The 55,932-nt window shown below is 63.9% G+C and carries 56 protein-coding genes and 1 riboswitch (1 of these 57 only partly in view); of the genes, 30 read left to right on the forward strand and 26 right to left on the reverse strand.

All coding sequences use genetic code 11. The annotated features are described in order from the left end of the window. Positions 1–259 precede the first annotated feature (259 nt). Positions 260–1,003 (forward strand): acetoacetyl-CoA reductase, encoded by a 744-nt coding sequence (gene phbB, locus U5A52_RS27530; protein WP_035514360.1) that lies wholly within the window; start codon positions 260–262, stop codon positions 1,001–1,003. 261 nt (positions 1,004–1,264) lie between these two features. Further along, entirely contained in the window at positions 1,265–2,020 is a 756-nt protein-coding gene (locus tag U5A52_RS27535; protein WP_321913202.1) for an IclR family transcriptional regulator, read from the forward strand. A 15-nt stretch (positions 2,021–2,035) separates the two neighbouring features. On the opposite strand, the gene U5A52_RS27540 is transcribed toward U5A52_RS27535, so the two are convergent. Then, positions 2,036–2,614, reverse strand: coding sequence for a VOC family protein (locus U5A52_RS27540; RefSeq protein WP_321913203.1), 579 nt, complete (start codon positions 2,612–2,614; stop codon positions 2,036–2,038). A gap of 145 nt (positions 2,615–2,759) precedes the next feature. Between U5A52_RS27540 and U5A52_RS27545 the strand changes: the two genes are divergently transcribed. The 4 genes from U5A52_RS27545 to U5A52_RS27560 all read left to right on the forward strand — a co-directional run bounded on the left by U5A52_RS27545 (position 2,760) and on the right by U5A52_RS27560 (position 7,014). Beyond that, complete coding sequence (locus tag U5A52_RS27545) at positions 2,760–3,611, forward strand: fumarylacetoacetate hydrolase family protein (protein ID WP_321936885.1); 852 nt, start codon at positions 2,760–2,762, stop codon at positions 3,609–3,611. 85 nt (positions 3,612–3,696) lie between these two features. After that, positions 3,697–5,244, forward strand: a complete 1,548-nt coding sequence (locus tag U5A52_RS27550) for a bifunctional 3-(3-hydroxy-phenyl)propionate/3-hydroxycinnamic acid hydroxylase (protein ID WP_321936886.1) — start codon at positions 3,697–3,699, stop codon at positions 5,242–5,244. 137 nt (positions 5,245–5,381) lie between these two features. Beyond that, entirely contained in the window at positions 5,382–6,704 is a 1,323-nt protein-coding gene (locus U5A52_RS27555; protein WP_321936888.1) for an MFS transporter, read from the forward strand. A gap of 73 nt (positions 6,705–6,777) precedes the next feature. Then, positions 6,778–7,014: a hypothetical protein gene (locus U5A52_RS27560; protein ID WP_321913207.1), complete on the forward strand. Its 237-nt coding sequence runs from the start codon at positions 6,778–6,780 to the stop codon at positions 7,012–7,014. A gap of 38 nt (positions 7,015–7,052) precedes the next feature. Here the strand turns inward: U5A52_RS27560 and U5A52_RS27565 are convergent, their stop codons facing one another. The 5 genes from U5A52_RS27565 to U5A52_RS27585 all read right to left on the reverse strand — a co-directional run bounded on the left by U5A52_RS27565 (position 7,053) and on the right by U5A52_RS27585 (position 12,637). Further along, entirely contained in the window at positions 7,053–7,841 is a 789-nt protein-coding gene (locus tag U5A52_RS27565; protein ID WP_321936890.1) for an ABC transporter substrate-binding protein, read from the reverse strand. A 70-nt stretch (positions 7,842–7,911) separates the two neighbouring features. Next, positions 7,912–9,066: a pyridoxal phosphate-dependent aminotransferase gene (locus tag U5A52_RS27570; RefSeq protein WP_321936892.1), complete on the reverse strand. Its 1,155-nt coding sequence runs from the start codon at positions 9,064–9,066 to the stop codon at positions 7,912–7,914. A gap of 195 nt (positions 9,067–9,261) precedes the next feature. After that, positions 9,262–10,140, reverse strand: coding sequence for a LysR substrate-binding domain-containing protein (locus tag U5A52_RS27575; protein WP_321913210.1), 879 nt, complete (start codon positions 10,138–10,140; stop codon positions 9,262–9,264). 74 nt (positions 10,141–10,214) lie between these two features. After that, positions 10,215–11,285 (reverse strand): hypothetical protein, encoded by a 1,071-nt coding sequence (locus U5A52_RS27580; protein ID WP_321936893.1) that lies wholly within the window; start codon positions 11,283–11,285, stop codon positions 10,215–10,217. Beyond that, positions 11,285–12,637 (reverse strand): MFS transporter, encoded by a 1,353-nt coding sequence (locus U5A52_RS27585; RefSeq protein ID WP_321936895.1) that lies wholly within the window; start codon positions 12,635–12,637, stop codon positions 11,285–11,287. The genes U5A52_RS27580 and U5A52_RS27585 overlap by 1 nt, the downstream gene beginning before the upstream one ends. Positions 12,638–12,752: 115 nt before the next feature. Here U5A52_RS27585 and U5A52_RS27590 point away from each other — a divergent pair, with 115 nt between their 5' ends. From U5A52_RS27590 to U5A52_RS27600, 3 genes are all read left to right on the forward strand, one after another. Then, entirely contained in the window at positions 12,753–13,661 is a 909-nt protein-coding gene (locus tag U5A52_RS27590; protein ID WP_321936897.1) for a LysR family transcriptional regulator, read from the forward strand. 110 nt (positions 13,662–13,771) lie between these two features. After that, positions 13,772–14,173: a hypothetical protein gene (locus tag U5A52_RS27595; protein ID WP_321913214.1), complete on the forward strand. Its 402-nt coding sequence runs from the start codon at positions 13,772–13,774 to the stop codon at positions 14,171–14,173. Between the two features lie 123 nt (positions 14,174–14,296). After that, positions 14,297–14,689, forward strand: a complete 393-nt coding sequence (locus tag U5A52_RS27600; RefSeq protein WP_321936899.1) for an OsmC family protein — start codon at positions 14,297–14,299, stop codon at positions 14,687–14,689. 5 nt (positions 14,690–14,694) lie between these two features. Here U5A52_RS27600 and U5A52_RS27605 read toward each other — a convergent pair whose 3' ends face one another. After that, complete coding sequence (locus U5A52_RS27605) at positions 14,695–15,609, reverse strand: LysR family transcriptional regulator (RefSeq protein WP_321936901.1); 915 nt, start codon at positions 15,607–15,609, stop codon at positions 14,695–14,697. A 120-nt stretch (positions 15,610–15,729) separates the two neighbouring features. Between U5A52_RS27605 and U5A52_RS27610 the strand changes: the two genes are divergently transcribed. The 3 genes from U5A52_RS27610 to U5A52_RS27620 all read left to right on the forward strand — a co-directional run bounded on the left by U5A52_RS27610 (position 15,730) and on the right by U5A52_RS27620 (position 17,807). Continuing rightward, positions 15,730–16,251, forward strand: coding sequence for an SRPBCC domain-containing protein (locus U5A52_RS27610; protein WP_321913217.1), 522 nt, complete (start codon positions 15,730–15,732; stop codon positions 16,249–16,251). Then, a complete protein-coding gene (locus U5A52_RS27615) occupies positions 16,248–17,261 on the forward strand; it encodes an NAD(P)-dependent alcohol dehydrogenase (protein WP_321913218.1) in 1,014 nt (337 codons plus the stop codon). Before U5A52_RS27610 ends, U5A52_RS27615 begins: the two co-directional genes overlap by 4 nt. A gap of 234 nt (positions 17,262–17,495) precedes the next feature. After that, a complete protein-coding gene (locus U5A52_RS27620; protein ID WP_321913219.1) occupies positions 17,496–17,807 on the forward strand; it encodes a high-potential iron-sulfur protein in 312 nt (103 codons plus the stop codon). A 323-nt stretch (positions 17,808–18,130) separates the two neighbouring features. Here U5A52_RS27620 and U5A52_RS27625 read toward each other — a convergent pair whose 3' ends face one another. Beyond that, a complete protein-coding gene (locus U5A52_RS27625) occupies positions 18,131–20,323 on the reverse strand; it encodes a glycoside hydrolase family 28 protein (protein ID WP_321913220.1) in 2,193 nt (730 codons plus the stop codon). A 911-nt stretch (positions 20,324–21,234) separates the two neighbouring features. On the opposite strand from U5A52_RS27625, the gene U5A52_RS27630 reads away from it, so the two are divergent. Continuing rightward, positions 21,235–21,546: a DUF4148 domain-containing protein gene (locus U5A52_RS27630; RefSeq protein ID WP_321936903.1), complete on the forward strand. Its 312-nt coding sequence runs from the start codon at positions 21,235–21,237 to the stop codon at positions 21,544–21,546. Positions 21,547–21,639: 93 nt separating this feature from the next. Here the strand turns inward: U5A52_RS27630 and U5A52_RS27635 are convergent, their stop codons facing one another. Next, positions 21,640–22,329: a potassium channel family protein gene (locus U5A52_RS27635; RefSeq protein ID WP_321936904.1), complete on the reverse strand. Its 690-nt coding sequence runs from the start codon at positions 22,327–22,329 to the stop codon at positions 21,640–21,642. A 297-nt stretch (positions 22,330–22,626) separates the two neighbouring features. Here U5A52_RS27635 and U5A52_RS43340 point away from each other — a divergent pair, with 297 nt between their 5' ends. After that, complete coding sequence (locus U5A52_RS43340) at positions 22,627–23,034, forward strand: GFA family protein (protein ID WP_415774064.1); 408 nt, start codon at positions 22,627–22,629, stop codon at positions 23,032–23,034. A gap of 66 nt (positions 23,035–23,100) precedes the next feature. On the opposite strand, the gene U5A52_RS27640 is transcribed toward U5A52_RS43340, so the two are convergent. Then, complete coding sequence (locus U5A52_RS27640) at positions 23,101–23,985, reverse strand: helix-turn-helix domain-containing GNAT family N-acetyltransferase (RefSeq protein WP_321913223.1); 885 nt, start codon at positions 23,983–23,985, stop codon at positions 23,101–23,103. Positions 23,986–24,122: 137 nt separating this feature from the next. Next, positions 24,123–25,568 carry a DEAD/DEAH box helicase gene (locus U5A52_RS27645; protein WP_321936906.1) on the reverse strand — a complete coding sequence of 482 codons (1,446 nt, stop codon included), beginning with the start codon at positions 25,566–25,568 and terminating at the stop codon, positions 24,123–24,125. A 386-nt stretch (positions 25,569–25,954) separates the two neighbouring features. Between U5A52_RS27645 and U5A52_RS27650 the strand changes: the two genes are divergently transcribed. Next, on the forward strand, positions 25,955–26,524 hold the full coding sequence (locus tag U5A52_RS27650; RefSeq protein ID WP_321936908.1) for a YdeI/OmpD-associated family protein: 570 nt from the start codon (positions 25,955–25,957) through the stop codon (positions 26,522–26,524). Between the two features lie 87 nt (positions 26,525–26,611). Here the strand turns inward: U5A52_RS27650 and U5A52_RS27655 are convergent, their stop codons facing one another. The 4 genes from U5A52_RS27655 to U5A52_RS27670 all read right to left on the reverse strand — a co-directional run bounded on the left by U5A52_RS27655 (position 26,612) and on the right by U5A52_RS27670 (position 29,919). Further along, positions 26,612–27,514: a DMT family transporter gene (locus U5A52_RS27655; protein ID WP_321936910.1), complete on the reverse strand. Its 903-nt coding sequence runs from the start codon at positions 27,512–27,514 to the stop codon at positions 26,612–26,614. Positions 27,515–27,753: 239 nt separating this feature from the next. Beyond that, on the reverse strand, positions 27,754–28,128 hold the full coding sequence (locus U5A52_RS27660) for a VOC family protein (protein ID WP_321913227.1): 375 nt from the start codon (positions 28,126–28,128) through the stop codon (positions 27,754–27,756). Positions 28,129–28,160: 32 nt separating this feature from the next. Next, positions 28,161–28,883, reverse strand: a complete 723-nt coding sequence (locus U5A52_RS27665) for a YafY family protein (RefSeq protein ID WP_321936912.1) — start codon at positions 28,881–28,883, stop codon at positions 28,161–28,163. 94 nt (positions 28,884–28,977) lie between these two features. After that, the gene (locus U5A52_RS27670) at positions 28,978–29,919 is read right to left on the reverse strand and encodes a LysR family transcriptional regulator (protein WP_321913229.1); all 942 of its coding nucleotides are present in this window, start codon (positions 29,917–29,919) and stop codon (positions 28,978–28,980) included. Between U5A52_RS27670 and U5A52_RS27675 the strand changes: the two genes are divergently transcribed. The 4 genes from U5A52_RS27675 (at position 29,875) to U5A52_RS27690 (ending at position 34,552) form a co-directional block, all read left to right on the forward strand. Continuing rightward, positions 29,875–30,822 carry a gamma-glutamyl-gamma-aminobutyrate hydrolase family protein gene (locus U5A52_RS27675; protein ID WP_321936914.1) on the forward strand — a complete coding sequence of 316 codons (948 nt, stop codon included), beginning with the start codon at positions 29,875–29,877 and terminating at the stop codon, positions 30,820–30,822. The two genes, U5A52_RS27670 and U5A52_RS27675, sit on opposite strands and share 45 nt — an antisense overlap. Before the next feature lie 38 nt (positions 30,823–30,860). After that, complete coding sequence (locus U5A52_RS27680) at positions 30,861–31,964, forward strand: M14 family metallopeptidase (protein ID WP_321913231.1); 1,104 nt, start codon at positions 30,861–30,863, stop codon at positions 31,962–31,964. Positions 31,965–32,003: 39 nt separating this feature from the next. After that, positions 32,004–33,341, forward strand: coding sequence for an MFS transporter (locus U5A52_RS27685; RefSeq protein ID WP_321913232.1), 1,338 nt, complete (start codon positions 32,004–32,006; stop codon positions 33,339–33,341). Positions 33,342–33,472: 131 nt separating this feature from the next. Next, a complete protein-coding gene (locus tag U5A52_RS27690; RefSeq protein ID WP_321936916.1) occupies positions 33,473–34,552 on the forward strand; it encodes a porin in 1,080 nt (359 codons plus the stop codon). 68 nt (positions 34,553–34,620) lie between these two features. On the opposite strand, the gene U5A52_RS27695 is transcribed toward U5A52_RS27690, so the two are convergent. Further along, on the reverse strand, positions 34,621–35,004 hold the full coding sequence (locus U5A52_RS27695) for an ATP-dependent protease (protein WP_321913234.1): 384 nt from the start codon (positions 35,002–35,004) through the stop codon (positions 34,621–34,623). 201 nt (positions 35,005–35,205) lie between these two features. Continuing rightward, positions 35,206–35,268: riboswitch (Fluoride riboswitch) on the forward strand. 158 nt (positions 35,269–35,426) lie between these two features. Between U5A52_RS27695 and U5A52_RS27700 the strand changes: the two genes are divergently transcribed. The 7 genes from U5A52_RS27700 (at position 35,427) to U5A52_RS27730 (ending at position 41,408) form a co-directional block, all read left to right on the forward strand. Beyond that, entirely contained in the window at positions 35,427–36,962 is a 1,536-nt protein-coding gene (locus U5A52_RS27700; RefSeq protein WP_321936917.1) for a MutS-related protein, read from the forward strand. After that, on the forward strand, positions 36,959–38,512 hold the full coding sequence (locus U5A52_RS27705) for a MutS-related protein (RefSeq protein ID WP_321936919.1): 1,554 nt from the start codon (positions 36,959–36,961) through the stop codon (positions 38,510–38,512). Before U5A52_RS27700 ends, U5A52_RS27705 begins: the two co-directional genes overlap by 4 nt. An 83-nt stretch (positions 38,513–38,595) precedes the next feature. Next, positions 38,596–38,925 (forward strand): DUF190 domain-containing protein, encoded by a 330-nt coding sequence (locus U5A52_RS27710; protein ID WP_321936921.1) that lies wholly within the window; start codon positions 38,596–38,598, stop codon positions 38,923–38,925. Between the two features lie 175 nt (positions 38,926–39,100). Beyond that, positions 39,101–39,469, forward strand: coding sequence for a DUF190 domain-containing protein (locus U5A52_RS27715; RefSeq protein ID WP_321913238.1), 369 nt, complete (start codon positions 39,101–39,103; stop codon positions 39,467–39,469). Between the two features lie 142 nt (positions 39,470–39,611). Then, entirely contained in the window at positions 39,612–40,103 is a 492-nt protein-coding gene (locus tag U5A52_RS27720; RefSeq protein WP_321913239.1) for a YbaK/EbsC family protein, read from the forward strand. A gap of 186 nt (positions 40,104–40,289) precedes the next feature. Beyond that, a complete protein-coding gene (locus tag U5A52_RS27725) occupies positions 40,290–40,496 on the forward strand; it encodes a hypothetical protein (protein ID WP_321913240.1) in 207 nt (68 codons plus the stop codon). Positions 40,497–40,553: 57 nt separating this feature from the next. Next, entirely contained in the window at positions 40,554–41,408 is an 855-nt protein-coding gene (locus U5A52_RS27730; protein ID WP_321936924.1) for a class I SAM-dependent methyltransferase, read from the forward strand. A gap of 27 nt (positions 41,409–41,435) precedes the next feature. On the opposite strand, the gene U5A52_RS27735 is transcribed toward U5A52_RS27730, so the two are convergent. Next, positions 41,436–42,764, reverse strand: a complete 1,329-nt coding sequence (locus U5A52_RS27735; RefSeq protein ID WP_321936926.1) for an FAD-dependent oxidoreductase — start codon at positions 42,762–42,764, stop codon at positions 41,436–41,438. A 349-nt stretch (positions 42,765–43,113) separates the two neighbouring features. Here U5A52_RS27735 and U5A52_RS27740 point away from each other — a divergent pair, with 349 nt between their 5' ends. The 4 genes from U5A52_RS27740 to U5A52_RS27755 all read left to right on the forward strand — a co-directional run bounded on the left by U5A52_RS27740 (position 43,114) and on the right by U5A52_RS27755 (position 47,757). Next, complete coding sequence (locus U5A52_RS27740; protein WP_321936927.1) at positions 43,114–44,073, forward strand: DMT family transporter; 960 nt, start codon at positions 43,114–43,116, stop codon at positions 44,071–44,073. 119 nt (positions 44,074–44,192) lie between these two features. Next, a complete protein-coding gene (locus U5A52_RS27745) occupies positions 44,193–44,831 on the forward strand; it encodes a 4Fe-4S dicluster domain-containing protein (protein WP_321913244.1) in 639 nt (212 codons plus the stop codon). A gap of 15 nt (positions 44,832–44,846) precedes the next feature. Next, positions 44,847–46,496: an FAD-dependent oxidoreductase gene (locus U5A52_RS27750; RefSeq protein WP_321913245.1), complete on the forward strand. Its 1,650-nt coding sequence runs from the start codon at positions 44,847–44,849 to the stop codon at positions 46,494–46,496. Between the two features lie 19 nt (positions 46,497–46,515). Further along, positions 46,516–47,757, forward strand: coding sequence for an NADH-quinone oxidoreductase subunit F (locus tag U5A52_RS27755; protein ID WP_321936929.1), 1,242 nt, complete (start codon positions 46,516–46,518; stop codon positions 47,755–47,757). A gap of 5 nt (positions 47,758–47,762) precedes the next feature. On the opposite strand, the gene U5A52_RS27760 is transcribed toward U5A52_RS27755, so the two are convergent. From U5A52_RS27760 to atzF, 9 genes are all read right to left on the reverse strand, one after another. Then, entirely contained in the window at positions 47,763–48,500 is a 738-nt protein-coding gene (locus tag U5A52_RS27760) for a GntR family transcriptional regulator (RefSeq protein ID WP_415764028.1), read from the reverse strand. An 83-nt stretch (positions 48,501–48,583) separates the two neighbouring features. Continuing rightward, entirely contained in the window at positions 48,584–48,988 is a 405-nt protein-coding gene (gene hpxZ / locus U5A52_RS27765) for an oxalurate catabolism protein HpxZ (RefSeq protein WP_321936930.1), read from the reverse strand. Next, positions 48,985–49,650: an isochorismatase family cysteine hydrolase gene (locus U5A52_RS27770; RefSeq protein WP_321913248.1), complete on the reverse strand. Its 666-nt coding sequence runs from the start codon at positions 49,648–49,650 to the stop codon at positions 48,985–48,987. Before U5A52_RS27770 ends, hpxZ begins: the two co-directional genes overlap by 4 nt. A 44-nt stretch (positions 49,651–49,694) precedes the next feature. Beyond that, positions 49,695–51,308 (reverse strand): ABC transporter ATP-binding protein, encoded by a 1,614-nt coding sequence (locus tag U5A52_RS27775; RefSeq protein ID WP_321936931.1) that lies wholly within the window; start codon positions 51,306–51,308, stop codon positions 49,695–49,697. Positions 51,309–51,310: 2 nt separating this feature from the next. Next, positions 51,311–52,003, reverse strand: coding sequence for an isochorismatase family cysteine hydrolase (locus U5A52_RS27780; protein ID WP_321913250.1), 693 nt, complete (start codon positions 52,001–52,003; stop codon positions 51,311–51,313). Positions 52,004–52,078: 75 nt separating this feature from the next. Further along, positions 52,079–53,005, reverse strand: coding sequence for an ABC transporter permease (locus tag U5A52_RS27785; RefSeq protein WP_321913251.1), 927 nt, complete (start codon positions 53,003–53,005; stop codon positions 52,079–52,081). Next, positions 52,998–54,149: an ABC transporter permease gene (locus tag U5A52_RS27790; RefSeq protein ID WP_321936932.1), complete on the reverse strand. Its 1,152-nt coding sequence runs from the start codon at positions 54,147–54,149 to the stop codon at positions 52,998–53,000. Before U5A52_RS27790 ends, U5A52_RS27785 begins: the two co-directional genes overlap by 8 nt. Before the next feature lie 30 nt (positions 54,150–54,179). Continuing rightward, complete coding sequence (locus tag U5A52_RS27795; RefSeq protein WP_321936934.1) at positions 54,180–55,277, reverse strand: BMP family ABC transporter substrate-binding protein; 1,098 nt, start codon at positions 55,275–55,277, stop codon at positions 54,180–54,182. A 46-nt stretch (positions 55,278–55,323) separates the two neighbouring features. Further along, on the reverse strand, positions 55,324–55,932 hold the end of the coding sequence (gene atzF / locus U5A52_RS27800) for an allophanate hydrolase (protein WP_321936936.1). The gene runs 1,230 nt beyond the window's last position; 609 of the gene's 1,839 nt are visible here — the last part of the coding sequence; its start codon lies beyond the right edge, outside the window; it ends in the stop codon at positions 55,324–55,326.

Here is a 55,932-nt window from a genome sequence, read left to right on the forward strand (position 1 = left end):
GCGCGCTTGATTGCGCTTTTAAGGCAATAAGCAGCGTAGTAACCAGGCAGCAAGCGGCTCGTCGCACGCGCAAGCAGCGGCGAGCCGCCAGTAGTAGCAACCACGCGCAATACCAGAAATTAATCAGAAGCCGCGCGGTATTCGCCTTGTCCTCGTCTTGGGTGGAAAGACGAAGCGGGGCAACAGTGCATGTGGCGCCTGCACGCATGATGCGTGACGCCACGGTTTGATTGACGCTCAACTCTCGCGGATATATAGGATGACTAATCGTATTGCATTGGTGACAGGTGGTATGGGCGGCCTTGGCGAGGCCATCAGCGTGAAGCTGCATGATGCGGGCTATCGCGTCGTCGTGACGCATTCGCCCGATAACGCGGGCGCCAAAGACTGGCTGGCGCGCATGAAGGAGACCGACCGCGAATTCCACGCGTACGGCATGGACGTAGCCGACTACGACTCGTGCCAGCGCGGCGCGCAGAAGATCCAGAGCGAGATCGGCCCCGTCGATATTCTCGTGAACAACGCGGGCATTACGCGCGACATGACGTTCCGCAAGCTCGACAAGGTCAATTGGGACGCCGTGCTGCGCACGAATCTCGACTCGATCTTCAACATTTCGAAGCCGCTGTGCGACAGCATGGTCGAGCGCGCGTGGGGCCGCATCATCAACATTTCGTCGGTGAACGGTTCGAAGGGTTCGGTCGGCCAGACCAACTACGCTGCCGCGAAGGCCGGCATGCACGGCTTCACGAAGTCGCTCGCGCTCGAAGTGGCGCGCAAGGGCGTGACCGTGAACACCATTTCGCCGGGCTATCTCGCCACGAAAATGGTGACCGCCATTCCTCAGGACATTCTCGACACGAAGATCCTGCCGCAAATTCCCATGGGCCGCCTTGGCAACCCGGGTGAAGTCGCGGCGCTCGTGCTGTTCCTGTGCTCGGACGAAGCGGGCTTCGTGACCGGCGCAAATATTCCTATCAACGGTGGCCAGCACATGCAGTAACGCTATGCCAAACATGTACCGCGCATGAATGATGTCAGGCGAATTTCGCCTGATGGATGCGCGGCGCATGTCGCGTCGGCAGGCACCGCCAGGCACCCGCGGGCCCCGGTAACGCGTACCGACCGCCGCATTGCAGGGCACGCATAAAGCGCGCCGTGCAATGCGGCGGTTTTGCATGGTGGCGCCGCGGTTTGCGGGGCACGAACGCGGTCTAGCGTGCCGCTATAATTGGCCACCCCACGCGTGACCGGAGACCGGCCTTTGTCGAGCATTGCGAAACTGCTGTCCATCCTCGAACTCTTTTCCGAGGCGCGGCCTTTTCTTTCCGCCGAACAGGTGGCGGCCGAACTGCAATGCTCGGTGCCGACCGCTTACCGCTATCTGCGTGAACTCGTCGATACCGGCATGCTGCTGCGCTTCGTGGGCGGCGAATATGGCCTGGGCCCGCGCATCATCACGCTCGACTACCATCTGCGTATTTCCGATCCGCTGCTCAAGGCGGGGCAGCCGGTCATGCGCGAGCTGGCGGAGCAATCGGGCTTCGACGCCGTGATGTCGCGCTGGTATGGCAACGAGCTCGTCGATACCCATCGGGAATCGCACGACGCCGTGTTCGACCTGCGCTATGGACGCGGCCGTCCGCGCCCGCTCTTTCTTGGCGCGGCACCGAAGGCGATCCTCTCCACGTTTCCCAAGGCGAAGCTCGCCGCGTTGTTCGAGCAGTACCCCGAGGACATCGCGGCTAGCGGACTCGGCAACTCGCTCGAAGAATTCCGCGCGAGTCTGCTCAAGATCCGCCGCGCGGGCTTCTATCTCTCGAAGGGCGAACTCGAAGCGGGCATGTCCGCCGTCGCTTCGCCGCTCTTTACCGACGCATCCGGCGAAGCCGTGGCCTCGCTCGCGCTCGTCGTGCCCGAGCAACGCCTCGCGTTCTTCAACCTGGAACGCGTGGTCGAGGCCGTGAAGGACGCCGCCGCGCGCATTTCCACGCGCGTGCGTGCGTTGATCGAGTCATAAAGCCGCGGTGCGGCGTCACGCTACGCCCATACGCGCCGCCATCTCCCTTTCCCACACCGCGCGCGGGCGGAAACCCGGCAACGTGCTCGCATGGCGCTCGACTTCGGCCAGCAACGCCTCGTCGGGCAGCGTGAAGTCCACGCTCACACGCATGGGCTGATCCACGTACCACGGCGTGTCGATGAAAATCTCCAGCCGGTTGCCCTCCGGATCGCGCGCATAGAACGAGATCGCATTGCCGTGCGTGACCGCCACGATTTCCTCCATGCCTTCCTCCACGAAGCGCCGGTGAAAGCGCTTGAGCGTGGCGAGGCTGTCCGCTTCCAGTGAAATCTGGTTGATCGGATTGAACGGCAACTGCTCGGGCCTGCCGCTCGCCAGCACGATCTGGTGATGCACACGCGGATCGCGGCTGAGAAAGACCAGGCTGACCGCGCCGCGCGGTGTGGGCAGCGTGCCGCGGTCCGTCACCGTAAATTCGAGCACACGCGTATAGAAGTCTTCGACCTTCGCCATGTCGGTCACGAAAAAGCCCATGTGGCTGAGCGTGAGGCCGGTTCGCTTCGTGGTTGGTTCGGTGTTCGGCACAGTCATGCTGTCTCCATTCGTAGTGATAAACCCTGATAAAAATCAAGTTGTGTGGCGCGTTTTTCGTAGTGTATTCTCAAAATACGATAAACGCACCAAGAAATACGCGTTTCGATTCCAAGGAAAATCAACTCTTTATCAGCGGAGCACCATGAAACTCGCCAGCTTTTCTACCCATGAAGGTTCGTCGTTCGGCGTTGTGCGCGACGGCGCGGTGTTCGACCTCAAAAAGCGGCTTGGCGGCCGCTATGCAGACCTCAAGTCGCTGATCGCGGCGGGCGCGTTTGCAGAAGCCGAGCGGGCCGCAAGCGTTGGCAAGGGCGACTATCCGCTCGCCGAAGTCGCGCTCGAGCCTGTGATTGCGAATCCGCAGCAGATCTTCTGCGTGGGCCTGAACTACGCCGAGCACGTGAAGGAGACCAACCGCGAAACCACCGAGCAGCCGGTGATCTTCATGCGTCTGCCGGCATCGCAGGTGGGCGCGGGCGAGCCCATGCTGCGTCCGCGCGAGTCCACGCAGTTCGACTATGAGGGCGAGATCGCCGTGATCATCGGCGAGGGCGGCCGGCGCATCGCCGAGGCCGACGCGTGGCGTCATATCGCGGGCTACAGCTGCTACAACGACGGCTCGGTGCGCGACTGGCAGCGCCACACGGGCCAATGGGGACCCGGCAAGAACTTCTACCGCACGGGCGCGTTCGGCCCGTGGATGATCACGAGCGACGAGATCGAGCCGAATGCGCTGATGACGCTCGTCACGCGCCTGAACGGCCAGGAAGTGCAGCGCGCGACCACGGAGATGCTGATTCACGGCATTGCGAAGCAGATTGCGTATCTCTCCACCTTCACGCCGCTGTTCCCCGGCGACGTGATCGTGACCGGCACGCCGGGCGGCGTGGGCGCGAAGCGCAATCCGCCGCTTTTCATGAAGCATGGCGACGTGGTGGAGGTCGAGGTGGATCGCATCGGCACGCTCAGGAATCCCGTCGCGGACGAAGCGTAAGTTGCAGGCCGCCGCCCGCACCATGCGGGCGGCGCGGCTATCCACGCAATTATCCACGCAGTTAGCCATGTATCAGGTGAATGGGATGAAGGATGTCGTAAACAATTCGGTATGCAAAGCAAATCCGGAACCCGACTATGATGTCGCGATCATCGGCTTCGGGCCGACCGGCGCGACGCTCGCCAATCTGCTCACGCTGCGCGGCCTGAAGGTCGTGGTGTTCGAGCGCGACAAGGACGTGTTCCAGCTGCCGCGCGCCGTGCACTTCGACGGCGAATGCATGCGCGTGTTTCAGACTGTCGGCATTGCGCAAACGCTGCTGCCGAACCTCTTCGTCGGGCCTGGCATGAAGTTCGTCAACGCGCGCGGCGAGCTGATGATCGACTGGAGCCGGCCCGGCGGCATCGGCCCTCAGGGCTGGTGCGCAAGCTACAAGTTTCATCAGCCGGATCTCGAACGGGCGTTGCGCGCGCAACTTTGTGCGCGCGGCGGGGCCGACGTGCGTTTGCGGCACGAGGTGTTCGCGCTCGACGAACGCGACGACCACGTGCGCATCCGCTACGAAGATACGGCACAAGGGCGACTCGCTCACACGACGGCGCGTTACGTGGTGGGTTGCGACGGCGCGCGCTCGACGGTGCGCCGCTTCATCGGCACGGAACTCGCCGATCTGAAATCGCACGAGCGCTGGGTCGTAGTGGACGTGCTGCTCGCGGGCGAGCGCGCCGATCTCGGCGACTACTCGATCCAGTACTGCGACCCTGCGCGCCCGACCACCTACACGCGCGGGCCGCACAACCGCCGCCGCTGGGAAATCATGGTGATGCCGGGCGACGACGAGCGCCGCGTAGGCATGGCGGAATGGATCTGGGAGCGCCTCGCACGATGGATCACGCCCGAGCACGCGCAACTCGAACGCTCGGCGATCTACACGTTCCATTCGGTGATCGCGCAGGGCTGGCGGCGCGGCAGGCTGCTGATCGCGGGCGACGCGGCGCACCAGACGCCGCCGTTCATGGGGCAGGGCATGGCCGCGGGCATACGCGACGCTTCGAACCTCGCGTGGAAGCTCGCCGATGTGATCGAAGGCGCGCTGCCCGAAGCGCTGCTCGACACTTACGAGAGCGAGCGCGAGCCGCATGTGCGCACGTTCATCGAAACGGCGGTGCAGTTAGGCGGCGTGATTCAGGCCACCGACAGCAACGCTGTGGCCGCGCGCGACCGCGAGATGACGGCGGCGATTCGCGAGTTCCGCACGCCGCAACCGCGCTTGGGGCCGGGCTGGCACGCAAGCGAGGCTGGTGGCGAGATCGGGCCGCAACCCGTGTTCGACGACGGTACGCGTCTGGACGACGCAGTGGGCTATCGCTTCGCGCTGGTCGCTGACGAAGTGCTGGCGGTGCACGCACGAGAAGCGCTTGCGAACGCGGCACAACGCGAGCGGGTGGCGATCGTTCCCGCTTCGCACGAGTCGCTTCGAACCTGGCTCGCGCAAACCGGCGGGCGCGCCGTGTTGCTGCGGCCCGACCGCTACGTTGGCGGCGTGGCGCGCGACGCGGGCGAACTGGATGCACTGCTCGAACGCGCAGGCGTTGCGCGTGCGCGGCAGCCGCGCGAGGCCGCGGCAGCTTGATCCGGCTTGACCAGGCTTCTGGGCGGCCCGCAAGGGAACGCGGCCGCCCGGGCCGACGTTTTTGAAGAAAGAGGCGCAGGACGACGATCCGCTAGCAGCCCAAAAGCGCCGCCATGTCAAATCATTAAGGAGAGCAAATGGAGACGACCCCCTCACTGCCTGTGTCGCAGGCCGCCGCGCCTGGCCTGAGCCGCGCCCAATGGAAGATGATCCTCATAGCGAGTCTGGGCGGCTCGCTGGAATTCTATGACTTCGTAATTTACGGCTTCTTCGCCCACTCGATCGCCGCGCAATTCTTTCCGGCGAGCGACCCGCTCGTGAGCATGCTGCTGACGTTTTCGGTGCTTGCCATCGGCTATATCATCCGGCCGCTCGGCGGCATTGTGCTCAGCAGCCTTGGCGACCGCATTGGCCGACGTCCCGTGTTCGTGGGCTCGATCGTCGTCGTGACGGTAGCGACGATCTGCATTGGCCTGTTGCCCAATTACGCGCACTGGGGCGTTGCCGCGCCCATCGCGCTGATTGGCTTGCGCGTGCTGCAAGGCTTTTGCGTGGGCGGCGAAATGCCGGGCGCGATCACCTATGCGGTGGAGGCGGCGCCGCGCCGCGCGGGCCTCGCGGCGGGCGTGATCGTCTGCGCGATCAATACGGGCGTGATGCTCGCGACGATCGTCAATCTCGGCGTGCAGTCCACGCTCAGCTCTGCGGACGCCGCGAGCTACGGCTGGCGCATTGCGTTCCTCGTGGGCGGTGTGTGCGGGATCGTTTCGTATCTGCTGCGCCGCAATCTCGACGAGTCGCCCGAGTTCAAGCAGATGCAGGGCGCGGTGGTGAAGCAGCCGTTTCGCGAAACGCTGCGCCATCATCGCGGCGCGGTGGTGGGCGGTGCGCTCTCGATCGCGGTGATGGCGGGTTTCAACGGCGTGCTCTACGGTCACATGCCCGCGTATCTGATTCAGACGTTGAACTACGCGCCGCGCGACGCAGCGCTCGCACAGAATGCGTATTTGCTCGTGAGTTCGGTGGGACTGCTCGCGGCGGCCTGGGCAGGCGACTTCGTGCCGCGCCGGTACTTGCTGCGCGTTTCGTGCGTGCTGCTCGCCGCGCTTGCGTGGCCGTTCTATACGGCACTTGCGGCGCACAGCGTGAACGTGGTCGTGCTGTTCGTGCTCGCTGCGCTGGTGTTCTCGCTCGCAAGCGGCACGTGGGCCTCGGTGCTTGCCGACCTCTTTCCGGTGCAGGTGCGCTTCAGCGGCATTGCGCTTGCGTACAACGTTTCGGTGGTTGTGTTCAGCGGTTTTGCGCCGTTGCTCTGCGCGGCCTTCGTGCGCATGAGCGGATCACTCGCGGCCCCTGCGTGGTACGTGAGCGGATCGGCGTTGATCGCTCTGGCGGCGAACGTCGGGCTGCACGCCTCGTCGCGCTCGCGACTGGAGCGCTCGGCGGCAGCGGCGGGCTAGCTGCGTTCCATTGTCCGGGCACGCCCGATGCGCTAGCTGGCAAGCGGCGTATTGCGCCGGCAAGGAGGCAGCCATGAAGCATCACGAGAGCCCGAACGACGACGGCACGCACGTCAAGCATCCGCAGCACGAAAGCAGTGAGCCGCTGGCGCGGCGTCACCCGCATGAGCCGCGCTCGGTGGGCCGCCAGGGGTATAGCGACGTGGAAAGCGGGCAGGAGGACACGGACCGCTGGGGCGCAGACGCCCACCAGGAGCGCACCAAGAACGACGCTCACGTGAACCGCAATTCGCAACAGGGGCGGCGCTGACCGCTGAAGCGCTTGCGCCTGCCCCTGAGTGCGCGCTCTTACTTCGGCGAAACGTCGATATCGCCGAAGTATTTGCGGGCGAGCGACGTGACCGTGCCGTCGGACTCGATCTTCGCGATGGCCGCGTTCAGGCGATCTCGCAAGGCCGTGTCGCCCTTGCGGATGCCGAACGCCACGCCGCTGCCCAGAATCTTGTCGTCGCGCACGGCCTCGCCCACGAACGCGAAGCCTTTGCCTGCTGGCTGCGAAAGAAAGCCTTTCTGGCCAGCGGGCGCGAGCACGAGCGTTGCGTCCAGGCGTCCCGCGCCGAGGTCCGCGTAAATCTGGTTCTGGTCCTGGTAGGGCACGACCGTCACGCCCGCCGGCTCCCAGTGCACCTTTGCGTAGGTTTCCTGAATCGACGATTGCAGCACGCCCACACGCTTACCCTTGAGCGACGCTGCGGTGGCCACGAGCCCGCTGTCACTGCGCGCGATCAGGCGGCTCGGCACGCGATAGATCACCGTGGTGAAGTCGATGGCCTCGCGGCGCTTTTCGGTGGCGTTCATCGCCGAGTTGATGGCGTCGAACTTGCGCCCTTGCAGTGCGGGAATCAGGCCGTCGAATGACGTCTCGACCCATTTGCAGGTCATGTTCGCCTTCGCGCACACGGCATTGCCGATGTCGATATCGAAGCCCTGCAGCGTGCCGTCCGAGGCCTTGGTTTCGAACGGCGGATACTGCGCTTCTACGCCGAAGCGCAACAGGTTTGCGTCGGCGAACGCCGATGCCGGGCCGAGCACGCCGTACACGCATGCGAGCGCGAGGAGCGCGTTGAGTCGCTTCATGGTGATCTCCTTGCCTATCATTGCCTATCAGTTTGCCTAAGAGTTTCGTTGTGTTCCGAACGCCGTTGCCTCAAATCGCGCACAGGCGGCGCGCGCCTTCGAGCAATGTTTCGTCATCCTTGGCAAAGCTCAGGCGAATGATGCCTTCGTCGGTACCGTCGGTGTAGAACGCCGAGAGCGGAATCGTCGCCACGCGGGCATCGCGGATGAGCCGCAGCACGAAGTCGCTATCGCGCTCTTCGGAGAAGGCGCGAAAGCGCGCGAGCATGAAAAAGCTGCCTTCGCTCGGCAGCAGTTCGAATCGCGAGGTTTCCAGTGCGCGTGCGAGCAGGTCGCGCTTGTGCTGGTAGAACGCCGAGAGGCCCAGATAGCTTTGCGGCTCGGCAAGCGCTTGCGCGAACGCATACTGCATGGGCGTGTCGGCGGAAAATACCATGAACTGGTGGACCTTGCGGATCTCGTCCATCAGCGCGGCGGGTGCGAGGCAGTAGCCCACGCGCCAGCCCGTGACGTGATACGACTTGCCGAACGACGACACGATCACGCTGCGCTCGGCAAGCTCGCGGTAGCGCGCCATGCTTCGGTGCGGCGCGCCGTCGAACACGACGTGCTCGTACACTTCGTCGGAGAGAATCACGATGTCGGTGTTGCGCGTGAGCGCCGTGAGCCGCGCGATGTCGTCCTCGCCGAATATCGTGGCCGTGGGATTGTGCGGCGTGTTCACGATGATCATGCGCGTGCGCGGCGTGATGGCCGCGCTCACCGCGTCCCAGTCCACGCGGAAATGCGGCTGCGCGAGCTTGATCGCCACGGGCTTTGCGCCCTGCAGGCGCACGATGGGCGCATAGCTGTCGAACGAGGGCTCGAAATAGATCACTTCGTCGCCGGGATGCACGAGCGCGCTGATCGTGGAGTAGAGGCCTTCGCTCGCGCTCGCAAGCACAGTGACTTCGCTCGACGGATCGTAGTGCGCGCCGTGAAGCGTCTCGAACTTGGCGGCGAGCGCTTCGCGCAAGTCACCGAGACCCGCCATCGGCGCGTACTGGTTGTGGCCCGCGCGCATGGCGGCGGCCACGTCATCCACGAGTTTCGCGCTCGGGTCGAAATTCGGCGCGCCTTGCGAGAGGTTCAGCGCCTGATGCTCGGCGGCAAGCTGGCCGATCACCGTGAAAATGGTCGTGCCTACATCGGGCAGCTTCGAGCGGGGCTGGGCAGCGCTCTGCATGGTCGGTCTCCCTTCGGGCGGCGCGCGGCCGCGTGACTTGAAAGGTGCAAGGCCGCGCACTGAGTGTGCCTCGCACGAAGCGGCCCATTACGCCGAAAGAGCGGCCCGTGTGCAATCGATTAATTCTCATGCCCGCCATGCACGGCGCTCATGGCGGTATTCATGGCGGCATGGACGGCGGCATGGACGGTCGCACTACGGCGCTGCGCGGTCTTGTTCGATCCACTCGCTGAACAACTGCACCTTCTTCTGCTGCGCCACGCACTCGGGGTACACGAAATAGTAGCGCGAACCCGTGGGCACGGCGAGCTCGAACGGCATGACGAGGCGTCGCGTCTCGACATCCTCGCGCACGAGCGTGCGGTCGGTTATGGCGACGCCAAAGCCCTGCATGGCCGCAGTGGCCGCGAGATCGAGCGACTCGAACGTGGGGCCGAGATCGGCATCGACCTTTTTCGCGCCCGCGCGCGCGAGCCACAGGCGCCAGTCGGCGTGGTCGCGCGTAGGGTGCAGCAGGGTCTGGTGCGCGAGGTCGTCGGGTTTGACGAGCGGGCGGCGCGAGAGCAGCTCGGGCGTGCAGACGGGCGTGAGGTATTCGTCGAAGAGCGGCACCGCGTGCACCTCGGCGCCGGGCGACGAGCCGTAGATGATCGCTGCGTCGAACGGCTCAGCCTGGAAGTCGACTTCGTGGCCCCACGTGGTCGTGATCTGGATCTGCAGGTCGGGATGCTCGTTCTGGAAGCGCATGATGCGCGGCAGCATCCAGCGCATCACGCAGGTCGGCACCTTGAGCGCCAGTTCGGTGCGCTGGCGCGTGAGGCGTTGCGAGGCTTCCTCGATGCGCCCGAAGCCGTCGCGCACGGCGGGCAGCAGCTGCTCGCCTTCTGCGGTGAGCGTGAGCCCCTTGGACGAGCGGCGAAAGAGCGGCAGGCCGTAATACTGCTCGAGCGTGAGGATTTGCCGGCTCACGGCGCCTTGCGTGAGGCAAAGATGCTCGGCCGCGCGCGTGAAGCTGCCGTAGCGGGCGACTGTTTCGAAGATTTGCAGGGCGTTGAGCGGGGGAAGGCGTCTCATGGTGGTCGTTGGGCGGCCGGGCGGAACGTGCATCCGGCGGGAATCGAGCCGCTATGATACGACGGCCGCCCGTTTCAATCGTCCGCGCCGCCTGCGCCTCGCGCCTGGTCTGCTGCGCGCGCCGCATCGATCGTTGCGTGCGCACCGAACAGGGCGCGAATGCCGGGCTCCGAGAGGAACATGGCCTCGGCGTTGTGACCCGCACCCGGCACCTCGAACCACGTATGCCGCAACTGCGGATGTCTTGCGCGCAGGTAGGCGTAGTAGGCGCGGGCGCGCGCGAGACGGTGCGGCCCCTGCGCGTTGGCCGCGCAGGAACGGTCGAGCGCCGCATGCGCGGGGTCGCAGTCGCGTTCGCCTGCCAGATAGACCACTTTCCGCCCGATATAGCGGTGTTCAAGCATCGTGGCATCTTGCGTGGCCGCAGCGTAGCGCGGGAGCTTGCGCATGCCGTACTTCCAGTCGTCGAGGTCGGGGCACGCGGCGCGATCCGCGGGACCGAAACCGCCGTCGGGTTGCGGGCGCAACGAATCGAAATACACCCAGGAAGAGGGATTCGCGATCACGAAGCGCAGGGGCACGCCGAGTCGTGCACATGGCTCGGGCGCGGCGCTCAAGATGGCATAGCGATGCGCGACCTGCGCCCCGCCCGAATGCCCTGCGATCACGATCTCGCGCAGCGCCGGGTAACGCGAGCGATCGGCAAGCTGTGCGACGAGCGCGTCGAGGGCGTCGAACGAACTCAAAGGCGCCGGGCCGCGCGCGTCGGCGCCGCCCATCCACGCGGTCCACTCCCAGTGCAGGAAGTCCGCATGCGCGCGGTGGTGGTGTTCGACATCGGCGCTTGCGAGGAACTGCGGCACGACGACGAGCGTGGCGTCGTCATGCGCGGACGAAGCGGCGCGGGCGCGCAGTGTCGAGCGCAAGTAGGCGTCGGCGTCGCGCAGGCGGCCGTGCAGCACGACAAGCGCACGCGTGGCTCGCTCGCTTGCCGTGCAACCGCCCACGAACATCGGCACGGTGCCGCTGCCTTGCGCCGTGACGACAGGCAAGAGGACATCGCCGATTGCGCGCACGGGGTACTCGTTGCGCGGGCGTTCATCGCCTGCGGTGCTCGCATTGCTCACGATGGACGGCTCGATCATTACGACTCCGACTCCGCTGGCCAGGCGTTGGGCTCGCGCAGCAGGCGCCGGCCCGACACGCTTGCAAAGACCAGCACGAGCGAGACGATGCCCGTGACGATGAGATACCACGCCGGCACGATGCGCGAGCCGGTCACGCCGATCAGCGTCGAAACCGTGAGCGGCGCCATGCCGCCGAACAAGGTGACGGCGATGTTGTACGAGAGCGCGACGCCCGTGGAGCGCGTGGACGTGGGGAAAAGCTGCGTGAGCATGCCGGGATGCGCGCCGGACATCAGACTCAGCACGACGGTCGCGACCATTTGCGCGGCGAATACGCGCTCGGGCGTGGGCGCGGCAAGCACCCACGCGAAGAGTGGCCAGGCGGCGCAGATCCAGACGAGCGTCACGGGCAGGAAGAGCCGGTAGGCGCCGAAGCGGTCGGCGAGCTTGCCCGCGAGTGGATAGCCGACGATGCCGATGAGCCCCGAAGCCGCCGTGCCGAGCAGTGCGCTCTTGAGCGGCAGATGCAGCTGGCGCTCGACATACAGCGGCATATACGAATGCCAGAGATAGTTGGTGGCCGCGCCCACGGCGATCACGCCCACGGCGCACAGCGCCGCGTCGCCGCGCTCGCGCAGGAACGTGCGCAAGGACTGGCGCGGCGCGTGGCCCAGGCGTTCGCGCAACTGCACGAACTCTGGCGACTCGGCGACCTTGTGGCGGATATAGAAGCCCACCGGGCCGACCAGCGCGCCGAGCAGGAAGGGCACGCGCCAGCCCCATGCGGCGAGCGCGGCGGGCGTGAGATGCGTGGTGAGCAGAAAACTGCACGCGGAGGACAGCAGCAGCGCGACGGCCTGGGACGTCATCTGAAAGCTGCCGTAGAACATCTTGCGGCCGGGCGGCGCGTACTCGGTGAGCATCGAGGCGGCGGTGGCGAATTCGCCGCCCACCGAAAGCCCTTGCAGGATGCGCGCGAGCAGCACGATGAGCGGCGCGGCAATGCCGATCGACGCATAGCCGGGCGTGACGCCCATGAGCAGGGTGCTCGCCGCCATCAGCACGATCAGCGCGGAAAGGGTCCGGCGCCGCCCGTAACGGTCGGCGAACGCACCGATCACCACACCGCCTAACGGCCGCACGACGAAGCCGATCGCGAAGGTCGCGAGCGTGAGCGTGATCGACAGAAAGCTGCTCTGCACGGGGAAAAACACGTGCGCGATGGTCTTCGCGAAGTAGCCGTAGATGAGGAAATCGAACCACTCGAGCCCGTTGCCGATGACGGAGGCGAGCACGGCGCGGCGGACCTGCGAGGTGGTGAGGTGGGGCGCGTCGAGCGCGGCCGGGTCGGCTTCGAGAATGGATTGCATGGGTCTCCGGATGTCGTCGTCGGTGTTTTGCCTCACAGACTAGGGAGTTGCGCGGCAAATGTAAAATACATATCGAATGGGGTTGCCATATTCAATACCTATACCGGAGCGTCGTATGGAGCTACGTCACCTGCGCTACTTCCTCGCGGTTTGCGAAGAGCGCCAGTTCACGCGCGCGGCAGCGCGCCTTCACATGCAGCAGCCGCCGCTCTCGCAGCAAATCCAGGAGCTGGAGCAGGAGCTGGGCTTTGCGCTCTTCACGCGGCAGCCGCGCGGCGTGGAGCTGACCGCGCCAGGCGAGGCGTTTGCTGATTGCGCGCGCAACCTTCTTCGTACGCTGGAGCAGGGCGTCACGCATGCGCGGCGCGTGGCGCTCGGGCAGGTGGGCAAGCTTCATGTGGCGCTCACGAGTTCGGCCGCGTTTCATCCGCTAGCTCCAGCCGTGATCCGCGCGTATCGCGAAGGGCATCCCGACATCGCCATCGAGCTTAGCGAGATCAACGCGGCCGAGATCATCGAGATGATGATGAACGGGCATGTCGATGTCGCGATTCTGCGCAAGCCGATCGAGACGCCCGCTCAGTTGCGCTTCGAGCGCATCGACCAGGAGCACATGCTGCTCGTGCTGCCGGTGGGGCACAGGCTGGCGGGTTCGCGCGCGGTGTCGCTCAAGCGCCTCGCGGGCGAGCCGTTCATTTTCGTGCGGCGGCCAGGCGCGCCTGGCATGTACGCCGATTTCGTGCGTGCCTGCGAAGCCCAGGGCGTGGAGCTGCGCGTGGTCGACGAGGTGCCGCGCATGGTCACGGCAATCAATCTCGTGGCCGCGGGCGGCGGCGTGACGCTCGTGCCGGCTTCCATGCGGCGCTATCAGCAGGAGAGCGTGCGCTACTGCCGCGTGGCCGGGGACGAGGCGTTTCGCGCACCGCTTCATCTCGTGACCCAACCCTCCGTGCGCAATCCGGCGGTGGAGCGGTTTCGCGAAACGGTGTTTGCGTTTGTGGAGCGTTCGCGCGAGGGCGGCTGAGCCCTTCAAATATTTTTCTCTGTCCCCTTTCGAATTGCTTCGGCCTGCCGTTAACCCGTATGCCTCTATACGGGCGCCAGGTGCAATCACAAGAGCAACACGAATAAACAGTGGCAACGAGAATCATCGAAGGAGCGGCAGTGCGGGCCGCCGCCGGGCGCGAGACGCCCATCGCAGGCCGCCCGGCGGCGCTGCGCTTGCTCAGCACGCTGCGCAACCACAAATCCAGGCTGGTGCTGCTGGCCGTCGCGGCGGGCTGCGTCATCACGTTCGCGTCCTGGCTGGGCGGACAACTGCAGCCCGCGCTCGAGGCGCGTGAGCGCAACGAGCAGGCCGCCGAAGATCTGCACGAGCGCTTCGCTCCTTGCCTGCCCAATGCAGAGCGCAGCGCGAACTCGTGGTGCGGCGCTGTGAGGATTCCGCCGCCGCCTCCGCGGCCCGTTATGCCGCTTCCCCTGATCGCGGGTGCGCCCGCGGCGTTCTGCACGGCCAACGGCAGCCCGTCCTGCTGATCTACCGGGGTCACCTTCGAACGCGTAGCCGGGTGGCGCCGATACTGGTAGCCGCGCTTGTCTTTTTCGCGCGCCGCGTTGCGCTTACGCTTGGCTCCTTCGATACGGAACGGGGAGAGCGAAATGGTCAAGGCAACGAGGCGCGGTGAACCGTATTGCGTGGCGGTGAGCAACGGGCGCGTCGAACTGCACGCCGATACGCACAAGAATGGCCAGGGCGGCGCGGCCGGCATGCGTCCGCACGAACTGCTAGAAAGCGCTCTGGCGGCTTGCGTGTGCATTTCGATCGAGATGGCGGCGGCGCGCGCGGGCGTGAGCGTGCCGAAGCCGACTGTCGAGGTGCATGTCGAGCGCAGCGACGAAGCAACCTGTTTTCGCGTTGCCGTGCACTGCGAAGCGCCATTGGCCGAAGCGGCGCGCGAGATCGTGCTAGCGGCCGTGGCGCAATCGCCGGTGGCGCAGACCTTGGGGCGCGCAGTGCGGGTGGAGTTGGGGGCGGTGGGCGCCGATACGTGACGGCATCACCGGGGCGTCGCGCCCGCCAACGCCTCACATGTCTCGAACAACAGCGCGCGCACCCACTGATGCCCGGGTGAGCGATGCGTGCGCTCGTGCCATGCGAGCGTCTTGGTGAACCCCGGGATCTCGAGCGGCGGATCGATCACGACGAGCCCTTGCGCGCTTCCCCTTGCATCCTTCACGAGCCGCGACGGCACGACCGCAATCAGATCGCTCGTCAGCAAAATGTCGGGCAGCACGAGAAAGCTGTTCACCGACACCGTCACGCGGCGCGCGCGCCCCAGGCGCGCAAGCGCCTCATCGGTCACACCGCTCAGGCTTGCGCCCGCATACGACACCAGCGCGTGATCGAGCGCGCAAAACCGCTCCAGCGTGAGGCGCCGCGCAGCAGCGGGGTGATCCGCGCGCATCACGCACACGTAGCGCTCGTCGAAGAGGTGCCGCGCGTGCAAGTCGGCTGGCGTGCTTTCCGGCGTGATCAGGGCCATATCCACATCGCCGCTTTCCAGTTGCGCCTGCAGGCGCTCGTGCTGCACCGGCACGATCACGGCCCGCACGCCGGGCGCGCTTTCCCGCAGCCGCGCGAGAAACGGCACGACCACCGCGCGCAGCGCGTAGTCGGTCGAGGCGAGCGTGAGCGTCATCTCGGCCTCGGCCGGTGCGAAGGCCTGTGGCTGCAGCATCTGCTCGATTTCACTCAGCACCTGCTTGAGCGGCGCAGCCAGTTGCAGCGCGCGCTCGGTCGGCACGATGCCACGTTGCGAGCGTACGAACAGCGGATCGCCGAAACTCTCACGCAGACGCGTCAGCATCGCGCTCACGGCCGGCTGCGTGAGCGACAAGCGCTGCGCGGCGCGCGTGACGTTGCGTTCGTCGAGCAGGGCGTCGAGCGCCCGCAAGAGGTTCAGATCGAGCATTCTGATATCAACACGGTTTATGGTGAAAATAATGATCCGCGATTGGATTTATTTCAGCATAGCCCGCATGATGTCTCGTGTCCACCGCACCCAAACCGACAGCATCGAAAGGTAACGAACATGAACGAGATTTTCTGGCCCGAAGACTATTTGCCCGGCACGACCGACAACTTCTGTTCCAACGAAGTGATCGTCGCGGGCCTGTCCACCGCCGACGTCTGGCCGCTGCTCAACAAAGCGACCGCGTGGCCGAGCTATTACAGCAATTCCGCCGACGTCGGCTTTCACGACGGCCTGGGCCCCGAACTGAGCGCGGGCGCGCGCTTCCAATTCAAGACCTTCGGCTTTCCGGTACAGGCCAAAGTGACCGAGTACGCGCCGCCTGCAGCAGGCCAGCCCGCGCGCGTGGCGTGGCACGGCTGGGCCGAGGGCGACGAAGAAACGCGCCTCGACGTGATACACGCATGGCTCATCGAAGACCTTTCCGGCGGACGCGTGCGCGTACTCACGCAGGAATCGCAGAAGGGCAAGCCCGCCGTGGAGCTGGCGAAAACGCGCCCGAATCCGATGATCAACGGGCATCAGGACTGGCTCGACGGTCTCGTCGACGCCGCGCGCAAGGCCAAGGGAGCACGGTCATGAAGGCCGCCGTGCTGCGTGCGCCGGGTGGCCTCGACCAGATCGAGCTGCGCGATATCCCCGAGCCCGGCGCGCCCGCCGCCGGCGAGATCCGCGTGGAGCTGCATGCCACATCGCTCAATTTTCACGATCTGCTGGTGGCCAACGGCGCCATCCCCACAGCGGACGGACGCGTGCTGATGTCGGATGGCGCGGGCGTGGTGTCGGCCGTGGGCGCGGGCGTGACGGAGTTCAAGCGCGGCGACCACGTGGTGTCGTGCTTCTTTCCGCAATGGACGGACGGCGCGCCGTGGCAAGCCGTGGGCAACTTCGCGCAGACGCCCGGCGACGGCGCGGACGGCTTCGCGACCTTGCACGCCGTGCGGCCCGCGAGTGCCTTCACGCTCGCGCCGCGCGGCTGGACCCACGCGGAGGCCGCCACCATCACGACGGCGGGGCTCACGGCATGGCGCGCGCTGGTGGCCGACGGCGGCCTCAAGGCGGGCGACACTGTGCTGACGCTCGGCACCGGCGGCGTATCGATCGCGGCGCTGCAGATCGCGCGGATGATGGGCGCTTCGGTCATCGTCACTTCATCGTCGGACGACAAACTTGCACGTGCGAAAGCGCTGGGCGCCGACCACGTGGTCAACTACCGGCAGCACGAAAAGTGGGGCGCGCTCGTGCGCGACATCACAGGCGGCAAGGGCGTGGATCACGTGATCGAAGTCGGCGGGCCAGGCACGCTCGCGCAGTCGATCGACGCGGTGCGCGTGGGCGGCCATATCGCGCTGATCGGCGTGTTGACCGGACGCGAAGGCACCGTGCCGACCTCTGTACTGATGGCGAAACAGGCGCGCCTGCAAGGCTTGATCGTGGGCAGCCGGCGCCAGCAACAAGAGTACGTCGCGGCGCTCGACCAGGCCGGCATTCGCCCCGTGCTCGACCGCACGTTCGGGCTGGACGAACTGGCCGATGCGTTTCGTCATCAGCAGGCCGGGGCGCATTTCGGCAAAGTGTGCGCGGCGTGGTGAAGGCAATGCGGCGCCGTTTTGGCGCCGTACTGTTGATCGTCGTAAAAAGTGATTTGGATACCGAATTAATTGACGCGGTATGCGATGCGTAATGTTTCCGTTCTTTACAACGCAACACGAAGATATATAAATAAGTAGCACACGGAAATTCTGCGAACGAATCGGCCCAACAAGTCGATCGACAAATCGGCGAATAGCAAGAGCCGGGTACGTTCCATGCTCAGGAGCCCCACCATGCCGCTTTCCCGTCGTCGCTTCATGATCCTCGCCGCCTCCGTGGCTTCCACGGCAGTGCTTTCCAACGAATCACGCGCCGACGCGCCGGTGCTCTCCGAGAGCGATCCGACCGCCATGGCGCTCGGCTACAAAGCCGACGCGAGCAAAGTCGACAAGACGAAGTTCCCGCAGTTCCAGGTCGGGCAGACCTGTGCGAACTGTCAGTTGTATCAGGGCAAGCCGGGCGCACCGAATGGCCCGTGCGCGACCTATGGCGGCAAGATCGTCGACGCCAAAGGCTGGTGCGGCGCCTACGTGAAGAAGGCTTGACTTATGCGCCGCGAGGAGCACGCTGCAAGCAGTTGATCAATGCGTTTCAGGAGGCGCCATGAAGGCGGTGTGCCCGCTGCACGGGCCAACGACCATCGTCGGTACAAACGCTTACGGGTTTCCGGTTTATGCGTGTTGCCGCGACGACATTCCCTTTGTCATGCCACCGGACGCCTGTACGCGCGAGCCGGTTCAATCGGGGGATGAGCCGAAGCGCCAACCCCGGCAGCCAACGACCGGCAAGGAACCACACTGACGACCGGCGTTGACTGCGCGAACGCCACGCACACGAACGCGGTTGCCCGCGTCCGTGTGCGTTGGCATCAGGTTGCCGGTGCCGTCAGCGACGTGTTGTACGTGGTGCCTGCGATCACCACGTTGGTCAGCGTAATGCCGCTCACATTGCTCGCGAAGACCGGACCCGGCGCGGCCGACGCGGACGTTGCTGGCGTGGTCGGCGCCGCGCCCGTGCACACCGGATTGCCGAGGTTGCAGTTCGAGATCGTGACGCCGCTGATCGGACTCACGGTCGGCACCGGCAGCGGACCGTTGTAATCGACGGCCTCGGGGCCCTGCATGACGAGCGCCTGGAAGCACGAGTTCGACCCGGCCGCGAAGCCCGAAGGCATCGAGTACGACACCGCGCCCGAGACGTTGCTCGCGTTCACGTTCGTGATGTTGATGTTGCTGATCACGGACGGACTCCAGCGTACTGCGTCGCCGGACGGGCTGTAATCGCAGTCGAACGTGATCAGGCCGCCCTGGCCCGTGGACGGGTTCGTCGCGAGACCGGTCGTTCCGGTACCCGTGATCTTGCTGATCGCGGCGCCGAGCGACCCGCCGCCGTACTTGCCGGCAAGGTTCACGCCGTTGGACAGCGTCACTCCGTTGATCCACACGTTGTTGATGAACCCGCCGCGGTTCATGTTGCTCTTGAACCGCAGCGCGATATTCAGCGGATTGCTCGCCCAGTTCTCGTTTTGCATCGTCAGGTTGCGAGCATAGACGTTGCGCACGCCCGCGCTCATTTCACTGCCGATCGTCAGACCGCCGTGCCCGCTTTGCATCGTGCAGTTTTGCACGACGATGTTCTGCATCGGGCCGTACTCGGTGTCGAGGTACTTGCCGGACTTGATCGCGATGCAGTCGTCACCGGTGTTGAACTGAACGTTCTGCACCAGCACGTGGTTGCACGCGTCCGGATCGAAGCCGTCGTTGTTCGGCCCGACGCTGTCGGCGAACACGCCGTCGATCACCACGTTCGTGCAGTCGGTGGGGTGGTGTTGCCAGAACGGCGTGTTCTGCGTGTGATAGTTCTGCAAATACACATTTGTGCAGCCGATGAACTCGATCATGCACGGACGCAGATAGTGACCGTTGCCGAAAATGCGGTTCTCGACCGGCACGCGCAATTCGGAAAGCGCGGGCAGATAGTTCTGGTCCTGGTTCCAGCCCGTGCCCGTGAGCAGGCCCATTAGGGTAGTCGTCGTTCCGTACTGATTCGTGAAGGAGACGTTGGCCTGCGGGTTCTGGATTTGCGCGGCGGGGAGGCTGGTGAGCGCGACGTTGTTCGGATTCGCATAAGCCTGCGAGGGCGTTGACGAGCCCGCGCAACCGTACGTGTTGCTGCTTCCCTTGTAGGTCCACCAGCAGGAGGTTGGCGCCTGGGTGCTGGGTTGCATGGGCGTCATCGCCTGACCGTTCAGCACGCAGGTGTTGTCGTCGGCGGTGACGGCAATGTTGGTCTGGCGGAAGGCGTAAATCGGCGAGCCGAAATTCAGGCAGTCGTTCGCCTGCCAGCGCGTGTGGTACAGATTGCCGTTCGCCGTCTTGTACGGGCCATTCTTCGCGTAGTCCGCCGGGTTCGGACTGAAATAGATCGTGCAGCCCGACTCCAGGTGGAGATTCACATGGCTCAGCAGCACGATCGGGCCGCCGCAATACCAGTTGCCGGCCGGGATCACCACGCGGCCGCCACCGGCGCGGCTCGCGTCGACGATTGCGGTGTTAAATGCGCTGCACGAGTCGTATTGCGTGCCCGTGTAGTCGCACGGGACCATCACGCCGGAGCCCGGGCTTTGCAGGTCGCTGGTCGGATGCGCGGTCTGCTCCGTGCCGCCCGTCACCCATGGAATCTTGCCGCTCGGCCATGCGGTCGACGTAATCAGCGCGGAGGCGGGGAGCGTGCGCGCGCCGTAGCTCGTCACGTGAAATTCGGCGCGGTTGAACAGCGAGCGATCGACGTGAGCGAGCCTCCTGATGATGGCCGTGGCCTGGCCGTCCGGGCCCCAGATCGGGTCGCCGGCGGCGTGGCCGGGCGGCTGCGGAAGGTGCCCGCCGAAGGTGGCAGGCGTGGGGAACATGGAGTCTGCTGCTGCCGCACCGCGGCTGGCCGCGAGCAGGCTTGCGCCTGCGGACGCGCCGGCAAAGGCCATGAACGCGCGCCGTTTGGGCGAGGCGGGGGCGTTGGTGCAGCCTTCGGAGAGCAGGGGATCGTCTTTGCCTTGTGTTGTCATTTGGTTCGTTATCCTATGTTATCTCGCTGATTTATTTCGCTGACAGGGTGGCTGGACTTCGGCGGCCTTTGGGCCGCGTGACGACGCTATTGCGAACGGGAGAGGCACGGTTACAGCGAAGAGAGATCGAACAGGAGCGGCTGGCCGATCACCATGGATATTGTTGTCAGACGACATCGAAATCGTCAATCAGATTTATCTAGGTGATGAACCTGGTGCTTCCAGTTGTCGCGCATATCTACCGCTAGCTTACGGGCGTTGGGAATTTGTCTGACGAGCGGGGTGGGGTTCTCCGATGCAACGCGGGCGGCGTTGTTTGGTGTGAAGGTGTGTTGGGTATTTGTAATGGAGGCGAAGCCGATGTTGAAGTTTGCGACGCATAAGGACAGGCAACGAGTGCGTGCGGTCTTTCGGCGTTCGAACGAGCCAGCGGCGTTAGTTGATGACGAAGCCCGCCTGCGATTGTCCGGGGCGGCGATGATTGGCTGTTAATTTGGATTCCTGATTGGTGAATTCGCACGCGCATCGGCTTGGCCGGGCGAGAACACCATCGGTTGCGGCCCAATGCGGAGCGGCGAAAGCGTGGCGGTGAGCCTGCAGGGCGCACAATCGTCATTTGGCAGCCCGCTGTCTCCAGTCGGCTTCGGGCCTCGAACGCCACCCCCGGCGCTCCCGGTCCGTCAAAATAAGGGAACCGAACGGTCGACTCTTTCATATACTGCTCGTAACAACAGTCTGATTGCATTCGACCTGCTCGCTGCCGACGCAGGTGCGATTCAGGAGAAGCGGCGATCGACGCCGGCCGCCTCACTACGCGTCGCCACGCTAATGCAATCTATGCGCGGAAGTCGAGCGCGACCGGCGGCGTTGCGCCGCGTGAGTCGTGCCTATCGGACGCGTGGAGATACGCTATGAAAACCCTCCCGAGAAACTGCGCGACGCTTGCTGCCTTGGCGCTCATGCTGATGGGGTGCGCCACCGCAGGCGCGCCACAAAGCGGGCCGCATCTGAGCCCTACGGAGTGCCGTGACCTGGCCGCGCTGAAAAGCAACCCGTCGCCAACAAAGGCGCAACGCCAAAGCGAGCTTTCGGCGTTGAGGAAGGCGGGCTACGACCCGGCGCCCTGGAACGACGACCCAAACTACCCGGATGATCTACACGCGGCGCAGCGGCTGGTCGACCACTGGTTCCAGACGGATTGCCAACAGGTTCAACCCGGGTGAGATGCCCCGGCGGCCCTGCGGACCTCCTCGCACCTGGCGAGCAGCAACCGTGCGCGCCGGTAATCACGCAGGCACGACTGAACGTCGCGCTGCCTATGATTTGCCGTCGGTATAACTCTCTCGCGGAGGGTACACACCGGCGAGGCGCGCGATCAGGATCGCGACGAACAAGCTGCCGGTGATCTGTTCCACCATGCACATGCCGCGCGCCGGGCGCGTGAGTGGCGTGATGTCGCCGAAGCCGGTGCTTGTGAGGACGGTGATGCTGAAGTAAAGCGCGTCGGCATAAACGAGCCGCCCCGATTGTCCGACGATCATGTACGACTTCGGATAGAAGAATCCGATGCTCGCGTATATGTACGCCCAAAGCACGCCAATCAACAGATACGCCGCCGCCGCGCCAAACAACTTGTCAGGCGTCATGATCCTGGGCTGGAAAACGTAGCGCAGAAGATAGGCAACCGTGATGGAATAGAGCACTGCGCAGAACAGCCAGGATACGGCAAGGCTGCTATCGTCGTCGTGCCAAAGGCCGAGGTACTGGAACCACATGGCCGGAATGGCAAGCAAAAGCGCAATCGCAAACGACAGTGTCGTGCGTCCGACCGCTGCCACGGTTGCGATCAGAAGAAACATATTGACGACGTTCAGGAACAGGCGGCCACTATCGCTCGCCGGGACAAACGAAACCGCGCCGATGAGCGCGAGCAGCACGACAAACAGCCAGAAACAGCGCTGGTAGAAAATGCGAGACAGCGCTTCGCGCGTGGTATGGAAGGCCATGATGTTCTCCCCTGGGTTCGCGCATGTCTCGGCCAGACCCGCCGGGCCGCGTGTGACGGAAGTATAGAGCGGTAGCACACGCAGCCGCGTTCGCCCGCGCTGGCGCGAGTCGACCCGTGGCGGACAGTCACGATTACCTTAACAGGACGTTCGCAAGGGTGAAACCGGCTATTTGCCTTGTAATGTGGGTGGCGTTACACTGCGCCCGCGCTGAGGCGGCGCCTGGTGGCAAGCCTCCAGTGAGGGATCTGCGAGATCCCGGTGAAAACGAGTTAGGGCGAAGGAGGAAACAGTAACGTGACTGCTCCATTTTCCGGCGGCTGTGCATGCGGATCGATCCGTTACGTATGCTCGCGCGCGCCAATTGCGACGTTAAACTGCCACTGTCTGGACTGCCAGCGCTCAAGCGGCGCTCCTTTTGCTTCCGGCTTCATCGTCCGGGTCTCGGACATGACGATCACGGGGACGCCGAAGACGTACTCGGTCCGCGCCGGCAGTGGCCGGCTCGCGACTCGCAGCTTTTGTTCCGATTGCGGCTCTCCTCTGTTCACCTATGGCGAGACTGCACCAGAAGTCATGTCCGTCCGTTTCCCTACGCTCGACAATTCGTCGGAGTTTCAGCCGATGGTGGATATCTGGACATCGAGCGCCCAACCGTGGGTTTGCCTTAGTCAGACAATTCCTCACTATCCTCAGTCGCCCTGATTCGCTCACCGCTATCGTGCGATTGTGCGACTGTGCACGAGCAGCGCCCTATGTCGGCGAGGCCGTTCAAACCAGCCGCTTTTCAAACCAGTGATGGGCATAGGGTTCCGCGCTGAACGCATCGACTTCGATGTATCCGGATTGCCGGTATAGCGAAATCGCTTCGCGCAGAGCGCGGTTTGTCTCCAGGCGAATCACGCGCGCTTTGGCCTGCCGGGCACGCTTCTCCGCCTCGACAATCAACCGGCGGCCTACACCCAAACCACGGGCGGCGGGACTCACCCACATTCGCTTGAGTTCGGCCGGAGACTTCTTGTGAAACTTCAGCGCGACGCAGCCTATGGGGCTTCCATGGAGTCTCGCGACGATCAACGCGCCTTCCGGCGCCGTCAGTTCATGAGCATCTGCGGGCAGGCTCATGGACGGGTCGAATCCCGCCTCGAAGCGCTCGTTTAGCTCACCGAAGTATTGCTCAAAGCACCACTGCGCATCATCGCTATCCGGCTTCTCAAGCACGTATTGCACAAGGGATGCCTGTAGCAAACGCTCAACCTCAGACATGGCTGCGACCAGTCTGCGTCGCTGCTCATCGCTGAGCGGCTCGAGCGCACGTGAAGCGACGGCGTCGGAGAGCCGCTCGAGTTCGGCCCTTTCGGTGAGCCCTTGTGCAGTCAGGCAGGCCCGGCGTACGCGCCGGTCGTTCGGATGAGTGAGGACGGCAACAAGGTTTTGTCGCTCAAGAGACGCCAGGGTCCGGCTGACATAGCCTGAATCAAGGTTTAGCCGCGCGCGAAGCGCGCGAATGTCCGCACCGTCGACACCAATCTCCCATAGCAGGCGTGATTCACCCATCGGGCGGCCGCGTCCGAGGAAATGATCGTCGATGGCGCCGATGCTTTCGGCGACGATACGGTTAAAGCGTCGAATCTGGAGAATGTCGGCTGCGCTCATATCTCTGACTTTAGTCAGAGATATGGCTCCCGTCAACATAGAGTCGATGCTGTGCTGTCCCCAAAGGACAGGCTCGGATGAATGCCGGCCGCGTACCGCCAGCCTGTTCCAGGGCTGACGTGACGCATCCCCACGGATCAGGGTTGGCGTTTGCCGCGGCCGCCCGCGGGTTTGCCAGCTGGCTTACGTGAACCCGCAGCCGGCTTGCTGGCGGGTTTGCCGCGTGGCTTTTGCACGCTGAATGGGCTACCGCTGGTCAGGCTCGTGCCTTTGCCCGCGGCCACCGTGCGCTGCGCTGCAGGCTTGGGTTTGTTTGCGCCATTTTGCGGGCGCGGTTTTTTGCCGGGCGCCTGCACGGCACCCGTCGCCGCTTGCGGCACTTTGGGCTTCTTGGGCTTTTTGGGTTTCTTGATGATCTGCCCCGTCGCGCTGGTTTCCGGCACGCGGTGTTCGGCTTCAAAGCCCGGCTCTTCTTCACGGCGCAGCGTTTGCCGGATCAGCGCTTCGATCGCGGCCAGTTGCGGCGCTTCATCGGCGCACACGAGGGACACCGCCACGCCGCTGGCGCCCGCGCGGCCGGTGCGGCCAATACGGTGCACATAGTCTTGCGCCACGATCGGCAGATCCACGTTGATCACGAGCGGCAGGTCGTCGATATCCAGCCCGCGCGCGGCCACGTCGGTGGCGACCAGCATCTGGACTTCGCGCGTCTTGAAGCGCTCCAGCGCCCGCAGACGCGCGGGTTGCGGTTTGTCGCCGTGGATGGTGTCGACCGCATAGCCCGCATCTTCCAGCATGGCCGCCAGGTAATCCACGCCACTGCGGGTTTTGACGAACACCAGCGCGTGCTCCCAGTGGTTCTCGGCCACCAGGTGCATGAAGAGGTCGGGCTTGTTCCTTTTATCGACCGTCACCACCCACTGCTTGATTTTGCTGGCCGTTGCGTTGGGCGGGCTGACGCTGATATTGACCGGGCCGCGCAGAATGTTCGCCGCCATGGCGCGGATATCGTCGGTAAACGTGGCAGAGAACAGCAGGGTCTGGCGCTGAGCGGGCAAGGCGGCAAAAACGGCGTTGAGTTCGCGCGCAAAGCCCAGATCCAGCATGCGGTCGGCTTCGTCGAGCACCAGCGTTTGTACCTGATCAAACTGCACGGCGTTCTGTCGATTCAGGTCGAGCAAACGGCCCGGTGTGGCAACGAGCACATCCACGCCTTTGCGCAACTTCATCATCTGCGGGTTGATACTCACACCGCCGTAGGCGGCCAGAAATCGTAAGTCGAGCCCTTTGCCGTAAGCCATGAAGCTCTGCAGCACCTGTTCAGCCAGTTCGCGCGTGGGCACCAGCACCAGAACGCGCGCGCGGTTGCTCGACACCGCCGGTCCGTGTTGCACCAGCCGTTGCAGCAGCGGCAGCGCAAACCCCGCCGTTTTGCCAGTGCCGGTTTGTGCCCCAGCCATGACGTCACGGCCACTGAGGACAGCAGGAATCGCCTTGGCCTGCACCGGCGTAGGTGTCTGGTAATTGAGGTCCTGCACATTGCGCAGCAAGGGATCGATCAGGCCAAGCGAGGCAAAAGACATTGGCGTATTCCGGGCTAAAACCGCAATTCTAGCGGTTACCGGCTGATCGCGCCGCGCTGGCAAGCTGTGCTACGAGGCGGCGATGCGCGGCACCGCCGACACCCGCTGCCCGAAACAAGGATGAAATCTTGTCGGGCCATTCGTTGTGGAAATAAGCAATCCTACTCATTTGCGAGTGCTATCGCTTCGTTTGCGTTAGCGAGACGCGACCCTCAGACTATTGCTGATCGATTTGAAACATCATGTCTTTGCTGTCCGGATTCCCGATGGGTACACGCTGAATCGTCGATCAATCGGGTATTCCCAAATTCGCGCAAATCGGTAATCTGCGAGGTATTGGTGAACGAAAATGCCTCGCTGCCTGACTGCAACCATTCGGATCCTCCATGACTGAGCCTCGTCTGACGTTCCTTGACCAGAATGAATGGGAAAACTGGTTGACGCAAAACGGCGCGACCGCGACCGGGATATGGCTTCGCCTCGCCAAAAAGGGTGCCGGGAAGCCAACCTTGACCTACGAACAGGCGCTGGAAAGTGCCCTTTGTCATGGCTGGATCGACGGCCAAAAACAGACAGAATGTGAAGCATACTGGTTGCAACGCTTCACCCGACGCTCCGCGAAAAGTATCTGGTCCAAACTCAACAAAGACCGGGCCGAAGCGCTGATCGCGGCAGGCAGAATGCTTCCTTCGGGCATGCAAGAAGTCGAGAAAGCCAAAGGGGATGGCCGTTGGGAGGCCGCCTATACCTCGGCCAGCAACTCGGTCGTGCCGGACGATCTGCAGGCCGCACTGGATGCCAATCCCAAGGCCAGCGCGTTCTTTGCGACGCTGAGCGGCCGAAACCGCTACGCCATCCTGTTTCGGATACAGAATGCCAAAAAGCCCGCGACACGGGTGCGCAAGATCGAGGAGTTCATCGGCATGCTGAATCGCGGCGAAACCATTCATCCCTAGACGCGCATGATCGGCCGTTACGAAAATCCGGCTGAGCGTCGGTTTCTGCCGCCCGGAGAAGCCGCGAGGTTGCAAAAGACCGCTGCATCACGCAAGCGGACCCTCGGTATCCTTCCTGCTTACGGCGACGGCAATTGCACTACCAACAATCAGCGCTATTCCGAAGAGGGATAGCGGTTGCATCGTCTCATGCCACACGACGTAACCGAACACCGCCGCCCACACGATGCTTGTGTAGTTGTAGGGTGCGAGTCTGCCTGCGTCCGCCTGACGAAAAGCCACCGTCATTAAAAGTTGCCCGGCTGTCGCGAAGGCTCCGAGAATTGCCATAATCAGCAGCGAACCAGCGGACGGCGTTCGCCAGCTGAATAGAAGTGTGCATCCGGTAACGACCGTTCCCACCCTGGTGAAGAAGAGAACTGTCGTCTCCGAGTCGTCGGTAGAGCGAATGCGCTTTATCTGCAAGATGGACAACGCGCCAAAGACCGCGCTCAGTAGAAGGAAAGCCGGGCCGAGCCAGCTCGACTGCCCACCGCCCGGACGCACCACGAGCAGCACGCCCAGGAATCCAACGATCGCTGCCGCTATCGAACGCAGCGTCAAGCGTTCTCGCAGAATCAACGGCGCGAGGAGAATAACGATCAACGTCTCGGAATAGGCAAGCGCTACCGCTTCACCCAAGGGGACGTAAGGCAATCCCGCGAAGAAAAGGCCCGATGCGCCCAGAAGCATCAACGCCCGCACGGTTTGCCCTCCAAGATCGACATTTGCCAGTCGCCTGGTCAGGGAAACAGGTCCCACACAGCACATCATCACCGCGGGGACCAAGCCGAACAGCATCCGAAAGAACGTCACCTCATTGGCTGGATATTGCAGCGCAACCGTCTTCGCCAGCGCGTCCACCACGGCAAAGCAGAACATGGACGCGAGTATGCTGCCGATGCTGCTCAGGGGAAGGGCGTTGGCGGACGTTGCGCTGGAAGATGACATGACCTGCCGCATTAGACGTGAATCCTGGCATGATCTCATAGGCTTGGTGAGAGCCAGGCCGAAAATCATGGCCATGTGTGCGCTATCGCGACCGACCGGTCAGCGAGAGATGCGACTTGCGTGATTATCGGCTCTGCCGGTCGAGGAGACGCGCCGCATTCACCCGCCGCCGCTGCCTCTCATGCAAAAGTCATAACCCGCAACAGGGAAGCAGCGGGCCATCGGGAAGGCGGCTTTTCTCAACGCCCGGGGCGAGAAAACAGGTTGACGAGATTCCCATCCGGGTCGCGCAGCAGGAGCGAGCGATTGCCCCAAGGCATCAACGTCGTCGGCATCACGATGGTTGCTCCGGATGCATTCATCCGTTCGAACACCGCGTCGACGTCCTCCACTTCGAACTCCAGGATTGCCGATTGATTGGCTGCGGCAGTGGCGGCGCCGACATTGAATAGCTTGATCAGGTGCTCAGATGATATCGCCAGTGTAGAGCCCTCGAATCGCATTTCGGCGAACCCATCGGCCAGACGGACAGCCTCGATCCCGGAAAGCCTCTGATAGAACTCGACCAGCTTTTCGATATCCGTGGTCACAACGCGAACCGATGCGAACTTCATTTTGAACTCCTCGCCAAGAAAGGAGCTTCAGTCTACTGATCGATACTGTCAGATTCTGGCAGTATGGTGCGGCTGGCGGCCTGATTGCGCTTGCGCCACTCACGAAGCAGTGTGGAGCGCCTCTTTGGGCAGCGCTCCTCCATCTGCTCGACGCTCAAGATCCGATCCGAACGGAAATTCCGAAAATCGGCTCGCATCTCGCACCACGCCATCAGGACTCGCGCCTGGTCGAAATACACCAGGGCAAAAGGCCAAACGATACGCCGGGAGTGAATGCCAGCGCCGTCCACGTAAGTTATTTCGAGCTTTCGTTCCGCACGGACCGCGGCACGCAAAAGGTCCGGCGAGATTATGTGGGCCGGTCTCGTCAACGGCGCGCCGACCAGCAGCGAAGATTCCTCCAGTTCGCGGCGCAATTCAGCGGGCAGTACAGCGGCTATCTTCGCAAGCGTGCTGACCGCGCCGGCCGATAGCGTCTTGTCGCCGCGATCGGCCACCCAGCGCATGCCGAGCACCAGGGCATCGAGTTCCTCCGAGCGGAACATGATGGGGGGAAGCATGAAGCCCGGTTTCATCACGTAGCCAATGCCGGGCTCCCCCTCGATCATGGCGCCTTGCGCCTGCAAACTGGCGATGTCCCGGTATAGCGTGCGGATGCTCACGCCGAGCTCGTCAGCGAGGGCCTGGCCGCTCACAGGGCGTCGATAACGACGTAACACTTGCAGGAGTTGAAGGAGACGTTCGGCACGGGACATAACTCAATCCGGATATCGATACTGAAGGAAATCGACGACGTGCCCCGTTACTGCAGACCGAATGTATGGGGTGCGCGTTCAATAAGCAATCGGCTCACGGCCCGCTGGCTTTAGCAGCGACAATGCGCGCGCCGACCCTCGAAAAACAGTCGGCAACAATCTCGAATGCCTGCTGCGCAGCGGGCACGAGCGTGCGCTCGGCGTGATGCACGATGCCGAGCGTCAGGTCCATGACCAATGGCGGATCGACGGCGAGCGCCACCGCATCGCCAGATTCCAGTTTCGAGACGATCGCGAGTTCGGTCAGGGCGACGATGGCGTCGCTCTTTTGCAGAATGCTGTGAACCGTGCCGACGTCGTCGGTCGTCACGGAGAAATAGTCGATGACAGGCGCATTCAGGCCATAGAGGTCGCCGAGGCGCCTGGCCAGCGAGGGTTCGACGTAACCGGCGGCAATGAGCGGATACGCGCGCATATCGTCGAAAGTCACCTTCCGGCGGCCCGCGAGCGGATGTCCGCGCCGGGCGAACCAGCCGAAGGTGCATGGGTACAACGCCATGACGCGCAAATCGGCGTGCTCGCGCGCAACGCGAATATCGCCGACAAAGAAGTCCAGGCGTTCGGCCAATAGCGCGGCCACCAGCCGTTCGGATGTTTCGATCACGCTATGCAATTTCACGCCGGGCGATGCGTTCATCAAGCCGAGCACGATGGGCTCGAGGAGAATGGGCGCGAGTGACGAACCCATTCCGAACGCGAGCGACCCCGATTCGCCCGACTGCATCAGCGCCAGCAGGCGCGCGCCTTCCTTTTCGTCGAGAATCATCCGCCGCGCGCGAGGCTCGTAGGCCTGTGCGTAGGGCGTCGGCCGCAGCCGGCGCTCGGTTCGGTCAAAGAGCGGCACGCCCAGCAGGTCTTCCATCGAACGGATGCTGCGGGAAAGCGCGGGCTGGCTCAAATGAACGGCTTCAGCCGCGGCCGCAAGCGAGCCGTGGTCGAGCAAGGCGAGAAAGTGCCGGATCTGGCGGGTGTTCATTTCGTGGGTTCACTTGCAGAAACTGCATTGTATCCCCCAGAAATACGCAATGTACACAAGTCGCAGCGCTGCTTAGACTGCGCGGGCATTGACTCACTCTTCACGCCCATGCCTCTCGATACGACCCCAAGCCAGCGCCGTCCTGTTGTCGGCATCATCTCCGACAGCATCGAGCACTACGGGCATCGCGGGCATTCCGTCCTGCACGGCTACGTGCGTGCCGTTGCCACGATCGCGCGCGCGTTGCCCGTGCTGTTGCCGGCCTGCACCGAGGCACTGGACGGCGAGACGCTGGCCGCGACGCTCGACGGCATCGTGCTGACCGGCAGCCCTTCCAATGTCGCCGCCGAGCGCTATGGCGCTTCGCCGCTGCCGGAAACGACACGGCAGGACCGCTGGCGCGATGCAGCCGTTCTCGACGTGTTGCCGGACCTGATCGCGGCCGGCATCCCGACGCTCGGCATTTGCCGTGGCTTGCAGGAGCTCAATGTCATGTACGGGGGCACACTCGAGGCCGCGGTGCACGCGCAGCCTGGCCGGCTCGATCATCGCGAAGGCGATCACGACCGGCCTATCGAACGCTGGTACGACGACAGCCACGCTGTGCGGATCATGCGCGGCGGTGTGCTCGACCAGATCGGCACGAACCCGGTGGAGCAGGTGAATTCGCTGCATCACCAGGGAGTCGACCGCCTGGGCGCTGGGCTGCGCCCGGAGGCCGTCGCAACCGACGGACTGATCGAGGCGTTCTCGATTGGCTGCGTGCCGCAGTTTGCGCTGGCAGTTCAGTGGCACCCCGAGATGCGCATCGACGACAGCCCGCTGTCGCTCGCCATTTTCGAAGCCTTTGGTGCCGCCTGCCGTTCGCGCCGTGACGCGCGCGCACACAATGCGCGCGTTTGACGTGCGCCCGCGAGACACAGCAACCCCCTCATCGAATCATGTCGAACACTCAATTTCGCGCCCTGTTCAGTCGCAACTACGCTGAAGCGCGCGACAAATTCCTCAATGCCGCCACCGCACGCGGCCTCGCCGTCGACTCGCATGTCCTGCCGCTCGAAGGCAAAGATGGAGAAGTGCTCGCGACCGATGTCGTGCTCGACGGTCCGCGCGAGGCTGCGAAACTCGTGATCCTCATTAGCGGCGTGCACGGCGTGGAAGGCTATTGCGGTTCCGCGATCCAGACCGGCGTGCTCGGTCTCGGGCGTGTCGCCGACGCCGACACTGCCGTGCTGCATATCCATGCCATCAACCCGTACGGCTTTTCGCATTCACGTCGCGCGACACACGAGAACGTCGATCTGAACCGCAACTTCGTCGACTTCAGCACCGCGCAGCCGGTGAACGAACGCTACGCGCAAATCCACGACCTGCTGCTGCCGGCCACGTGGCCGCCCGCTGACGACAACGAATCGACGCTCGACCTGTTGCGCAGGCAATGGGGTGCCCGCGGCTTTCAGCGTGCAGTCGGACTGGGTCAGTACGTTTTCGCGGACGGTCTTCACTACGGCGGCGCCGAACCGGCGTGGAGCAATCGCACGTTTCGCCGGATTCTTCGCGAGTACGCCCAGCGTTGCCTTCGCATCGGCTCGATCGACATTCATACGGGCCTCGGTCCCTATGGCCACGGCGAGCGGATTTTCGCCTGTCTCGATGAAGGCGGCGCGTTGGCGCGCGCGCGCCGGTGGTGGGGCGACGATGTGACCTCGGTGAATCAGGGCACGTCGACCAGCATTCCGATGACCGGCCCGATTCAGTACGGACAGTTCGAAGCGTGCCCGCAGGCCGAGCACACCAATATCTGCCTGGAGTTCGGTACGCATCCGCCTTCGCTCGTGCTGCCCGCCATGCGCGCCGAGCACTGGCTGCACCGAAGCGGCGGCGCCGACGTGGCGCAGGCCGCGTCGATTCGTCAGGCGCTCAAGGACGCGTTCTATCCGCAGGCCGACGACTGGCAAGCCGCGATCTGGCAGCAGGGGCGCGACGTATTTCTGCAGACCGTGCGCGGTTTGCAGGAGCCAGCGAACGCGACCGAGGCCGGTTGACGCGCCTGCGAACGAACCGCACCCGATAACGGAGACATCATGCGATCTACCCTTGTCGACGCACCCGGCAACTGCCAGGGCGTCCCAAACACAGCGCCGGCCGGAACCGTCAGCGGCCTGCGCCCGGTCATCAGCCGCAAGGCCGTTGCGGCAGCCGTGACCGGCAATGCGCTCGAATTCTACGACTTCGTGATTTACGCGTATTTTGCCGTCTATATCGGGCACGCTTTCTTTCCGGTCGGTGGCCAGTACGGGAGCCTGCTGCTTGCGGCGGCGACGTTCGGCGTGGGCTTTTTCACGCGCCCGCTAGGTGCGGTGCTGATCGGCGCTTTTGCCGATCGTGCGGGCCGCAAGCCCGCACTCATTCTCACGGTTGCGTTGATCACGGTCGGCACGCTGGGAATGGCCGCCACGCCGTCATATGCCAGCATCGGCATGGCGGCGCCGCTCATCGTGGTGCTGTGCCGGCTTCTGCAAGGCTTTGCGCTAGGCGGCGAGGTCGGTCCGGCGACGGCGCTTCTCATCGAAGCCGCGCCACCTGGGCGGCGTGCGCTCTATGCAAGCTGGCAACTCGCAAGCCAGGGCATTGCAGTCGCCGTGGGGGGCGTATTCGGTGTGTTGGTATCGATGACATTGCGTGCGGACCAACTGGCGGCATGGGGCTGGCGTATTCCGTTCATCGCGAGCCTGCTGCTCGTTCCAGTGGCTGTCTATATTCGCCGGAGTCTGCCCGAAACGCTCGAGGACAACGACGCTCGCACGGCGTCTGAGGTATTGGGCGGCGTCGTGCGTACGCATCGGCGCTACCTGGTGCTGGGCGTGTTGATGACGCTCTCGGGCGCGGTCTCCTCGCAGATCGGCAACTACATGACGACCTACGCCATCCAGACGCTGAAGCTGCCGCCAACGATCGCGCAGACGAGCGCACTGGTCGGCGGCCTGTTGACGTTTGCAGGCGGCCTGGCCGGCGGATGGCTGTGCGACATGCGCGGCCGCAAGATCGTGCTGATTGCACCGCGCGTGCTGCTGATGCTGTTGAGCGTGCCGATGTTCCTGTGGCTGCAGGCCGCGCCGGGCGCAACGAGCTTCCTGCTGGTGACGGTGATTCTCGCGTTGCTGACGGCCATGAGCGCAACGGCGGCGATGGTGGTCATGCCCGAATTGCTGCCCGCCAGCTTTCGCAGCACGGGTGTGTCGCTCGTCTACGCAATCGGCACGACGCTGTTCGGCGGCACCACGCAGTTCGCCGTGACGGCCTTGATTGCCTGGACCGGAAGCCCGATGGCGCCCGCGTGGTACATGGTGGCGACCAGTGTGCTGAGCCTTGCCGCCATGGCGATGCTTCCCGAAACACGCAACGTGGACGTGTCCAGATAGCGTTCGGCACCGTGCGCGGCAGTGCCCGCGCCCGGCCAGCTACTCACCGCACCTTCGCATCATGCCGGGCGTAAGCCTGGCAGGGGCGCTCGCGCGCCTGCATTTTCACCATAAAGACAATAGAACGAGACATGAAAAAGACCATGATCGCCGGCCTCGTGCTGGCCGGTATGCACGGTGCTGCGAACGCGCAGTCGAGCGTGACGATTTTCGGCAGCCTCGATACAGGGCTGACCTACGTGAGCAACGTCCACGGCAGTTCGTCTTTCGCCATGGCAGACGGCATCAACAAGAGCAACTCGCTAGGTTTCACGGGTGTCGAAGACCTGGGCGGCGGCAAGCATGCGCTATTCAAGCTGGAAAACGGCTATTCGGTGAACACGGGTACGTTGGGGCAAGGCGGACTGCTGTTCGGCAAGCAGGCTTATGTCGGCCTGGGCGATGCGTCGATTGGAGATGTGACGCTCGGGCGTCAATACGACTTCGCGTACTCCATGATCCGCTATTTGCCGTGCTTGTCGTGTGGCATCTACAGTGTTGAAAACGGCGACCTGGATCGCGTTTCCGGCGAGCGGTTGAACAACACGGTGCAATTCATGTCGCGCACGGTTGCGGGCTTTTCGGCCGGAGCGCAGTACAGCTTCGGCGCAAGTTCCGGTAACACCACGACAAACGCCGGTCGCGCGGTGAGTGCAACGGTGCAATACGCCGGCAGCGCCTTTGCCGCAGGCGCCTTCTACACCGATATCAATGGCGCCCCCGTCTATGTCGGCATGACTGGCGCGGCGGAAATCTTCGGGCGCCCGATCACGCCCGCTACCGCGTTGCTCGTCGACAAGCAGCGCATCTTCGGATTTGGTGCAACCTATACACCGGGTCAATGGCGGGTGTCAGCGGTCTATACCAATACCCATCTGGAACTTGGAAACGCCAGCGCACAGGATCAGGTGATTCACGTCGGCGGTGAGTATCGGCCCCGGCCCGATCTCGTGCTCGCTACCAAGCTCACGTACGACAAGCTCGATGCGTCGCATTGGCTCACGCTCTCATGCGGCGTGGACTATTTGCTCTCGAAGCGCACAGATGTCTACCTCGACGTGCATGCGCAGCGAGCATTCGGGGACAGCACCAAGGCATCGATCGCGCTGGCCGGCACTTCGTCGACAGACAGCCAATTCCTGTCGCGTGTGGGCATCAGGCATTTGTTCTAGCCGTTCTCGCGGGTACGGCCTGATTTTCGGGGGCGACGCTCTGGTCACACCCCGACGCCCAGCGGTGATCAGAGGTCTCCGCGCACTTCACCGGTGCCCAGCACGTTGCGCTGCCGGTTGACCTCCGCCCAAAGCGCATCGCTGTCGTCGTCGCGCAGCAGGACCATCCAGTCCAGTTGATCGTCGGTCACGCCGAAGTATTCCAGGATCTCCCTGCGAACGGCATCGACGAACTGCGCGTATTCCGGCGTTGCCTGGGCCTGCGCGTGCAAGGCGTCGTATGCCGCATCGTCCACGCCGCCGCCGTGCTCGTCGATGTAGTGCGAGATCCACTGGTCGCGTTCGCGGTCGTAGTCGGCCTCGGCGCGCATCGCCTGCACAGCCGTGTAGAAGTCCAGTTGGGCAAACGCGGCGATCGCCGCCGTTGTTGCCTCGTCGAATGGGGTTGTCATCGCATATCTCATGTGGGCCGTGGCACATTATCGCGCGGGCCGCGACTGGACGCCCGAGACGCCCTCACTTTCGCAACTGCGATGCCCGCGCAGGCGGCCTGCGGCGCGTTCGAACGCTGTCGATGCGGCAGCTGCCACACACCGCGTTCTGCCCGGGTACGCCCGCCTGGGGGCTTGCAGCGCTGGCGATAGAGGCGTAACGTTGTTGCAGGAGATGGCATTCTCCTGGAACCGCCCCGACGGGCTAATGATGCCTACCGGCCTGGGAACAGGCACTGTCGGTGCATGCGGTTTCTTCGCTGGCCCCACCTGTGTCTGTGCCGTCAAGACGGCATCTCCCGGTTCACATCGTCACAGCCCAACCTTCGTTGGGCCTGGGTTTCGTCGCGCTCTGCCAAAGGCGTGGCGACGAGGGACTGGAAATGGGATTTCACAGCATCCTGTTTGAGACACCCGAAGACGGGCCGCCTGCTGGCGAAGTGCACGAGCCGGAGTGCTTTGGCGACCTGAATCTCGACCAGATTGAGCTGAAGCTCACGCAAGGCTATGACGAGTACGACCTGAAGCCGTTCTTTCGTACAGCGCTCGATCGCGAGAGTGCAATACGGTACCGGCACGACGTGATGCGCGACCTCGGGAGCCACGAGATTTCCCGCTGTATTCACGCGTTTGCGCAGTCGATGCGCAAGATGCGCTCAGCGCTGGCACAGGCAGAGAAGCTTTACTATCCGCGACAAAAACAATGGTGGTTTCTCGAAGCTGCGTTCCGGTATTGCGATGCGCTTGGGACGTTAGAAGCCACGCTACATGAGACTCACCCGAAGTCGGCAGGCTTGCGCGAGTTCAGCGCGTGGCTTGCAGGGTATCTTCGTGGCGAGGACTTCATCGGACTCAGGCGAGATGTGGTGGACCTGCAGACGGCGCTGGAAGCCGTTAGATACGCGGTGCACATTCACGGCAACGCGGTGACCGTGCTGAATGACGACCGCGAGAGCGATTACAGCGCATACGTCGTGGCTATTTTCGAGCGATTCAAGCAGGGTGAGGTCAAGGACCACAGTGTCGAGGTTAAGGAATGGCCGGAAATGAATCACGTCGAGGCACAGATACTGGACTACGTCGCCAGGCTCCAGCCTCAACCATTTGCGATGCTCGCCAGCTTCCAGCTCAATCACACTGACTTCCTTGACGCCACCATCGCCTCATTCGACCGCGAGGCGCAGTTCTACATCGCGTACGACGCCTATATTCAGAATTGCCGGGAGCAAGGTCTTCCATTCTGCTTCCCGGTGGTTTCGTCGTCGAGCAAGGCCGAACGTTGTCACGATACGTTCGACCTCGCGCTCGCGCACAAGCTGTGTGCAGACAAGCTTCCAGTCGTGCGCAACGACTTCTGGCTGGAGCGTGCTGAGCGCATTATTGTTGTCTCGGGTCCCAACAACGGCGGCAAGACGACTTTCGCCAGAGCGTTCGGGCAACTTCACTACCTCACGAGGCTGGGTTGCCCGGTGCCTGGCAGTGAGGCGCGCCTGTATCTCTGCGATCAGCTCTTTGCACATTTTGAGCGCGAAGAGAATACGAAGGACATGCGCGGCAAATTGCAGGATGACCTCATGCGCATGCACGCCATCCTGGCGCGAGCCACGCCCCGCAGCGTCATCGTGATGAACGAGATTTTCAGTTCCACGACGCTTGCCGATGCGCTATTTCTCTGCCGCCGGATCGTCAACCGGATTATGGAACGCGACGCGCTTTGCGTATGCGTGACCTTTGTCGAAGAGTTGGCCCGGCTCGGCGCGCAGACAGTGAGCATGGTCAGTGAAATCTGCCCGTCCAATCCGGCGCAGCGAACGTTCCGTATTCGCCGAAAGCCCGCCGATGGACGCGCATACGCCGTCTCTGTGGCCGAGCAGTACGGGCTCACCTATGAACGCCTGAAGGAGCGCCTTGCATCATGAAAGCATGGTTGCTCTATGCTCAGCGCGATTTCGACTGGCATCGCGGTGAACAATGGAACGAAACCACGCTCACGCGGGATCTCGAACTCGTCACTGTTTTTGCGGCGATGGGGGCGGGCGACGAATTTCTCGAGGGTGTGGCGAAGAAGGTCGTGACCGTCAGTCTGGATGAGCTTGGCGACATTCTTTATCGACAGGCCGTGCTCAGGGATTGTCTCAGCCACGAGGCCGTTATACGGCGGCTCTATGCGATTGCCGTGGAGGCGCAAGAGACAGAGCGCAAGAGCTTCTACTGGGGATTGACGGCTTCGGCGAGCAGCGTCCTGCACTCGGCCCGAGACCTCGTGCAGGCGTATTTCGCTTCGTTGGTGAAGTTGCGCCAGCTCGCGGACGATGAAACGTCGTCATTCGAATCGGCCGGGTTCAGACGGTTCTTCGCGATGGTGCGCGAAGCGTTGCCGGACGACTATTTCGCGGCTGTTAAGCATTGCCTGAGGGAACTCAGGTTCAACCGCGGTGTGCTGATGAGTGCGCAACCAGGTCGTGGCAACAAGGGCACCCGCTACGTTTTACGCAGACCCCACGAGTCGGACCCGAATCTGATTCGCCGTCTATTCGCAAGGCGGCCACGCTCATACACGTTCCGCATTGCCGAGCGAGATGAGAACGGCGCCCGTGCGGTCGCCGAACTTGAAGCGCGCGGCATCAACCACGTTGCAAACGCGCTTGCCCAGTCCGCTGATCACATCAAGCGCTTCTTCGCGATGTTGCGCGCGGAGCTTGGCCTCTATCTGGGTTTCATGAATTTGCGCAACAGACTGGCAAAGCGAGGTTTGCCAGTCTGTTTTCCTGTGCCTTTTCCGGTTGAGCAGCGCAGGCACAGCTTCTCAGGGCTGTACGACATCAGTCTCGCACTGCGTATGGAGCACGCACCGGTGGGCAACGACGTCGACGCGAACGGCAAGGATGCTATGGTCGTGACCGGCGCGAACCAGGGCGGGAAATCGACTTTTTTGCGTAGTATTGGAATCGCACAAGTACTGCTCCAGGCGGGCGGCATCGTCGGCGCCTCGGCATTTGAAGCAAACGTCGCGACCGGGATCTTCACGCACTACAAGCGGGAGGAAGATGTCACGATGCAAAGCGGAAAATTCGACGAAGAGTTAAGACGCATGAGCGAGGTCGTTGACCATATCCGGCCTCACGCGCTCTTCCTGTCAAACGAGTCGTTTGCATCGACCAACGAACGTGAGGGCTCGGAAGTCGGTAGAGCGATTATCGACGCTCTGCTCGAGGCGCGCGTAAAGATATGCCTTGTCACGCATCTGTTCACGTTGGCAAAGGGTCTCGCTACTGAATGCGCGTTTCCCGCAGTCTTTCTGCGGGCCGAACGCCGGGAAGACGGCGAGCGCACGTTCCGCCTGATTCAGGGAGAGCCGCTGCAAACGAGTTTCGGGCAGGACTTGTACCGCGCCTTATTCGAGGAAGACGCCATGGAGTCAGACGATGCTGGGCATAGGCAGGAGCGTTCGCCACGCGTTAAGGCTTGACCCCAGGGCAGCAGCCAGCGGGGCGTCGTCGCTTCTCTGGCTTTTGGCCCGGCACAGTTCATTAACTTGATCAGGAGGTGTTTATGCAAGGTAGTCAACTGACCATCTATGCGGCTAATCAGAGTCATCGCGTCCGGCACCTTTCGGTCGTTGACTGGATACTTGAGGAAGCCAGGCATGCGGACATTCATGGCGCCACGGTGGTCGAGGTAGCCGAAGGTGTAGACCACAAGGGAAAATATCATGCGGCTCGCTTTTTCGAGCTTGCGGAACAGTCGGTCGCCGTCACCCTTATCGCCGGAGATGCGCAGATTGACAACCTGCTCGACAAGCTCAACGGCGGCGGTGTTCCCCTCTTTTATACGCGTACGCGAATCGAATACGCCACGCTTGGAACGAAAGCTGCGGACTGAGGACAGAACACGCTGAGCTTGTGCCCTATGTCGCGCGCGTGCGCTGCAATGCAGCACATGTCGGCGCCAGACCCTTGCACTAGAATGGATTGAAGGTCCTTCGGTGCCGGGTCGGCACCGAAGGACCTTCCGGCTGCAGCTTCTGCTCAGCGGTCTCCCGCGCGTGGAGGAGGGCATGAACGGCTTTCAGCTTACGTTTTACACCGAACATGACCGCCATCACGGACATCGGACGGTGTGCGAATGGCTGCTTCACGAAGCGGGCCGCCTGGGAATCCACGGCGTCACAGTGATCAACTGCGCGGAGGGGACTGGGCATGCCGGCGCACATCATGGGGCGCATCTGCTGAATCTCGCTGACCAACCGGTGCAGGTTATTCTCGCCGTCACGGAAGACGAGGCGCAGCGCATGCTCGACGCCGTTGAAGCTGAGCACGTTCACGTCTTCTACACGCGGTTTCCCGTCGAGTTTGGGGTGCTCGGTGCGGACTCGCAGCAGGCAGGGAAAGCGCGCTTTTCCCTATTCGGTCATAAGCCGAAATAGTCACTTCACAACATGCGCCGCCAGGTCTTCGTACTGCGAATCTGCGGCGGCGGCGCCGGCGTGCTATTCACGCGCGTGTGAACTATTCTGAAGTGGTGACTAGCGGCTGGTTTTCTTCTACGCATTCGACAGGAGGTGTGCCATGTCGATGTCGACCACTCTGCAGGAACGCCTGCGCAGCAAGGGCTCACGCTACGAAATCGTGCGCCACCCATACAGTCATTCGAGCATGGAAAGCGCTGCGGCAGCGCACATTCCCGGCGACCGCCTTGCAAAAACCGTACTGCTCGAAGACGAGCACGGCTATGTGGCCGTCGTACTGCCCTCGACCTATGCCGTGCAATTGTCGGAGCTTTGGAACAAGACAGGCCGCAGGCTCGCCCTCGCGACAGAAGCCGATCTGCGCGAGCTGTTCAAGGACTGCGATGCTGGGGCGCTGCCGCCAATCTGCGGGGCGTATGGCATGAAAACCTATCTCGAAGCGAACCTGGCGGGGCAGCCGGACATCTACTTCGAGGCGGGCGATCACGAAGAGCTGGTCCATATGGAGGCGGACGAGTTTCTGGCGCTGATGGACGACGCGGAGCGTGCCCATTTTGCAAGGCGCATGCGAGGCATGAGTGGCCGCGCGTGAGTGAGCGGTGCGGGGCCGCCGCGCATTGAAAGTCGACGTAGCGGTAAAACTCCCACGTTCGCGTGCAGATCTTGCGCGACGAATGGGCGTGCTCGTGCTCGTACGAATGGGCGGCAGGACGCCAGGGCGCGGCGGCGATACCCGCGGCATCGAAGGAACGCACGGCGGCGACTCAAGGAGCGAACGATGAAGTTCTATGCGCGTGAGTACGAAGGGCGTCTGGAGGTGTTCAGCTTCGATGGCGTTTATCGAATCCGTATCACCCAGTTGTGCGGCGCGGCACAAAAAGCGTTCGTGGATACCGTCCAGCTATGGATCAACGATGGCGTATCGGCAGACGAAGCCATTGCGCGAGAGGCAGAGTCGCTGGCCCGTTTAATTAAGGAATACTAGAAAATCCGGCGTTCGGCGAAGCCGCGACGTGCTCACCCGCCCCGTAGGAGAACCCGGATGGCCTCGCCCGAAGAGATCAACGCCGACATGCTTGCCTTCTGGAACGGGAACGGCGGCGACATCTGGGTGGCGCGACAGGCGCACACCGACATCACGCTCGCGCCGGTGACAAACGCCTTGCTTGCCTTTGCCGCACCGCATGCCGGAGAGCGGGTGGTGGATATCGGCTGCGGTTGTGGCGCGCCCACACTGGAGTTCGCGCGCGCCGTGGGTTCGGCCGGCCGCGTGGCGGGGCTGGACATTTCCGGGCCAATGCTTGCTGAGGGTAAAAGGCGCGCGAGCGCCGCCGGCATCGCCAATGTCGATTGGCGGCACACGGATCCGGCAACGGCCGCGCTGGACGAATACGATTTGCTGATTTCCGCGTTTGGCGTGATGTTCTTCGGCGACCGGGTGGCGGCATTTGCCAATATGCGCCGGGCCGCCGCGCCGGACGCGCGCATGGCGCTCGTGTGCTGGCGCGCGCTGGCCGAAAACCCGTGGATGGAAGTGCCGATGACCGCGGCTGCGCGGCACCTGCCGCCGAGGCCGCAGCCGGTGCCCAACGCGCCCGGAATGTTCGCCTTCGCCGATCGGAACCACGTGACCGAGGTTGCCACGGCGGCCGGCTGGGCGCCACCGCACTTCGAGAAGCTCGACATGGACCTCGATATCGCCGCTGGCCGTGGGCTGGAGGAGGCGGTGGTTCAGTCAACCCAGATCGGCGCGGTGAATAGTTGGTTGCGCAATCAGCCAGCGGAGATTATCTCTGCCGCCACCGCATCGGTTCGCGAGGCGCTTGCGCCCTATGCGGACGGTGCGAGAGTGCGGTTGCCCGGCGCGATGTGGTTAATCAGCAGCACGCCCGCTTGAATGAGCGTTGGCCAGCTGCCGTACCGATCAGGCTGTGCCCCTTTCAGCGCGCGGCAAGATGCCATCCTCGACGAAAAAACGCCGACGCGCCGTTTCGTCCGACGGAGCCTCGGGCCCCATCCCTCTGATATCGGGCATGCGATCGGGCTCCATCGCGAGACAGGGCAGAACACGGGCGCGGCGCTCATCAGCGATCTTTCCGCGTTCGTACAGCAGTTGGGCGAGCCAATCGTGCACACGGTGCAGCGCGCCGTAGTACCGGTCGTGCTCAAAAGCATATGCGTGCGCAGCGGCTTCCCAGTCATCACCCGCAAGCAAACGGTGAAGCAGCACCCTGACGTCACGCAGCGTCAACGACAGCCCTCCTCCCCACGCCGGGTCACTGGCCGCCGCGGCGTCCCCAATCAGCACCACGCCGCCGTTGCAGGGATGATCGACCCAGCTATCGGCACCGGGATATGACGCAAGCGGGCCAATGACGCGCGCGTGTTCGAACCAGTCGCGCGGCACGCTCGTGTCGACACACGCATCGACGAATTCGCCGATGTGGCCGTTTCCGCTGATGGGCCGCGCAAGCTGCCCGACCCGTGAGACAAAATACGTGCGAAATCGCTGACGGCCGATTGGATAGATCAGTGCGGACTGTCCCAATGCCGGGCACTGGAAGTGGTGGATCGCGTCTTCTGGAGCATCCAGCCCTTCACACAAAACCCCGGCAACAACCAGTCGTCCGGCGTCCTGATTAAGCGAAAAGCCCGCGGTCCGGCGCACTACCGACCTGCGACCGTCAGCGCCCACGACGAGGCGCGCTTTCGCCCAATGTTTGCCTTCGTTCGTGCGTATCTCGGCAACCGGCGCCTTGCCCGGCACATCACCGGGTTCGACGCCTACCACCTCGGCTCCACGCAGCACAATTGCCCCCGATGCTTCTGCCGCGTCCAGCAGGGTGCGCTGCATCGCCGGGTGAAAAAAGTTCAGACACGCAGTGTGTGCGGGGGTAGTGGCGGCAAGGTCCCGGCAATCCATATGACCCGGTCCCGTGTATTTCTTCCAGAAGGGCACCACGTGCGCCCCATCGTCGAGAAGCAGGCGTTCAATCCCGAGCGTACTGGCTTCGACCACGCCCCACGGGAAGATGCCTTCGCCACGCACGCGGTCCTTGAACAACGTTTCGCGCTCGACAATGAGCGTGTGCGCCCCGGCGCCCGCCAGTGCGCGGCCAAGCGCGGCGCCGCCAAGGCCGCCGCCCGCGATCACGACGTCGTAGCTGCACGGTGTCATCTGTAGACCTCCGCCGCGAATGACGTTAGTAAACCGGCATCGAATGAACAGGCGCCAGTGCACCTGGTCGCGCATTCGTCCATCGCCATTATGCAGCTTGCATGCTTTGACAGACCACAATTCGGTGAGCTGTCAACTCGCACTCGAACTTGCGAGCGGTGCAGGTCGCGCGCTGGCCGCGAGGCTGTTTGCCTGCGCGAGAGCGCCCGGTCGTAACAGACAGCCACGATTTCGGCAAAAAGACAGCCTAGGTGAGAGTATTCAGGATGCCGAAGAAGCAGTTCCGGCAGCGTGATGAGCCGATGCGGACTCCGGCGGACGCGCTGTAATTGGTTGTCGTTCCTGGACAACTATCTGCCTTATTCTGGAATGCCGCCAGGTCCGTAGTCGATAACCTCGTTACAGGCGACTTCGGAGAATAAGTATGCAAGCGCAGTTTTTGATCGGCGTCGCGGCCGCCGTTTTTGCAGCCTTCTCGTGGTCACTGAATTTCGTGGCCCCGTATGTCGTTGGCCCCTACACCATTTACGACATGGCCGTGACACGCTTCCTGCTCTCAGGAATTTTGGGCCTGCTGTTGTTCGTGGCGGTGAAGGACCGGGGCGCACGCACGGCCACAGGTGACTGGCTGGTCGCCGCGTGGCTCGGTTTCGTCGGGTATGTTGGCTATTTCGTGACCATCATGGCAGCTGTACGGTTCGCCGGCCCGATTATCCCGCCCGCCATCGTCGCAACTGTGCCCGTGGTGTTGGCCATCGCCGGCAGCCAGGGCCCACAAGCCACGTCGTGGAGAGTGTTGAGCCTGCCGCTAGGCTTCATAGCGTTGGGGCTGGTAATGGTGAACTGGCCCGGGCTCATCGCGGCACTCAACGGCTTGTCGGCAAGCGTGATCGCCGGAGTCGCGATTTCATTCGGGGCAGTCTCGCTGTGGACAGCGTTCGCACTGTCGAATCGGAACGCACTCAAAAAACGCCCGACGATGGACCCGCGCAAATGGACAGCGATGATGATGATCGGTGGCGCAATCGAAATCGCGTTATTCGTTCCTGTGGCCACGCATCTTTCACTACTGAACTTCGCCAGCCTCGGATTGCAATGGCCGTCGTTCGGGATCATCCTCCTCAGCTCCCTGGTGCTCGCCGCGGTGGGGTCGATTGCCGGTTCGTGGGCATGGACGATTGCGTCAAAGCGGCTTCCGATTGGGCTCGCGGGTCAGCTTATCGTCACGGAAACCGTGTTCGCCACGTCGTTCGGTCTGGTGGCGAGTCGCCGATGGCCGACGTTCAACGAGGCAGTCGGCGTCGGAGCCATTGTCTGCGGGGTCGTCCTCGCGCTTAAAGTTCTGCCTTCGTCGGCGGTCGAGGCGCAGGAGGTCGTCACTTAGATCGATACCTCACGCGCATGCGACCTGCGCATGGCTACAACCGGCGTTGTGCTAAGGTTCATATGACGTTTTCCGTGGGTTCGCCAGTGCGGCGCCGATGTGCCGCAAGGAGACCGAATATGGTTTGCCTGAGCATTGAGGGGCGCGAGCTGGAAGCGCCGGCCACCTGCTCGATCCTGCAGGCCTTTGTGCATGCTGGCCAGACGCTCGTCGAAGGCGTCGGTTGCATGGGGCAAGGTGTGTGCGGGTCCTGTCGCGTCATGGTTCGGCGCAGCGGTGAGCCGGAGGTCAAGACCGTACTCGCGTGCGAGACGCTGGTCGAAGAAGGCATGCAGGTCGCATTCCTCGATTACCTGACGACGCCTGCGCGCCACGTGTATCGCATGGAGGACCTCGGCGATAGCTGGCAGGCGCTACGCACCATGTCCGAAATATTCCCGGAAGCGTCCCATTGCCGCCATTGCAGCGGCTGTGACCGCGCCTGTCCGAAAGGCCTCGAAGTCCAGCGTGGTGTGAACCTGGCGGTGGAGGGCAGGCTCGACGCATCCAGTCAGGTTTTCGACGAATGCGTCATGTGCAACCTCTGCACGCTCGCTTGTCCCGAGCACATTCGGCCCAACCATCTCGGCCTGTTCGTGAGACGCATGATTGCGGCTCACTCGCTGCGTCCGGCCAATCTTATCCGCAGGCTGCAGCAGATCGAACGCGGCGAAATGAAGATCGACTTCGACGCACCAGGCGCGCAGCCGCCACGTTGACCGCTCCCTACGAACATGTCTATCGGCATCCCTTACGAAAACGCGCTTCTGCGCTACCGCGCCGGCGTTGCGCCCGTGCTGCGTGCGGACGGCCAAGCCGTCGACGATCTCCTCAAGGGCTATCACCCCGACCACGGGCCGAATGCGCGCGTGGCCCTGGCCGTTGGTGTGAACCGGGGCGAGTCCTGCCAGCCGGATCTCGCGCGCCAGTTGCAGGCCAACGCGTTGATCGACGACGTCGACCTGGCCGGCGCGCAGCTCGTGCATACCGACGTGCTGGTCGTCGGCGGCGGTGGCGCAGGGTGCGCTGCGGCGCTCACCGCGGCGAAAGAGGGCGCGCAGGTCATGCTTGCCTGCAAGCTGCGCCTGGGCGACAGCAACACCGTGATGGCGGAGGGGGGAATCCAGGCGGCCGTGGGGGAGGACGACAGCCCCCAGCTGCACTTCGAAGACACATTGCGTGCCGGCCACTTCTGCGGCGACCCTGAGCTCGTCGCGCAAATGGTGATGGACGGCCCCGATGTGATTCGCTGGCTCATCCAGCTCGGCATGATGTTCGATCTCGAGGACGACCGGCCGATCGGCGGCAACCTGTTGCGCAAGAAGCCCGGTGGCGCCTCGGCGGCGCGCATTCTCTCGTATCGGGACTACACCGGGCTCGAGATGATGCGCGTGCTGCGCGAGGCCGTCGACCTCGATGCCGGCATCGAGGTCTGGAACCGCTGCCCGGTGGTCGAACTGCTCTCGGACGAGCGCGGAAACTGCGCGGGCGCCGTGCTCTACAACCTCGAATGGCGGACCTTCGTGCTGGTGCGAGCCCGTGCCGTGATTCTCGCCACGGGCGGAGCGGGGCGGCTGCATTTGAATGCCTTTCCCACCTCCAACCACTACGGCGCAACTGCCGACGGCCTCGTCCTGGCGTATCGAATCGGCGCGCGGCTGCGTGAGCTCGACTCGTTCCAGTATCACCCAACCGGGGTGGCCTGGCCGCCCCACATGGCGGGCGGCCTGATCTCGGAGGCGGCGCGCTCCGCAGGGGCGAAGCTGATCAACGGCGAAGGCGAACGTTTCGTCGACGAGCTCAAGGCGCGGGACGTGGTGGCGTCGGCAATCCTGCGCGAATGCGCGCAAGGGCGCGGCATCACGCACGACGGTCAGGTCGGGGTGTTCCTCGACACGCCGACGCTCGAAATGGAGAATCCGGGCATTCTGGCGCAACGTCTCGTCACGTTGCGCCACCTTGCGCACAAGTGCGGTATCGATCCGGCACGGCAGCCGTTTCTTGTTTATCCCACACTTCACTATCAGAACGGCGGCGTCGCAGTGGACAAGCATGGTGCGACGAGCGTGCCCGGCCTGTACTGCGCGGGAGAGGTCACAGGAGGGATCCACGGGCGCAACCGGCTGATGGGCAATGCCCTGCTCGACATTCTGAGCATGGGCCGCCGGGCTGGGGCGAGAGCGGCAGCGTCGAAGGCGCGCACGATGGCCAGTCGCGCGGGCATCGGGCACGTTCACGCGTGGCAGCGCGAACTCACTTTGGCTGGATTGCCGTTGCACATGAGGGCGCCGCAGCTCTTCCCCGACTACGCGCATTTCGATTTGCAGGCCGACGCCAGCCTGCGCCCGGATGCACGCGCACGCGCGGCCCGCAGCATCCGGTAACGCGATCCACGGAGCGCCAATGGACAAGCTCAATCAGATTCTGTTGCGCGATGAGATCCGCGTAGGCGCGAATCTCGATGGCTGGCTCGCGCGCGGCGGCGGTGAAGGACTCGAGAGGGCGCTGCAAGACCCAGAAGCGATCATTGCGGAGATTGCCGCGGCGGATTTGCGCGGCATGGGCGGCGCGGGATTCCCGACGCATCGAAAATGGACGCCGGTTGCCGCTGCCCCAGAAGGGGACAAGTACATCATCTGCAATGGCAACGAAGACGAGCCCGGCACCTTCAAGGACCGCTTTCTGCTGGAACATACGCCTCACCAGGTGATAGAAGGCGCGCTCATCGCCGCACTCGCCACGCGCGCCAACCACGTCGTGCTTTATGTGAACCCGCATGAGCAACAGGCACTCGCGGTCACGCGCGAAGCCGTGCGGCAGTGGCGCGAGCATCCTCTATTCACGGCGATCGAACAGGTGATCGGAAGGACCGTCTCGCTTTGCGTTCTCCCCAGTTCGGGGCTGTACATAGGGGGAGAGGAAACGGCGGTCATTGCCAGTGTGGAGGGCGGCTTTCCGTTTCCACGGCGCAAACCCCCATTCCCCGCACAACAGGGCGTACATGGCGCACCGACCATCGTCAACAACACGGAGACGCTGGCTCACGTACCGGGAATATTGCGCCATGGCGCACAGTGGTATCGGGACCTGGGCGTTGGCGATGCCGCGGGAACCAAGCTTTACTCGCTCTCGGGCGACGTCTTGCGTCCCGGTCTGTACGAACTGCCGATGGGCACGAGCCTCGCGACGCTCGTCTTCGAGTGCGGCGGCGGCATGCTGCAGGACAAGGAGTTCAAGGCGGTCTTCACCGGCGGCCCCTCCAACACCCTGCTGACGAAACGCGAACTCGATGTTGCGCTCGACTTCGACTCGGTCCGGCAACGCCGCTCGCGTCTTGGCACGGGCGCGATGATCGTCGTTTCGGAAGGCACCAGCATCGTGCGCAAGGTCGCGGAGTACGTGAGCTTTTTCGCCCAGGGCTCGTGTGGGCAGTGTCCGCCGTGCAAGGGCGGGACGTTTCAGTTGATGCGGCTTCTCAACCGGCTCGACACGGGCCGCGGCGTACGCGCCGATCTCGATTCGCTGGAGAACCTGTGCCGCATTCTTCCGGGCAGCGGACGTTGCGGCCTCATCGACGGCGCGGTGACTGTCGTGGAAAGCTCGCTCAACCAGTTCCGCGAAGAATACGAAGCACTTCTAATCTAGCTGGCCTAGCTCACGAAAGGCAGCTTTTCATCGCGTGCGGTTGCGAGCATGGACAGCGTGATCTTTCGCACCTCCAGCTTGCTTTGCGTGATGTGAGCGCGCAGCAGGATGCTCGCTTCGGCAAACTTCCTGCGATCGATGAGATTGAGCATCGTCGAATGCTCGTCGTAGGTCGCGCTCGTGCGATGCGCCTTGAGAAAATCGAGTCTTCGCACGATGCGGATACGTTCGGTCACCTCGTTATGCACGCGCAGCATCTCGTCGTTGCCCGCTGCGCTCACGAGGCCGCGATGAAAGCCCTCGTCCAGTGCGAACATGGCAGCCGGATCGCTTTTGCGTTCGCTTTCCTCGATGCACCACACGGCCCGCAGCGCGTCCATGGCGTGGTGGGGGACGCCGGGGAGCCGCTCGATCGCCGCCAGCTCGAGCACGATGCGCAGGTCGTAGAGCTGGTCGAGCCGGTTGAAGTCGATATCGCAGACTTTCCAGCCACGCCGGAATCCCACCTCGAGATACCCTTCGCGCAGCAGGCGGAACAGCGCGTCGCGCACCGGCGTGCGCGACACGCCGTAATGCTGGGCGATGTCGTTTTCGGAAAAGCGGTCGCCGGGAAACAGGCGGAAGTTGAAGATGTCCTGCTTGATCAGCTGATACACCTGTTCCGCAAGCGGGTTCGCGCTATAGACCATCTTCGCGCCAGATGCTGGGGAGGCCTCGGCGGCCGCTTCGGGCAAGTCGTTCATGAGTCGGGTGTAGAAAACGTCGATAGTTTTGCAGCGCGCCCGTGTAATGCGGGCGCCGAAAGCCGGTTCCTTATTATCCGCGCTTAGACAGGTTCGATGAGGCTCACGTGCGCCGCCACGATCATCCAGCCGCCGAACGTATCGTCCTGCTTGTGCAGCCGCGCCCACGTCTGCATCTGGCGGCCTGTCAACGGCGTTGCGTCGCTCGTGAACTCCGTGCTCACCGTCGCATAGTCGGCGCCGAAAGTCGTCACCACGGTGCGATGCAGGCGTCTCGAGCGTGGCACGGGCACACAGGTCTCCCGCCAGCGGCGGATCGCCTCGCCGCCGTGCTGAATTTCGGCGATGCCGTAGCGTACGGTTTCCGGTGCGTCCCAGAAGAGTGCGTTCATCGTTTCGACGTCGTTGTCGACAAGCGCGCGCTCGTAAGCCTCGAAAGCCGCTTGCACCTGCGCGACAATTTCGGGCCGGTTCAGTTCGAGCGTCATCGGGCTGCCTCCAGCAGGGCGTCGAGCGGCGCCGTCCAGCCGACGATACCGCCCTGCGAATGAATCATCGCAATCGTGGCCTCGCGAAACGCGGGAATGTAGCTCGCCGTTGCATCCTCGATCAGCAGGCATTCATAGCCTCGGTCGTTGGCTTCGCGCATCGAGGTTTGCACGCAGACCTCGGTTGTCACGCCCGCGAACACGAGGTGCGTGATGTCCCGCATCGCCAGTTCCTCGCCCAGGCGCGTGGCGTAAAAAGCGCCTTTGCCAGGCTTGTCGATGACGAGTTCGCCATCGAGTGGCCTCAGCGAATCGATGATTGCGTTGCCGGGCTCGCCGCGCACCAGGATGCGGCCCATCGGCCCTTCGTCGCCAATGCGCGCATTCGGCGTGCCGCGCAGGCGTTTGGCCGGTGGGCAATCGGACAGGTCGGGTGCGTGCGATTCACGCGTGTGTACCACCTGCCAGCCCTCGGAACGTGCGTGGGCGAGCAGCCGCGCGACCGTCGGCACGATGCCGGAAAGCAGCGACACGTCGTTGCCGAGCGCCTCGCCAAAGCCGCCTGGCTCGATGAAATCGCGCTGCATGTCGATGACGATGAGCGCCGTGTGGCGCGCGTCGAACGTGAACGGAACGGGCTTGGCCCGGGCGATGGTTGTCATCGCTGTCCTTCTCCCTTTGTGCTGTGTGTCGTTCGAGTGTCGGCTCAGGCGCTTGCATGCAGCACGGTCGCCTCGTCCGGCTGCGGCTTGCCTTCGTCGCCATGGCCTGCCATGTGACGTCCAAGCACCACGCGATCCGCAACGCTCGCCGCCGTCTCGTACACGAGGCGGCCTTCGGCCATCACGACAATGCGGTCGGCGAGTTCCAGGAGTTCGTCGAGGTCTTCGCTCACGAGCAGGACCGCCGCGCCGGCATCGCGAGCCGCGAGAATCCGGGCATGGATATCGGCCACAGAGGCGAAGTCGAGTCCGAACACCGGATTGGCGACGATCAGCACGTTCACTTCCTGACCTAGCTCGCGTGCCAGTACGGCGCGCTGCACATTGCCGCCGGAAAGCGTGCCGATGGCGCGTTCGGGCAGCGGCGGCCGCACGTTGAATTCGGCGATCAGCCGCTCGGCGCGCGCACGCATCGCACGACGGTCAAGCCACCATCCCCAGCGCCGCAGCGGCGAGCGATCGAAATCGCGCAGCGCCATGTTCTCCGCCACGCTCATCCCCGCGACGCAGGCGTTGCGCAGCGGCTCCTCGGGAAGCGCGAACACCCGCAGCCGGGTCATTTCCTCGCGTGTCGCGGCATAGGGCGCGCCCTCTACACGCATCTCGCCCGAGACCACCTTGCGCTGGCCAACGAGCGCTTCGATCAGCTCCTTCTGGCCGTTTCCGGAGACGCCCGCGAGCCCGAGAATCTCTCCCGCCCGCACCGAGATCGAGGCTTCGCGGACTGCGGCGTGGCCGCGGTCGTCTAGGACCGAAAGGCTCGATAGCGAGAGCTGTACCGGGGCGTCAGGCGAGTGAGTCCGGCGCGCAAGCCGCGCCTCGCCAGCGTCTTCGGCGGCCCCTTCGCGCGCTTCGAGGCTCGCGTCGCTGCCCATCATCCAGGCAGCCAACTGGTCGCGGTTGGTGTTGGCAACGGCGCAGGTCGCGACGAAGCGTCCTTTGCGCAGCACGGTCACGTTGTCTGCATAGGCCATCACCTCGCGGAACTTGTGCGTGATCATCAGTACCGTGAGGTCGCCGCACGAGGCGAGCTTGCGCATGAGGCCGAGCACTTCGTCCGCTTCCTGAGGGGTGAGCACGGACGTCGGCTCGTCGAGGATCAGGAAACGCTGTTCCAGATACAGCTGCTTGAGGATCTCGAGTTTCTGTTTCTCACCGGCCGCGAGGGACGACACGGGCGCGTCCAGCGCCAGGCGAAACGGCATGCGCCGCATGAACGCGTCGAGTGCCTTGCGCTGCGCCGCCCAGTCGATCTTCCACGGCAGCTTGCCGCGCGCGAGGAGCAGGTTCTCCTCGACGCTCAGCCCGGCCGCCAGCGTGAAATGCTGGTAGACCATGCCGATGCCGAGCGCCTGGGCATCGCGCGGGGACGTAATGTGCACCTCGCGTCCGTCGGCCAGGATCGCGCCGTGATCGAGCACGCCGTAGCCCACGAGCCCTTTCACGAGCGTGCTCTTGCCCGCACCGTTTTCCCCGAGCAGGGCGTGGACGGTCCCGGGCGTCACCTTGATCGTGACGTCGTCGAGTGCGCGGAATGCACCGAATGACTTGGTAGCGCCGATGACCTCGACGCCAAGCGCTCGCGCCGGGCTCGCCATGATCAGCGCTCCAGGGCAGCGACGAGCGCCGCCGAATCGGAGACCGTGCCGAACACGCCTCCCTGCATCAGCACCATGTTGAGCGCCGCGTCGTGATTGCGCTTGTCGGTCGCCCCGCAGCAGTCTGCGAGCAGGGTGCATTCGAAACCGCGGTCATTCGCTTCGCGCATGGTCGTGTGGACGCACACGTCGGTGGTGATACCGGTGAGCACGAGGTTGGCAATGCCGCGCGTGTGCAGGATCAGCTCCAGGTCCGTCGCGCAGAACGAGCCCTTGCCTGGCTTGTCGATGACGATCTCACCGGGCAGTGGCGCCAGCTCGCCGATGATCTCCCAGCCAGGCTCCCCGCGCACGAGAATGCGCCCGCACGGTCCGATGTCGCCGATGCCCACGCCATTCGTGCCCGCCTGGCGGCTGCGCCAGCGCTTGTTCGCGGGCAGATCGGACAGATCCGGGCGATGCCCTTCGCGCGTATGGATGATCGTGAAGCCCAGTTCGCGCATGAGGCCCAATACGCGCTTGATCGGCTCGATCGGAGCGCGGGTGAGCGAGAGGTCGTAGCCCATCTTGTCCACATAACCGCCGTAGCCGCAAAAGTCGGTCTGCATGTCGATGATGACGAGCGCCGTGTTGTCCGGGCGCAGGTCGCCGTTGTAGGGCCAGGGGTAAGGACGCGCTTCGATGTACTGGGTCATTTTCGTTCTCCGGGCGTGCGCTTTCGGGCGCACGCGATTCTCGATTCGGGTCGGCCGTTCAGGCGGCGTTCACGCTCAGCGCGTGAGGCTCAGTTCGCCCGGCGCGCCGGTCAGCGTGCGATCGGGCCGGCAGTTGACGATCATGAGCGCGAGCGTCAGCACGTAAGGCGCGGCGTTGAAGAGGTAGTAGCCGGTCGTCACGCCGATTGCCTGCAGGGCCGGGCCAAGCGCGCCGGCGGCGCCGAACAGCAGCGCCGCCCAGAGACAGCGCAGCGGCTGCCAGCGCGCGAAGATCACGAGTGCGACGGCCATGAGGCCCTGCCCGCTCGACAGTCCCTCGTTCCAGCTGCCGGGATAGACGAGCGAGAGATAGGCGCCGCCCACGCCCGCGAAGAGGCCGCCCACCGCCGTCGCCAGCACGCGCACGCGCGTGACCGGGTAGCCCATGGCGCGGGCGCTCTCGGCGTTCTCGCCCACGAGCCGCAGCGTCATGCCCCAGCGCATCGAGCGAAGGCCCCACTGCAGCGCGACCGCAAGCACGACGCCGATCACGAACAGCAGGTTGATGTGCAGCGCGTTGTGCACCTGCGGCGAGGCCGCCCACGCGCCGAGATCGATCGACGGGAGCATCGGCGCCTGCGGCTCGATAAACGGCTTGCCGAGATAGAACGCGAGGCCGGTGCCGAACAGCATGAGCGCGATGCCGAATGCGATATCGGACACCCGCGGCAGCGAGCAGACGAGACCGTGCAGGCAGCCGAGCACGAGACCGGCCGCCGCCGCCGCGAGCACGCCGATCCACGGCGAGCCCGAGAGATACGAGCCCGCATACCCGCACATGGCGCCGGAGACGAGAATCCCTTCGAGGCCGAGATTCACGCGTCCGCCTTTCTCGGTCAGGCACTCGCCGAGGCTCACGAACAGATAGGGCGTGCTCACGCGAATGGCACCCGCGAACAGCGAGAGCAGCAACACCGCGACAGGCGAGTGGAGGCTAGACATGATGAGTACGCTCCAGCGAGACGGAAGAGGCGTCGAGCGCGGCGGCCTGCAGCTTCACGCGCCAGGCGGCGAGGCGAGGCGCGAGCGCCTCCCACGCGAGCAGGTTGGCGAACAGCAGGCCCTGCAGCACGAGCGTGGCGGCGTCGGGCAGGTCGAGGCGGCGTTGCAGCAGACTGCCGCTCGCCTCGATGCCGCCGACCATCAGCGCGCACACGATCACGGCGAACGGGTTCTGCCGCGCCGCGAACGCGACCAGGATGCCTGCGTAGCCGTAGCCGGAAAGCAGCGACGCATTCGCGCTGCCTTGCACGGCCGCGACTTCGAACATCCCGGCAAGTCCTGCCGATGCCCCGCCGAGCGCACAGGCGGCGAGCGCGAGTCCGCCCACGGGCAAACCAACAAGGCGCGCCGCGCGCACGTTGCCGCCCGTTATGCGCATCGCAAAGCCGAGCGTGCTGTGACGCACGAGCACCCAGGCGGCGAGACACGCGAGCGCGCCCCAGAAGAGCCCCCAGTGCACGTCAAGACCCGGCAGCGAGCCGATGGTCATGGCGTCGGGGATGGGAAGCGTCGACGGCTTGTTGAGGCTCGCGGGATCGCGCAGCGGCCCTTCGACCAGAAACTTGAAAACCGCGATGGCGATATACGACATCAGCAGGCTGCTGATGGTCTCATTGACGCCGCGCGATTGACGCATCGCGCCTACCGCACTGATCCACAAACCGCCCGCGAGCATGCCGGCGATGGCCATCAAGGGCGTGGCGATGAACCAGGGCGTCGCGTGCGGCAGGCATGGCGGCACGACGGCCGCCGCGAGCCCGCCGAGCGCGAGCGCACCTTCGCCGCCGATCACGATCAGGCCGACCTGGGCGGGCAGCGCGACGCACAGGGCAGTCAGCATGAGCGGCGCGGCGCGCAGCAAGGTGTTCTGCCAAGCGAACGACGAGCCGAAAGCGCCCTGGACAATGAGGTCAAGGGCCTCGACGGCCGGCTGCCCCTGGACGAGCAGGAACGCGCCGAACAGCACCAGCGTGGCGGCGATCGCGCATAGCGTCGGCAACGCAGGCAGTACGGCAAGCACCAGACGCGCAATGCCAGCGGGCAGTCGCGGCCGCCCGTGAACCGGCGAAAGGGAAGTGGACATCACGACTCCTGGTGAGGACGCAAGCAATCCTCAGATCTGGCCAACCACACCGGCAACCAGATAGTTCATGCTTTCGAGCGCGATATCGGTCTGGGCGTAACTCGTGCCGGACGCAATGGCGCTGCCGCCCTTGTTGTCCTTCATCGGCCCCTTGAAGATCACGTAATCGCCCGCGACCATTTTTGCCTTGATTGCATCGGCATTCGTGCGGGCATCCGGGGTCACCTTCGCGCCATACGGCGACATCTTCACGAAGCCTTCACGCAGGCCGCCACGCAGGATATTGGGTTGCGTCTTGCCCGTTTGTGCGTTGGTGACGAGCAGCTTGTACGGCGTGGCCCAGTCCCATTCGGCACCCGTCAGATAGCCCTTCGGCGCCAGCGCCGCCTGGCTTGCGTGGTAGCCGCAGCTCATCGCGCCACGCTTTTCCGCTGTCTCGATCACGACCTTCGGGCCGTCCACGTGGCACGTGAGGACATCGCAACCTTGATCGACGAGGCTGTTCGCGGCTTCCGCCTCTTTCACCGGCATCGACCAGTCGCCCGTGAAGATCACATGCGTCGTGATCGACGGATCGACCGATTGCGCGCCCAGCGTGAACGAGTTGATGTTGCGCAGGACCTGCGGAATTGGCTTGGCCGCGACGAAGCCGAGCTTCTTCGTTTTGCTCGCATGGCCCGCCACGACGCCGTTCAGGTACTGGCATTCGTCGATGTAGCCAAAATAGCTCGAAATGTTGGCCGGATTGCCGCTCTTCCAGAGGCCGCCGCAGTGTGCGAAGCGAACCTTCGGGTATTTGGCCGCCATCTTCAGCACATGCGGATCGAAATAGCCGAACGAGGTCGCGAAGATCAGCGTGGCGCCGTCCTGCTCGATCATCGCCTCCATCGTCTTTTGCGCGGCGACGGTCTCGGGCACATTCTCTTCCTCGACGACCTTCACGCCCGGCAGCTTCTTGATGACGGCTGCCGCCTGCGCCTGGGCCTGGTTGTAGCCGTAGTCGCCGCGCGAACCCACGTAGATCACGCCGACCGTGAGCGGTTCGGCGCCGAAGGCGAGGTCGAATGGAAAAGCGCTGCCAAGGGCGAGGGCGCCCGCGCCCTTGAGAAAATGACGTCGGTTGGTCATGGCTGGACTCCTCACGAATTGGATTCGTTAAATTTAGGCATGCATATCAAACGGATTTGTGTACCTCGACCGCGGTGGCGAGCCATGCGCGCCAGCCACCGAATTCGGTGATGTCGCGTGCGCCACTTCCCGGCCCGACAGCCGCAGGCTCGCAGATGAAGCCTTTGACGATCAACCCGTCGGCTGTCTGTACACTGCCGATGCCCAGCGGTGCCGGCACGCGGGCAACAAAGGCGCCGAAGGTGCGCAGCGGCACTTCCCAGAGTTCGATCTCGATGGGCTGGCCCGGCTCGTCCGGCGTACGCACCAGCGCCGGCTTGGCCGGTGTCGTGCCGGCGAGCGCATAGAGGCGGTACTGCGATGTGGTGCGGGTTGTCTGGATGAACCGCGCGCCCGCCTCGAGCAGTTGCCAGCAGAGGGGCTGCCCGCGCAGATGCGCGCCGACGACGGCGAGCGTTACCGTTGGCTCCTCGAAGGGCAGGGGTTTCGCGGCGATGCTGGCGGCGTCTTCGGCCGCGGCGTGAGGCACGAAAATCGCCTGGATCTGTGCAGCGAGTACGGCGAGCCGCTGGTCGGCCCCTGCGGGGGCGATAAGCGTGACGCCTGCCGGCAGGCCGTCCGCTCGACGCACACCGGGCACGGCAAGCGCACAAAG

The sequence above is a fragment of the Paraburkholderia sp. J8-2 genome (genome assembly GCF_905220195.1).
GTDB lineage: Bacteria > Pseudomonadota > Gammaproteobacteria > Burkholderiales > Burkholderiaceae > Paraburkholderia.

Coding starts and splice junctions, on each gene's coding strand:
- phbB (WP_035514360.1), top strand. CDS start 260: ATGACTAATCGTATTGCATTGGTGACAGGTGGTATGGGCGGCCTTGGC.
- U5A52_RS27540 (WP_321913203.1), bottom strand. CDS start 2,614: ATGACTGTGCCGAACACCGAACCAACCACGAAGCGAACCGGCCTCACG.
- U5A52_RS27545 (WP_321936885.1), top strand. CDS start 2,760: ATGAAACTCGCCAGCTTTTCTACCCATGAAGGTTCGTCGTTCGGCGTT.
- U5A52_RS27550 (WP_321936886.1), top strand. CDS start 3,697: ATGAAGGATGTCGTAAACAATTCGGTATGCAAAGCAAATCCGGAACCC.
- U5A52_RS27555 (WP_321936888.1), top strand. CDS start 5,382: ATGGAGACGACCCCCTCACTGCCTGTGTCGCAGGCCGCCGCGCCTGGC.
- U5A52_RS27560 (WP_321913207.1), top strand. CDS start 6,778: ATGAAGCATCACGAGAGCCCGAACGACGACGGCACGCACGTCAAGCAT.
- U5A52_RS27565 (WP_321936890.1), bottom strand. CDS start 7,841: ATGAAGCGACTCAACGCGCTCCTCGCGCTCGCATGCGTGTACGGCGTG.
- U5A52_RS27570 (WP_321936892.1), bottom strand. CDS start 9,066: ATGCAGAGCGCTGCCCAGCCCCGCTCGAAGCTGCCCGATGTAGGCACG.
- U5A52_RS27575 (WP_321913210.1), bottom strand. CDS start 10,140: ATGAGACGCCTTCCCCCGCTCAACGCCCTGCAAATCTTCGAAACAGTC.
- U5A52_RS27580 (WP_321936893.1), bottom strand. CDS start 11,285: ATGATCGAGCCGTCCATCGTGAGCAATGCGAGCACCGCAGGCGATGAA.
- U5A52_RS27585 (WP_321936895.1), bottom strand. CDS start 12,637: ATGCAATCCATTCTCGAAGCCGACCCGGCCGCGCTCGACGCGCCCCAC.
- U5A52_RS27590 (WP_321936897.1), top strand. CDS start 12,753: ATGGAGCTACGTCACCTGCGCTACTTCCTCGCGGTTTGCGAAGAGCGC.
- U5A52_RS27600 (WP_321936899.1), top strand. CDS start 14,297: ATGGTCAAGGCAACGAGGCGCGGTGAACCGTATTGCGTGGCGGTGAGC.
- U5A52_RS27605 (WP_321936901.1), bottom strand. CDS start 15,609: ATGCTCGATCTGAACCTCTTGCGGGCGCTCGACGCCCTGCTCGACGAA.
- U5A52_RS27610 (WP_321913217.1), top strand. CDS start 15,730: ATGAACGAGATTTTCTGGCCCGAAGACTATTTGCCCGGCACGACCGAC.
- U5A52_RS27615 (WP_321913218.1), top strand. CDS start 16,248: ATGAAGGCCGCCGTGCTGCGTGCGCCGGGTGGCCTCGACCAGATCGAG.
- U5A52_RS27620 (WP_321913219.1), top strand. CDS start 17,496: ATGCCGCTTTCCCGTCGTCGCTTCATGATCCTCGCCGCCTCCGTGGCT.
- U5A52_RS27625 (WP_321913220.1), bottom strand. CDS start 20,323: ATGACAACACAAGGCAAAGACGATCCCCTGCTCTCCGAAGGCTGCACC.
- U5A52_RS27630 (WP_321936903.1), top strand. CDS start 21,235: ATGAAAACCCTCCCGAGAAACTGCGCGACGCTTGCTGCCTTGGCGCTC.
- U5A52_RS27635 (WP_321936904.1), bottom strand. CDS start 22,329: ATGGCCTTCCATACCACGCGCGAAGCGCTGTCTCGCATTTTCTACCAG.
- U5A52_RS27640 (WP_321913223.1), bottom strand. CDS start 23,985: ATGAGCGCAGCCGACATTCTCCAGATTCGACGCTTTAACCGTATCGTC.
- U5A52_RS27645 (WP_321936906.1), bottom strand. CDS start 25,568: ATGTCTTTTGCCTCGCTTGGCCTGATCGATCCCTTGCTGCGCAATGTG.
- U5A52_RS27650 (WP_321936908.1), top strand. CDS start 25,955: ATGACTGAGCCTCGTCTGACGTTCCTTGACCAGAATGAATGGGAAAAC.
- U5A52_RS27655 (WP_321936910.1), bottom strand. CDS start 27,514: ATGTCATCTTCCAGCGCAACGTCCGCCAACGCCCTTCCCCTGAGCAGC.
- U5A52_RS27660 (WP_321913227.1), bottom strand. CDS start 28,128: ATGAAGTTCGCATCGGTTCGCGTTGTGACCACGGATATCGAAAAGCTG.
- U5A52_RS27665 (WP_321936912.1), bottom strand. CDS start 28,883: ATGTCCCGTGCCGAACGTCTCCTTCAACTCCTGCAAGTGTTACGTCGT.
- U5A52_RS27670 (WP_321913229.1), bottom strand. CDS start 29,919: ATGAACACCCGCCAGATCCGGCACTTTCTCGCCTTGCTCGACCACGGC.
- U5A52_RS27680 (WP_321913231.1), top strand. CDS start 30,861: ATGTCGAACACTCAATTTCGCGCCCTGTTCAGTCGCAACTACGCTGAA.
- U5A52_RS27685 (WP_321913232.1), top strand. CDS start 32,004: ATGCGATCTACCCTTGTCGACGCACCCGGCAACTGCCAGGGCGTCCCA.
- U5A52_RS27690 (WP_321936916.1), top strand. CDS start 33,473: ATGAAAAAGACCATGATCGCCGGCCTCGTGCTGGCCGGTATGCACGGT.
- U5A52_RS27695 (WP_321913234.1), bottom strand. CDS start 35,004: ATGACAACCCCATTCGACGAGGCAACAACGGCGGCGATCGCCGCGTTT.
- U5A52_RS27700 (WP_321936917.1), top strand. CDS start 35,427: ATGGGATTTCACAGCATCCTGTTTGAGACACCCGAAGACGGGCCGCCT.
- U5A52_RS27705 (WP_321936919.1), top strand. CDS start 36,959: ATGAAAGCATGGTTGCTCTATGCTCAGCGCGATTTCGACTGGCATCGC.
- U5A52_RS27710 (WP_321936921.1), top strand. CDS start 38,596: ATGCAAGGTAGTCAACTGACCATCTATGCGGCTAATCAGAGTCATCGC.
- U5A52_RS27715 (WP_321913238.1), top strand. CDS start 39,101: ATGAACGGCTTTCAGCTTACGTTTTACACCGAACATGACCGCCATCAC.
- U5A52_RS27720 (WP_321913239.1), top strand. CDS start 39,612: ATGTCGATGTCGACCACTCTGCAGGAACGCCTGCGCAGCAAGGGCTCA.
- U5A52_RS27725 (WP_321913240.1), top strand. CDS start 40,290: ATGAAGTTCTATGCGCGTGAGTACGAAGGGCGTCTGGAGGTGTTCAGC.
- U5A52_RS27730 (WP_321936924.1), top strand. CDS start 40,554: ATGGCCTCGCCCGAAGAGATCAACGCCGACATGCTTGCCTTCTGGAAC.
- U5A52_RS27735 (WP_321936926.1), bottom strand. CDS start 42,764: ATGCGCGACCAGGTGCACTGGCGCCTGTTCATTCGATGCCGGTTTACT.
- U5A52_RS27740 (WP_321936927.1), top strand. CDS start 43,114: ATGCAAGCGCAGTTTTTGATCGGCGTCGCGGCCGCCGTTTTTGCAGCC.
- U5A52_RS27745 (WP_321913244.1), top strand. CDS start 44,193: ATGGTTTGCCTGAGCATTGAGGGGCGCGAGCTGGAAGCGCCGGCCACC.
- U5A52_RS27750 (WP_321913245.1), top strand. CDS start 44,847: ATGTCTATCGGCATCCCTTACGAAAACGCGCTTCTGCGCTACCGCGCC.
- U5A52_RS27755 (WP_321936929.1), top strand. CDS start 46,516: ATGGACAAGCTCAATCAGATTCTGTTGCGCGATGAGATCCGCGTAGGC.
- U5A52_RS27760 (WP_415764028.1), bottom strand. CDS start 48,500: ATGAACGACTTGCCCGAAGCGGCCGCCGAGGCCTCCCCAGCATCTGGC.
- hpxZ (WP_321936930.1), bottom strand. CDS start 48,988: ATGACGCTCGAACTGAACCGGCCCGAAATTGTCGCGCAGGTGCAAGCG.
- U5A52_RS27770 (WP_321913248.1), bottom strand. CDS start 49,650: ATGACAACCATCGCCCGGGCCAAGCCCGTTCCGTTCACGTTCGACGCG.
- U5A52_RS27775 (WP_321936931.1), bottom strand. CDS start 51,308: ATGGCGAGCCCGGCGCGAGCGCTTGGCGTCGAGGTCATCGGCGCTACC.
- U5A52_RS27780 (WP_321913250.1), bottom strand. CDS start 52,003: ATGACCCAGTACATCGAAGCGCGTCCTTACCCCTGGCCCTACAACGGC.
- U5A52_RS27785 (WP_321913251.1), bottom strand. CDS start 53,005: ATGTCTAGCCTCCACTCGCCTGTCGCGGTGTTGCTGCTCTCGCTGTTC.
- U5A52_RS27790 (WP_321936932.1), bottom strand. CDS start 54,149: ATGTCCACTTCCCTTTCGCCGGTTCACGGGCGGCCGCGACTGCCCGCT.
- U5A52_RS27795 (WP_321936934.1), bottom strand. CDS start 55,277: ATGACCAACCGACGTCATTTTCTCAAGGGCGCGGGCGCCCTCGCCCTT.